General features: G+C 37.1%; 43 protein-coding genes and 4 CRISPR repeat arrays (1 of these 47 cut by a window edge). Of the genes, 18 read left to right on the top strand and 25 right to left on the bottom strand.

Features of this window, described 5'->3' with window-relative positions; genetic code table 11:
* From QXK50_03325 to QXK50_03300, 6 genes are all read right to left on the bottom strand, one after another.
* A partial coding sequence (locus QXK50_03325; GenBank protein ID MEM2008195.1) for an RNA ligase family protein occupies positions 1–443 on the bottom strand: 443 nt, incomplete at its 3' end.
* 174 nt (positions 444–617) lie between these two features.
* The gene (locus QXK50_03320; GenBank protein ID MEM2008194.1) at positions 618–851 is read right to left on the bottom strand and encodes a CopG family transcriptional regulator; all 234 of its coding nucleotides are present in this window, start codon (positions 849–851) and stop codon (positions 618–620) included.
* Between the two features lie 635 nt (positions 852–1,486).
* Positions 1,487–1,795, bottom strand: a complete 309-nt coding sequence (locus QXK50_03315; protein ID MEM2008193.1) for a putative CRISPR-associated protein — start codon at positions 1,793–1,795, stop codon at positions 1,487–1,489.
* On the bottom strand, positions 1,764–2,210 hold the full coding sequence (locus QXK50_03310) for a hypothetical protein (protein ID MEM2008192.1): 447 nt from the start codon (positions 2,208–2,210) through the stop codon (positions 1,764–1,766). Before QXK50_03310 ends, QXK50_03315 begins: the two co-directional genes overlap by 32 nt.
* A 252-nt stretch (positions 2,211–2,462) precedes the next feature.
* On the bottom strand, positions 2,463–3,086 hold the full coding sequence (locus tag QXK50_03305; protein ID MEM2008191.1) for a hypothetical protein: 624 nt from the start codon (positions 3,084–3,086) through the stop codon (positions 2,463–2,465).
* Between the two features lie 25 nt (positions 3,087–3,111).
* A complete protein-coding gene (locus QXK50_03300; protein ID MEM2008190.1) occupies positions 3,112–3,312 on the bottom strand; it encodes a hypothetical protein in 201 nt (66 codons plus the stop codon).
* A gap of 120 nt (positions 3,313–3,432) precedes the next feature.
* Positions 3,433–5,773: direct repeats of the CRISPR family, unit length 25 nt; unit sequence CTTTCTACTCCCTTTTGGGAGTTTC.
* 838 nt (positions 5,774–6,611) lie between these two features.
* Between QXK50_03300 and QXK50_03295 the strand changes: the two genes are divergently transcribed.
* From QXK50_03295 to QXK50_03285, 3 genes are all read left to right on the top strand, one after another.
* Positions 6,612–7,157: a PH domain-containing protein gene (locus QXK50_03295; protein ID MEM2008189.1), complete on the top strand. Its 546-nt coding sequence runs from the start codon at positions 6,612–6,614 to the stop codon at positions 7,155–7,157.
* A 799-nt stretch (positions 7,158–7,956) separates the two neighbouring features.
* A complete protein-coding gene (locus QXK50_03290) occupies positions 7,957–8,355 on the top strand; it encodes a HEPN domain-containing protein (GenBank protein ID MEM2008188.1) in 399 nt (132 codons plus the stop codon).
* Positions 8,330–8,860 carry a nucleotidyltransferase domain-containing protein gene (locus QXK50_03285; protein MEM2008187.1) on the top strand — a complete coding sequence of 177 codons (531 nt, stop codon included), beginning with the start codon at positions 8,330–8,332 and terminating at the stop codon, positions 8,858–8,860. Before QXK50_03290 ends, QXK50_03285 begins: the two co-directional genes overlap by 26 nt.
* A gap of 55 nt (positions 8,861–8,915) precedes the next feature.
* Positions 8,916–11,275: direct repeats of the CRISPR family, unit length 25 nt; unit sequence CTTTCTACTCCCTTTTGGGAGTTTC.
* A gap of 265 nt (positions 11,276–11,540) precedes the next feature.
* On the opposite strand, the gene QXK50_03280 is transcribed toward QXK50_03285, so the two are convergent.
* Positions 11,541–12,179, bottom strand: a complete 639-nt coding sequence (locus QXK50_03280; protein MEM2008186.1) for a winged helix-turn-helix transcriptional regulator — start codon at positions 12,177–12,179, stop codon at positions 11,541–11,543.
* Between the two features lie 138 nt (positions 12,180–12,317).
* Here QXK50_03280 and QXK50_03275 point away from each other — a divergent pair, with 138 nt between their 5' ends.
* The 8 genes from QXK50_03275 to QXK50_03240 are packed head-to-tail and all read left to right on the top strand — an operon-like array spanning position 12,318 to position 19,483.
* Complete coding sequence (locus tag QXK50_03275) at positions 12,318–12,614, top strand: hypothetical protein (protein ID MEM2008185.1); 297 nt, start codon at positions 12,318–12,320, stop codon at positions 12,612–12,614.
* Positions 12,615–12,618: 4 nt separating this feature from the next.
* Complete coding sequence (locus tag QXK50_03270) at positions 12,619–13,593, top strand: DevR family CRISPR-associated autoregulator (GenBank protein ID MEM2008184.1); 975 nt, start codon at positions 12,619–12,621, stop codon at positions 13,591–13,593.
* A 2-nt stretch (positions 13,594–13,595) separates the two neighbouring features.
* On the top strand, positions 13,596–14,378 hold the full coding sequence (gene cas5a, locus QXK50_03265) for a type I-A CRISPR-associated protein Cas5a (GenBank protein MEM2008183.1): 783 nt from the start codon (positions 13,596–13,598) through the stop codon (positions 14,376–14,378).
* Between the two features lie 14 nt (positions 14,379–14,392).
* The gene (locus tag QXK50_03260; protein MEM2008182.1) at positions 14,393–15,469 is read left to right on the top strand and encodes a hypothetical protein; all 1,077 of its coding nucleotides are present in this window, start codon (positions 14,393–14,395) and stop codon (positions 15,467–15,469) included.
* A 28-nt stretch (positions 15,470–15,497) separates the two neighbouring features.
* Complete coding sequence (cas3, locus tag QXK50_03255) at positions 15,498–17,267, top strand: CRISPR-associated helicase Cas3' (GenBank protein MEM2008181.1); 1,770 nt, start codon at positions 15,498–15,500, stop codon at positions 17,265–17,267.
* Positions 17,267–18,070 carry a CRISPR-associated endonuclease Cas3'' gene (locus tag QXK50_03250; GenBank protein MEM2008180.1) on the top strand — a complete coding sequence of 268 codons (804 nt, stop codon included), beginning with the start codon at positions 17,267–17,269 and terminating at the stop codon, positions 18,068–18,070. Before cas3 ends, QXK50_03250 begins: the two co-directional genes overlap by 1 nt.
* Positions 18,067–18,858, top strand: a complete 792-nt coding sequence (gene cas6 / locus QXK50_03245; GenBank protein MEM2008179.1) for a CRISPR system precrRNA processing endoribonuclease RAMP protein Cas6 — start codon at positions 18,067–18,069, stop codon at positions 18,856–18,858. Before QXK50_03250 ends, cas6 begins: the two co-directional genes overlap by 4 nt.
* 16 nt (positions 18,859–18,874) lie before the next feature.
* Entirely contained in the window at positions 18,875–19,483 is a 609-nt protein-coding gene (locus QXK50_03240) for a hypothetical protein (GenBank protein ID MEM2008178.1), read from the top strand.
* Here the strand turns inward: QXK50_03240 and cas4 are convergent.
* The 12 genes from cas4 to QXK50_03180 all read right to left on the bottom strand — a co-directional run bounded on the left by cas4 (position 19,456) and on the right by QXK50_03180 (position 29,646).
* On the bottom strand, positions 19,456–20,028 hold the full coding sequence (cas4, locus tag QXK50_03235) for a CRISPR-associated protein Cas4 (protein ID MEM2008177.1): 573 nt from the start codon (positions 20,026–20,028) through the stop codon (positions 19,456–19,458). The two genes, QXK50_03240 and cas4, sit on opposite strands and share 28 nt — an antisense overlap.
* On the bottom strand, positions 20,025–20,306 hold the full coding sequence (gene cas2, locus QXK50_03230; protein ID MEM2008176.1) for a CRISPR-associated endonuclease Cas2: 282 nt from the start codon (positions 20,304–20,306) through the stop codon (positions 20,025–20,027). Before cas2 ends, cas4 begins: the two co-directional genes overlap by 4 nt.
* Position 20,307: 1 nt before the next feature.
* Positions 20,308–21,294, bottom strand: coding sequence for a CRISPR-associated endonuclease Cas1 (cas1, locus tag QXK50_03225; GenBank protein MEM2008175.1), 987 nt, complete (start codon positions 21,292–21,294; stop codon positions 20,308–20,310).
* Positions 21,291–22,091 (bottom strand): type I-A CRISPR-associated protein Cas4/Csa1, encoded by an 801-nt coding sequence (cas4a, locus tag QXK50_03220; protein ID MEM2008174.1) that lies wholly within the window; start codon positions 22,089–22,091, stop codon positions 21,291–21,293. Before cas4a ends, cas1 begins: the two co-directional genes overlap by 4 nt.
* 334 nt (positions 22,092–22,425) lie before the next feature.
* Positions 22,426–23,080: a CRISPR direct-repeat array (repeat unit 25 nt; unit sequence GAAACTCCCAAAAGGGAGTAGAAAG).
* Positions 23,081–23,146: 66 nt separating this feature from the next.
* A complete protein-coding gene (gene cobM / locus QXK50_03215; GenBank protein ID MEM2008173.1) occupies positions 23,147–23,893 on the bottom strand; it encodes a precorrin-4 C(11)-methyltransferase in 747 nt (248 codons plus the stop codon).
* A gap of 6 nt (positions 23,894–23,899) precedes the next feature.
* Positions 23,900–24,553, bottom strand: coding sequence for a cobalt-factor II C(20)-methyltransferase (locus QXK50_03210; protein MEM2008172.1), 654 nt, complete (start codon positions 24,551–24,553; stop codon positions 23,900–23,902).
* A complete protein-coding gene (gene cbiT / locus QXK50_03205; GenBank protein ID MEM2008171.1) occupies positions 24,550–25,143 on the bottom strand; it encodes a precorrin-6Y C5,15-methyltransferase (decarboxylating) subunit CbiT in 594 nt (197 codons plus the stop codon). The genes QXK50_03210 and cbiT overlap by 4 nt, the downstream gene beginning before the upstream one ends.
* Positions 25,143–26,198, bottom strand: a complete 1,056-nt coding sequence (gene cbiD / locus QXK50_03200; GenBank protein MEM2008170.1) for a cobalt-precorrin-5B (C(1))-methyltransferase CbiD — start codon at positions 26,196–26,198, stop codon at positions 25,143–25,145. Before cbiD ends, cbiT begins: the two co-directional genes overlap by 1 nt.
* Positions 26,195–26,938, bottom strand: a complete 744-nt coding sequence (locus QXK50_03195; GenBank protein MEM2008169.1) for a precorrin-3B C(17)-methyltransferase — start codon at positions 26,936–26,938, stop codon at positions 26,195–26,197. Before QXK50_03195 ends, cbiD begins: the two co-directional genes overlap by 4 nt.
* Positions 26,922–27,962, bottom strand: a complete 1,041-nt coding sequence (locus QXK50_03190) for a precorrin-8X methylmutase (protein MEM2008168.1) — start codon at positions 27,960–27,962, stop codon at positions 26,922–26,924. Before QXK50_03190 ends, QXK50_03195 begins: the two co-directional genes overlap by 17 nt.
* Before the next feature lie 2 nt (positions 27,963–27,964).
* A complete protein-coding gene (gene cbiE / locus QXK50_03185; protein ID MEM2008167.1) occupies positions 27,965–28,639 on the bottom strand; it encodes a precorrin-6y C5,15-methyltransferase (decarboxylating) subunit CbiE in 675 nt (224 codons plus the stop codon).
* Positions 28,639–29,646 (bottom strand): cobalamin biosynthesis protein, encoded by a 1,008-nt coding sequence (locus QXK50_03180; protein MEM2008166.1) that lies wholly within the window; start codon positions 29,644–29,646, stop codon positions 28,639–28,641. Before QXK50_03180 ends, cbiE begins: the two co-directional genes overlap by 1 nt.
* Positions 29,647–29,831: 185 nt before the next feature.
* Between QXK50_03180 and QXK50_03175 the strand changes: the two genes are divergently transcribed.
* From QXK50_03175 to QXK50_03145, 7 genes are read left to right on the top strand one after another with little or no spacing between them, the layout of a single operon-like run.
* A complete protein-coding gene (locus QXK50_03175; protein ID MEM2008165.1) occupies positions 29,832–31,100 on the top strand; it encodes a hypothetical protein in 1,269 nt (422 codons plus the stop codon).
* Positions 31,101–32,120 (top strand): porphobilinogen synthase, encoded by a 1,020-nt coding sequence (gene hemB, locus QXK50_03170; protein MEM2008164.1) that lies wholly within the window; start codon positions 31,101–31,103, stop codon positions 32,118–32,120.
* A 5-nt stretch (positions 32,121–32,125) separates the two neighbouring features.
* On the top strand, positions 32,126–33,424 hold the full coding sequence (hemL, locus tag QXK50_03165) for a glutamate-1-semialdehyde 2,1-aminomutase (GenBank protein MEM2008163.1): 1,299 nt from the start codon (positions 32,126–32,128) through the stop codon (positions 33,422–33,424).
* Positions 33,425–33,428: 4 nt separating this feature from the next.
* Entirely contained in the window at positions 33,429–34,322 is an 894-nt protein-coding gene (gene hemC, locus QXK50_03160; GenBank protein ID MEM2008162.1) for a hydroxymethylbilane synthase, read from the top strand.
* Between the two features lie 5 nt (positions 34,323–34,327).
* Positions 34,328–35,065 carry a uroporphyrinogen-III C-methyltransferase gene (gene cobA / locus QXK50_03155; GenBank protein MEM2008161.1) on the top strand — a complete coding sequence of 246 codons (738 nt, stop codon included), beginning with the start codon at positions 34,328–34,330 and terminating at the stop codon, positions 35,063–35,065.
* Positions 35,062–35,808 (top strand): uroporphyrinogen-III synthase, encoded by a 747-nt coding sequence (locus QXK50_03150; protein MEM2008160.1) that lies wholly within the window; start codon positions 35,062–35,064, stop codon positions 35,806–35,808. The genes cobA and QXK50_03150 overlap by 4 nt, the downstream gene beginning before the upstream one ends.
* Before the next feature lie 10 nt (positions 35,809–35,818).
* The gene (locus QXK50_03145) at positions 35,819–36,508 is read left to right on the top strand and encodes a bifunctional precorrin-2 dehydrogenase/sirohydrochlorin ferrochelatase (protein ID MEM2008159.1); all 690 of its coding nucleotides are present in this window, start codon (positions 35,819–35,821) and stop codon (positions 36,506–36,508) included.
* On the opposite strand, the gene QXK50_03140 is transcribed toward QXK50_03145, so the two are convergent.
* From QXK50_03140 to QXK50_03115, 6 genes are all read right to left on the bottom strand, one after another.
* Entirely contained in the window at positions 36,505–37,188 is a 684-nt protein-coding gene (locus QXK50_03140) for an ABC transporter ATP-binding protein (protein MEM2008158.1), read from the bottom strand. The genes QXK50_03145 and QXK50_03140 overlap by 4 nt on opposite strands.
* The gene (locus QXK50_03135) at positions 37,179–37,940 is read right to left on the bottom strand and encodes a hypothetical protein (GenBank protein ID MEM2008157.1); all 762 of its coding nucleotides are present in this window, start codon (positions 37,938–37,940) and stop codon (positions 37,179–37,181) included. Before QXK50_03135 ends, QXK50_03140 begins: the two co-directional genes overlap by 10 nt.
* 36 nt (positions 37,941–37,976) lie before the next feature.
* Positions 37,977–38,252 (bottom strand): hypothetical protein, encoded by a 276-nt coding sequence (locus QXK50_03130; GenBank protein MEM2008156.1) that lies wholly within the window; start codon positions 38,250–38,252, stop codon positions 37,977–37,979.
* Positions 38,249–38,896: an energy-coupling factor ABC transporter permease gene (locus QXK50_03125; GenBank protein ID MEM2008155.1), complete on the bottom strand. Its 648-nt coding sequence runs from the start codon at positions 38,894–38,896 to the stop codon at positions 38,249–38,251. Before QXK50_03125 ends, QXK50_03130 begins: the two co-directional genes overlap by 4 nt.
* A gap of 698 nt (positions 38,897–39,594) precedes the next feature.
* Complete coding sequence (locus QXK50_03120; GenBank protein ID MEM2008154.1) at positions 39,595–40,839, bottom strand: TM1812 family CRISPR-associated protein; 1,245 nt, start codon at positions 40,837–40,839, stop codon at positions 39,595–39,597.
* A 17-nt stretch (positions 40,840–40,856) separates the two neighbouring features.
* Positions 40,857–41,255, bottom strand: coding sequence for a hypothetical protein (locus QXK50_03115; protein MEM2008153.1), 399 nt, complete (start codon positions 41,253–41,255; stop codon positions 40,857–40,859).
* Between the two features lie 283 nt (positions 41,256–41,538).
* Positions 41,539–42,665: a CRISPR direct-repeat array (repeat unit 25 nt; unit sequence GAAACTCCCAAAAGGGAGTAGAAAG); it runs 1,639 nt beyond the window's last position.

The raw sequence follows: 42,665 nt of genomic DNA, 5'->3' as shown, positions 1-42,665 counted from the left end.
ACAACAACACCTTCGATTAAAGGTGCTCCGTAATACGAAGGTCTCTTCATAAGCTTTAGCAGCTCTTTTCTCCACGAATTAATATCAATTTTACCTATATAGATTACCGGGACATAGCACCAGTCTAGAGATTTTAAGACTTCGTGTTTTTCTGGAACCCCGAGAAATCTCTTAGATTTTTTATCATATACATCGAAGGCTATTATAAAAGACGGAAGCTTGGTATAGAATATACTGTGCCTTATCCTCATATACTCGTAGAAAACAATATAATCTTCGTATTCTTTAGAGGAAAACTTACCATCAATCTTCTCCTCAACTACAACTTCACTACTAAACAGTATCTCTATCTCAGAATCTGATAAAGGTTCCTTACGGTAGGGCACAGAGTATAGAGGCAACCTCTTAATCTTTGGGTAGTGAACAATTTCAGTAGAGCTCAAGTAAATTCCCTACATCTATTAATACTAGCCAAAGCTTAATAATTTTTGAAGAAACTCAAGAGAGTGTTGTAGAACTCTTTAACTATCTGATCCACCGATATTGTTTCAACCATGTACTGAGCTAAGTCAATCCAATTCTCTTCTCGGAAAAAGAAAGCTATTAAAGCAGAAGCATCAACTACTATCACGATCCTCCCTCACAGAGCTAACTGCAAACCCTTTCGGGGTACTCCACCTAGCTTTCTCAAGCTCTTTCAAAATCTTCTCAAAATTCTCTTGAGCCTCTAACCTCCTCAAAATCTCTTCGATATACTTGCGAATCTCTTCAGCCCAGTTAACCCTATCCCTATACTTCTCCATCTTCTCCTTAACCTCTTTCCTAATCTTAACACTAAAAACAGCGCCCACATAAACCACCTAGTATACCACGATGGTCTACCAGCTAATAAACTCTAGGTAATCGCATCACCTTATATCTGTATACCTAGAACTCTTAGAAATCATAGCTCAGTATCTATGAAAGATACAACTTTTCAATAGTATCAACTATTCGCTTACAAAGGTCTTGGTCTACAGAAACCGTGTACAGAAGATAGAGTTCTTGGGTTACCTTAGCAAAAGCTACACGTATTTCAGGACCTTGAAGCTACTCTTCATAGAGTTTCTTAGCTTTACTTCTTATCCCTCATCGGTTTTAGATAAGTCTGTACTGTGTTAACACTATGTACAAGGATATCTACACTGAATGTGTTTAAAAGATAGAAGGTAAGCACAGGTGTTGGGCAATATGATTTGTATTCGAAGTTTTGGTAGTAATTCAATTAATTTAAATGATTTAAGTACTTTACGCTCTATGTTTATCGTGTAGCTATACTTACTCAACCGGATCAGTAGACTCATGTGGATACAACGGGAGCTCTATCTCCTAGCTATGTTCGTCACAGTTTATGGGTAAGTTTTTCGACTAACGTTTTTACCCACGGTCTAAGATTTACATATTCCCCTTTGACATAACCAAGCCTTTCTCTTTAAGGTCTTGGAGCTTATCGTAAAGTGGAGACGAGAGGAAAGCGTTTACATGGATCGAGTTTTCCTCCTCGAATAGGTCTAGAAGTTTCTTCAACTCCCCAATTTCGAGTGAAATCGGTAGATGGTATTAGCACAAGTTGGTCAAAGCTATCATGAATATAAACAACACCGTTGACGCCGAGTAGCAACGATATAAGCATAACGAAAGCTGTTTCAGCTTTGAATCCCGGTGTAGCGTTTACATATACCCTACAGTTTCTCTTCTTAGCACTTTCAACAATAAAAGAAACCTTATCTAGAACCTCTATCAAATTCATCAACATTAGCAATACCTCTAAGCTCAATAGATACGATACCCTCAAGCCCGAGCTTCTCAAAACCTTTCCTCAGCACATGGGCAACAAGTCTAGTATTACATGTTCTCGTAAACAAAAGGTATAGCTCTACATCACTAAACGAATGACCAAAGAGTTTCTGAATACCAAGAACACCATTAACTTCAGCACAACTCTTCTCCCTAAACTCAACAACATAATCAACAAGAGCTTCAACAAACTCTACATCCTCTAAAGCACTACAAACATCTCCATCAGGATACACATTTCTAGAATCATTAGGTGAAAGCCTAGACCATTCACTTAAATCTCTGTATCTAGAAATAAACTCTCTACCTCTATCCCTCCAAAAATTAGCTAAAAGTGAAGTACCAACAGGTGAAATATAGACAATACACCCCAAGGTAGTCGCCAAAAATAATGTAAAGCAAAGGTAATATAAATCTTAATCTTAAACAAAACGCTATCTCTATACATAAATACAAACTTCATGCTATATCTACTAGTTCTTAGCGTCTAGAGTTGTTGTAGCTCTCTACAGCTTTAAAGATTTGTAAGATAGCTTCAACTCTCTACTGGATTAAACTTAGGGTTTAAACTCTATCTCTACTCTAATCAATCTCTATCAATGATAAGTAGTGCTGCATATATCTAGCTAAAGAATTTGCTTTACTATTTCTTCAAGTTCTTTGAGATAGTCATACACATTCTCTTCTCTAGCTCTCTTCTCTAGATACCCTAAATCTACTCTATCTCTCCACACCATGTAGAGCCATAGAGCTTTATCTCTATCTTCAGTTGCGCTCCAGAATTTCCAACCAGCTAAATAAGTTACAATTAGCTCTTCTACAGGTTCTACATAGATTGTATAGTGTTCTCCAATCTCGATTTTTGTTGGCTGAACAGGTTTAGTATATACTGTTGATACAATATCTATAGATTTAAGCTGAAGTATCTCATACCTAGGTAGATAGCCTCTACCAATATTCTCAGAAAACATTTTTAGAAATAGCTCTACAACTTCTTTAGCTCCTACACCTTCAACAATTATATCAACATCCATTGTTCTATAGATCCTACCAGTATAAATTTCTACAGCAAAACCTCCCGTCAATATAATTCTCCCAAGATTCCTAACAGCTAGCTCTCTATTTAGCCAAGCCAAGAAATATAGATACCTCTTACCCTCATCAACAATCTGGATAAGCTTTGGCAAAATATCGCTATGAAAAACCCTATACATATCTATAGCAATACCACTATACATTGCTTCCCCCAAGACTCTAGCACCCCTTCCACTACAACTAGAATTCCACCTCTAGAACTCTATCAAATCCACTCCAACAAACAACCCTTAAATAATATCTAGCAAGCTCTCTAGCAATTAAACCAAGCCTAACAGAATCACCAACACCTCTCCTAGTAGTTCTATACCTACCTCGAGAAAGATAAGAAAACCTATACACAACCCTAAACACATTCCAACAATCTATAGACACACCCACCCCAACAACACCCCAAAACCCTACATTAAAACACCCAACCCAATATTCAACCCTTAACTATACAAACAGAATAATAAGCTTTCAACCTCTAAACACAAAATCACCAACAACCAACCACACCTTTCTACTCCCTTTTGGGAGTTTCATGAACTGTATATGGTTTGTTATGACAAGAATAACAAGGTTGTCTATCTTTCTACTCCCTTTTGGGAGTTTCCCATTGCTTTATGATGCAAAATCTGTCATCAAGTTGATAACTCCCTTTCTACTCCCTTTTGGGAGTTTCGTACGATTTTGTGAACTTATCACTAGCGTACATGTTTATTATGACTTTCTACTCCCTTTTGGGAGTTTCGGTTGATGAAGCAACTGCAAAGCAATCACTCATAGCTGATTTCCACTTTCTACTCCCTTTTGGGAGTTTCTGATGGTAACCCACAATTGAACCTGATGGTACACCTAACTTTCTACTCCCTTTTGGGAGTTTCATATCTCCCTCTCTTTATGAGCTCATCAATTGCATCAACGTATTGCTCCTTTCTACTCCCTTTTGGGAGTTTCTTTTTTCTTTCTTTGAGGGGGGTTGAGGATTTGGAGCAGTTTCCACTTTCTACTCCCTTTTGGGAGTTTCAGCTCATTACAAGACTCTATCTCTATGGCTATCGCCTCAGAGTATCTCTTTCTACTCCCTTTTGGGAGTTTCATAAATGTTTTAGATATATGTAAACATGATCGCGGATGTCATGGCTTTCTACTCCCTTTTGGGAGTTTCTCTCATCAGGTGTGAATGTCCTTGAAAAGAATTCTGGATCCTTTCTACTCCCTTTTGGGAGTTTCCGAAGAATCAATAGTTAATAAGATATCTGTTGATGCGAAAAACTTTCTACTTCCTTTTGGGAGTTTCTTGTCTACGTTTAATTTCCTTAAAACTTCTAGCAAGAGCTTTGCTTTCATCTTTCTACTCCCTTTTGGGAGTTTCGTTCTTCAATACCGAGAGAGATATCTGTATTAAGGAATAATTACTTTCTTTCTACTCCCTTTTGGGAGTTTCCACATGATATCACTAAAAAAATGCAGCGAATGCGAAAATCTATGCCTTTCTACTCCCTTTTGGGAGTTTCATAGATATATACATATACGCGCACACGCCCCAAAATAAGCACCCTTTCTACTCCCTTTTGGGAGTTTCTCTCATATATGTCTATCCAGTAGTCTGTGAAGCCGTGTCCTTTCTACTCCCTTTTGGGAGTTTCGGGTTAACAGATGTAGCGAAAGAAATTGAAAAACAAATCATGTTCTACGCTTTCTACTCCCTTTTGGGAGTTTCTATTTATCGAAAATATCTTGAAGATATATACTGATCTGAAGAACGCTTTCTACTCCCTTTTGGGAGTTTCCCTCTATTCTTTTATTTTACCTTATCCTAACCTTAGCCAGACAATTCCTTTCTACTCCCTTTTGGGAGTTTCATAAACACATTGTGCTCAACCAACATAGCACCAAATAGAGTCGCTTTCTACTCCCTTTTGGGAGTTTCATACTTTGTCCAAAGAGTGAAGACACATAGAAAGATACCGGTTCTGACCTTTCTACTCCCTTTTGGGAGTTTCAGACTTAATCAGCCACACACTACTACCTGTACGCAAAACAGGTATACTTCTTTCTACTCCCTTTTGGGAGTTTCAATTAATATTTTTTTCTTTGATGTATTTCTTTATCTCTGAATCCTTTCTACTCCCTTTTGGGAGTTTCAAAAATGGATCCAGACGTAATCGCCAATATAATCTCAGTATACACTTTCTACTCCCTTTTGGGAGTTTCGTGATACAAAGATTCAAAACAGGTATCCAAAAGCTTGACGAAGCCATCGACTTTCTACTCCCTTTTGGGAGTTTCGATGGATCCTGATGTGATAGCAAACATAATATCTGTGTACACTTTCTACTCCCTTTTGGGAGTTTCAATCATAGCTATGCTACTGCACCTTCCTTGTTTAGCGCTACTGTCTTTCTACTCCCTTTTGGGAGTTTCTCTCTAATCCACGTGAATACTTAGATGATGACGTAAAATATTTTACTTTCTACTCCCTTTTGGGAGTTTCATGGTACAATATATCAATGTCCACTATGGAGTCTCTACGGAGCATCAAACTTTCTACTCCCTTTTGGGAGTTTCATGTCAATCGCAATGAACTATTCCAGTCAAAGCGAAACAATAGAGCTCTTTCTACTCCCTTTTGGGAGTTTCAGAACGGTGTTCTTGTCGCTGAGAGGGCAATACCGGTTCCACCGGTATCTTTCTACTCCCTTTTGGGAGTTTCATACGAAAACGAATATCTAGTAAGTAATATAAGAGATGGTGTTGCATTCTTTCTACTCCCTTTTGGGAGTTTCCTTGTTGTATGGTGCTAGAAATGAAGTGTTTAATCAATCTGCACTTTCTACTCCCTTTTGGGAGTTTCTTGTGTTTACACTTATATATTTGTGTTTTTTAGGGTTTATAAATATTTTTATGAATTTAATCAGAAGATTCATAGCTATATTGATGATTTATATAATGGTTATTCTAATGAGTAAGAGTTGAGCTGATGTACCTGTTCTAATGATTTGATGAAAAGAATTGAATTTATATGTTCTAATGATTAAGTATTGAAAGTATTACTTGCAAAGAATAGATGTTTGTATTTGGTTTATTGTTTGGTTTGTTGTTTGTGGGTATAGCTTGTAATAGTGTTATGTTGTTTGTGTTTTCTTTGTTGAATATGTTTAGGGGTGGTTTGGGTTAGTCTAGTTTTATGGTTATTGTGTTAAGGGTTTTGGTGTTAGTTGGATGAGTTGTAGCGTTAGGTAGTGATGTAATCTGGTCTATCTTCATTTATGACTAAGAGTGTGTTGTTATTCTTGTTGATGCTAAGTTTTTGTCTACTTTCTTTGGAATATTAATAAATCTCTTTCGATCTACGTGAATAGACATTTATGTGTTTGTGATATTAGCAGTAGCTCTCCTGGGGATTTCAATATGTAGAGCTTGTTATCTCTAATACACTATGTAAATAACCTATGTAGTGTTTCCTGAAGCTCTGAGTTTTCTTTTCTAGGTAACCTCTAGCTATACGGAAAGTATTAGAAACAAAAATGTATTGGTTATTAAGATAAGATTGTGGTGAACTTGAAATAGTTGATGGATCTATATGTTTTTGTTTTAAGATCATGTTTCTTTAGATAGATTTAATGTATAGCTGATGTATATGAAGATTTATATTAAGAGTTATTGGTTATTATTAGAGATTGTGGTGTGTTATGAGTGTTTTATGGAGTGGTAAGCCGTATATAAAGAAGACTATTGTTAAAGCCTTTATACTTTATATTATAATAGGTATTATAATAAGTCCGTTCTTTATATGGACAATAATATTTGCGCCAGATGTATTCCTTACCTACGTTATTATCTACACTATCTCTACATGGATATTTGTAGCGTTTTACATATATTGGAAGAAAGCCCATACTTACTATGTAATGGAGAATAGTGTATTGATTACGAGAGACTGGGTTTTTGGTAAGTATCAAAGAGAGATTACTTTTGATAGAATACAGGATGTACATGTTCAGCAGGGGTTGTTAGCGAGAATGTTTAAGTGTGGTAGTGTAGTATTTGTTACATCATCTGGGCTAGAGGTTGGATATGTTGTTGGTGGTGGAGGAGGGTATTTTTATGCAGGAAAAGCTGTACCGAGACTTGTTAGAGGTGCATGGAATTCTTTCATAGATATTAGATTTCCTGAAGAGGTAAGAGAACTCGTAATGAAGAAGATAGTGTCATGGAGAGAAGTGTTTCAGCAATAGAGAATTGCAGAAGCAGTTGAGAGAATAGCTAGCAAAACTACACCTACTCTATCAATTTCAGAAGAATTAGCAAGACTTAAGGAGCTATTAGATAAAGGAGTAATAACGAAAGAGGAGTATGAAAAAGCAAAGAAAAAGCTTCTTGGGGAGTAAAACTAAATGAGCTAGTGATTTATATACTTTGAATTGTTTTCTAAATTATCTATAGGTTTATTGTAGGTAGATTTAACAATAAATCTAGAGATGAAAATAAGCTATATTAGTTAAAAAGAATAAGATATGTATGGATACTTACTACTTGATCTAGAGTCTTGTGGTTTTGGAAAGCAGAATCTCTATGTGGAATCTACTTAGATATAGTTATAGAAATTCTTAAAGAGGTAGAATGTTTAGGTTTATAGAACTTGATGAAATAAGCGGTATAGATGATTTATTAATACTATCTTCTCAAAATATTGTTGAGTATTGATTCAAGGTGTTTTGTAGATGTTTGTGTAATTCATGGATATAGCGGTGAGGCTTGCTTGTTTTAGAGAGTTTAAAAGAGTGTGGTTATAGCTATGGTTTTGTGCTGCAAATTGGTAATGGCTTTATGTATAGTTTTGATAGAGTTTTCGATATATGTTTACTAAAGCTTAGTGATTTAGATAGGTATATCTGGTTGAGTAAATCTGTTTTAGATTTGGTATTAGTATAATGTTTTGAGGTTGGGGAAATATCGAAGAGATTTTTGTGGTAGCTCTATAGCTTTTTATTGATTTAGTTTAGGTAGTAGTTATAGGTTGTATGGTGACTGTCTGTGGTAGATGAGGTTGTGAGGTGGTTTGAGGAAGCTCTTTGGGATTTAGATACAGCTAGGATTCTACATAGAGAGAAGAGGTATAATGCTGCAGCTTTCTATGCTCATCAAGCTGCTGAAAAAGCTTGTAAAGCTCTTCTATACCATATCCATGAAGCTTCCTGGGGCCATAGCGTTAGAGAACTTTTACTACGCTACTTCAAGAAATTGGAGAAGAATCCACCCGAAGACCTTATGGTGTGTGCACGTGAGCTAGATAGACACTACATACCTTCGCGATACCCAAACGCCCACCCCTCTGGAACTCCTCATGAAGCATATGATGAAGAAACCTCGAGAAGAGCTCTAGAAGCTTCTGAAAAGGTGGTGAATTTTGTTAGAGAGATTATCGGAATCTGAAGAACTTGCTAAAGCAGTCAACATACTTATATCCAACCTAAAGGTATACGCCATAATACTAACAGGCTCTAGAGCTCGTGGAAACTATAAACCGTGGAGCGACTACGATATACTCATTATAGCCGAATTCAGAGAAAAATACCTAGACAGAATAGCGAAAATACTAGAACTACTAAAAGATATAGAGCTAAACATCGAACCACACCCATACACAATCGAAGAAGCTACAGAAATGCTAAAAAAAGGAAACCCACTAATAATAGACGCACTCTCAGAAGGAAAAACCCTATACACCACAAAAAAATTCGAAGAAATAATCAAACTCTACAAAAACCTAATAAACAAAGGACTCACAAAAACCAAAACAACAATCATACTACCAACAAACAACACAACCCCAGAAAACAACACACAAACTAACCACACCACAACAAAACACAACCACACCCCAAAAACCCATAATAACCAAACACATCACACACCAAACCACTTACTAACCCCTTAGGAGTTTCCCATTGCGCTGAGGCCCAACGACGCCTCTGGACATATATCTCAATCGACTTTCTACTCCCTTTTGGGAGTTTCTTTAGTAAATACATTTAGTTTAAATATGTTACCTTTACCAGAGAGCTTTCTACTCCCTTTTGGGAGTTTCTTGAATTGGTGCTAAGAGATAAGGGAATAGATGTCGGAGACCAAGTTGTACTTTCTACTCCCTTTTGGGAGTTTCTTCTAATGTTTTTTGTTCTTTTTCTTGAACTGTTGTTGATGTGATCTTTCTACTCCCTTTTGGGAGTTTCGGTCTAGTAATATCACTAGTGTTCAATACATTGCTACCCATGGTAACCTTTCTACTCCCTTTTGGGAGTTTCTGAGATACTATGATAAGTTTGTCATCAATGTACAAGATAATGATGTCTTTCTACTCCCTTTTGGGAGTTTCATGGTAATCAAATTACATTGATTTATGATCATTTGTATAGAAATGCTTTCTACTCCCTTTTGGGAGTTTCTCGCATATGCACTTGAAGATCTGGTCAGTAGGCTTGGATACAAACTTTCTACTCCCTTTTGGGAGTTTCATATACATACACTATTGAACATCATGAAACAACTAAGCGTGTTTATGTTGCTTTCTACTCCCTTTTGGGAGTTTCAAGGCGGATAAACGTTTATTATGCTTTGTCTATAAGTTTTTTACTTTCTACTCCCTTTTGGGAGTTTCTCTCTTCCATATGCTTTCATTTTCTCTGTATAGGAATGATACATATCTTTCTACTCCCTTTTGGGAGTTTCATGAGAAAGCTCGAGTCATTTATTGAGTATTTAATGACGTATTTCAACTTTCTACTCCCTTTTGGGAGTTTCGAACAACATAATAGAATAGCCATTTTATGTTGGGGGTCTCGTTGCCTTTCTACTCCCTTTTGGGAGTTTCATAATCAAGCTACCTGATCCCTCTCTACATAAGATAGGTTTCACCAGCTTTCTACTCCCTTTTGGGAGTTTCAGAGCGAGGATGATTCTACAAGATCCGAAATTGGCGCAAGCATCTTTCTACTCCCTTTTGGGAGTTTCTCTGAACACATGTGGTTTGTCAATATCCATTGTACTGGATAGTGAACTTTCTACTCCCTTTTGGGAGTTTCTGCTAGAAAAAAGAAAGACTACATAAAGATGAAACAACATCTATACTTTCTACTCCCTTTTGGGAGTTTCGGATGGATTTAGAGAAGTTTACAGACGAAGTAGATGTGGTGGTTGAGAGAAACTTTCTACTCCCTTTTGGGAGTTTCCGAAACCAGTCATGCCATCCCTTACATGCTTCTGTTTTTCTTTCTACTCCCTTTTGGGAGTTTCACATCAATTCTTTTATTCTAGTTCGGTTTTGATTGAACCTGTATATACCTTTCTACTCCCTTTTGGGAGTTTCAGAAAATGATGCTAGATGAACTGCGGAAAAAATTCAATGCACAGATCTTTCTACTCCCTTTTGGGAGTTTCTGGTAAGTTGTGATGAGGTTTACGAGTAAAAAGAAAACTGAAGAACTTTCTACTCCCTTTTGGGAGTTTCTTTTTGTCTCAGCTGTGGATCTGCAATGTATTGTTTTGTGTAGATGCTTTCTACTCCCTTTTGGGAGTTTCTCTCCGCACATCCTCTCTATAGAGCTCTGCAAACCATAGAAAATCAGCTTTCTACTCCCTTTTGGGAGTTTCAGGAGTATACGCAGCAACAGTCATGCTATGGGAGAAAGAGACCTAGACTTTCTACTCCCTTTTGGGAGTTTCGAGAGACTGAAGCCGGTGGAGGAGATTAGAAGTAGAACAGGATCCCACTTTCTACTCCCTTTTGGGAGTTTCTGATGCAGCTACTAGTGTTATTATCAACACATACCTGACATACACTTTCTACTCCCTTTTGGGAGTTTCTTGATGGAGCAATGAGAATCATATCTGTGAAGCTACCTGAAGCATACATAGCTTTCTACTCCCTTTTGGGAGTTTCCTAAATAAGTATGGCACATCAACAATTATTGCTGTTTTATCTGATTTCTTTCTACTCCCTTTTGGGAGTTTCAATTCAAGGTAGTAGTAGAGGTGGTTAGGAATGGAGTTGCCTACTTTCTACTCCCTTTTGGGAGTTTCACGTAGATCTGTTCTCGGGTAGTGGGCTTGGGTATGTTAGTGAAGCTTTCTACTCCCTTTTGGGAGTTTCGTTCTCAAGAAATAGATCCAGATGAATTGTTAAAGAGAATTTCAGACTTTCTACTCCCTTTTGGGAGTTTCAAGTCTTGTGCATTCGACCATGGCTAGCGCTTGAGCTAGCTTTCTTTCTACTCCCTTTTGGGAGTTTCAAGTACTATGGAGACCAATGGCTAGGTATGGTGCATATATCTTTCTACTCCCTTTTGGGAGTTTCTTGTGTTTACACTTATATATTTGTGTTTTTTAGGGTTTATAAATATTTTTATGAATTTAATCAGAAGATTCATAGCTATATTGATGATTTATATAATGGTTGTTCTAATGAGTAAGAGTTGAACTGATATAGATGTTCTGATGATGTGATGAAAAGAATTGAATTTATATGTTCTAATGAGTAAGTATTGAAAGTATTACTTGCAAAGAATAGATGTTTGTTTTTGTTTTGGTTTATTTTGTATTGTTTGTTTTTTGTGGTGTGTTTATGGTTTGTATCTGTATTTTCCTCTCTCTATTTTGTCTATGTATCCCATTTTGTGTAGTTTTTCGAGTATTTTTGATAGTTTTTGTTTTGTTATTTTGTATCCGGATTTGTTTATTTCGTCTATTATTTCTTTGGGGGTTACTGTTCCTTTTTCTTTTATGTATTCTAGTATTTTGTTTGTTGTTTCATCGAGTCTTTTGGATAATATTATTCTTTTCTTTATAGTGTTTACATCTATGTTTATTATTTCGTTTCTTCCTTCTAGAGCTATGTATATGGTTGTGCTCGAGGCTTTTATTGGATCTGTTAGTGTGTAGGCTATGTATGTTTCTAGTACTAGTAGTCTTAGTCCTCCACCTAGGTCTAGGGTTACTGGAGCATTTTCTTCGAGTATCTTGATTATTTTTTCAATTGCTAGGGGAATGTCTGTGACATCTATATCTACTCTCTCAACATTTACGTTAATCATGTTAGCGAATTGTTTAAGCATTGTATAGGCTGTTTCAGCTCTTTGATCTACTTCACCTCTGATGTTGCCTACGAGAGCCACGATTTTTACTGGCTTTATGCTACTCTTTGTTAGTACAAGTAGTGTGTGAGATATATCGAAACCTAGTGTTGTTACTAGTGTGTACATAGATTTCTCACCGGGATACACACATAGACTCTGAAGAGGTAATTGCTTTAAAAATTGTTTTGAGTGTCTAAGAATTCTTGGTACACTAATGGATTCGGATAATAGAAAAATATATATGCGAGAAGATATATTTAGTTATTGGTGATAAACCTGTCTGTTGTTCAAAGATATCCTGGAATAGTTGAATTATTCAAGAAGTTAGCTGAGAACAAAAGGTATGGTCCTATAGATAGACTTGCTAGAGCCTTAAGTTCTGAAATGGTTAGAGTAGCTCTATACGAAGCTCTTAGGATTGGTGTTACCGAGGGATGGAGTATACCGTCTGATGCTGAAGTTGATGGATTTCTAGCAGAAGTAGAGAAGAACCTAGGGATAGCTCAGAAGATTGCTGTTATAGCACTTACATCAGCACCAAAGCAGGTGTCTACGGGGTGAACCTATGTTCCTCTCCATGAGCTTTAGGCTAAAGGTTGAAGTAGAAGCCCTTAATATGGTTGAAGCAATGGGTGCATACAGTAGACATAGAACAGTATCTCTACTTAAGCCCAGGGGTGAGGGAAAGGGATATAGACTCGTCATAGCTCCCGCAGTCTCAGGACAAGCAATAGCCTATGGCTACATGAAGAGTTTAGTAGAGCTAGCAACAATAAAGAATCTACCTCTATGTGGTCAATGCAGAAACTATGAGAATAGAGGGGGATTCATAAAGCATGGCACAGACAGTACAGGTAAGCAAGAGGATCTTATTAGGGAGTGTGTAGTTGATGATATAACAGGCTTCATGATTGCACAAGCAAATGTTAGAAGAACATCACCGATACAGTTCAGCTACATGGTTCCAGATATAGAGGGCTCCGATGTATCAATAGAACCTCAATTCCATGTAAGAGCGCCAATGCCTGGACAAAAGCCTCAGCCTTTCCAAGTAGAAGCTGGGACAGCTATATATGTTCTAGGTGTTGCACTAGATATAGACAAGATAGGTGCAGTAGCTGGAGAAGGAGGTGTACCGAAGAAAGTTGTAGACAGTAGGGTACCTAGGATTAGGATAGCTATCCAAGCACTAGCAAATCTAATCGAGGGACTGAGTTTCGGAGCTAAGAAAGCTAGATATCTACCGATATACGATGTTGTAGGAGCTATAGCAGCTCTATCACATCCAGTACCATTCATGGTGTCTCCAGCTAGAGTAGGTAGAGATGGCAGCAACTATATATCGAAGACATTATCTAGAGCTTCAAACTATGTAGATCTATTCAAGGATGTAAATGAAGAAATAGAAATTGTGTATATGGATAAAGAAGGTCTCAATATAGAAACAAAAATCACAAACGTAAAGATTGAAAATGCCAACAACGTCTCAGAGCTTGTAGCAAAGATACTGAAAAAAGTTGAGGAAAAGGTTAGGGATTAGATGTGGCTAGAAAGCTCTACGCTGTACTAGCAGAAGTATCGACATACGGCACTCTAGCTATCTATACCCCCTATGCATCTATATCTGCTGACACATATCTTCTACCACCACCAACAACAATAGTTGGAGCACTAGCATACTCTTACTACAGATCATTGAATGACTTGAGAGAGTTAACAGAAAATGGATCTTCACCAGCTGTAGAACTGATTGACAAGAAAAAAGTTCTCTATGCAGCTGCAGGAATAGTGAAGCCTATTGGGCTCTCGAAATCTATAGAGAGGTTATACCAACATATATATCTAAAGAAGCAGCACTGGAAAAGACAGGAAATGGCTTATACGATAGGTGTTCGCCCGATATCTGTAGTTGATAGACTACAGATATTCTTTATTTTAAGTGATGAAGAATTGGTGAAGTATTGCTACGGAATAACGAGACTTGGTAGAAAAGAGTCTCTAGTTGCTGTAGATAATGTAGTTTCGATACCTTTAGAAAATGCTTTAACAGATTCAAAATACTGTGAAACAAGTTTCTATTTTCCATTAAGTATAGCTAAAGATTATTCACCAAGAGGGATGTGGATAGAGATCAATATGCCTATACTTGATAAACAAAACTATGCCAAGAAGACAACTGTTCTAGAGCGATACGTAGTACCTAAACCTTTTACCGATGCAAAAGCCACAGTAGAGCTGAATGAAGAGGGTGTAGTGCTCAAGATGAATATAAGGGATAGAGAAATAGTTGAAGTTCCTGTACCAAAACGAGCTATAGAAATATAGAGAAGGTGTAGAGAATGTCTAGACATGCGAAGTCATCTACACTTCAACGAGGGATAACGGTGCTGGATCTCGTAAGATATAGGAACTATGCATTTGCTTGGTTCTCTGAGATAGCTATAAAGCTATGTACTGGTAGAGATCTCGAGGAACTAAATCAGAACAACATAAGTAGCATTCTATCTGATGTAGCTAAATGCTCTAACGATCTAATAAACAAGATGCATAAAGCTAATAAAGATCCCTGTACTTCTAGTCCTATACCTCTAACCGGAAACGATCCTAAGGGGAAGATGAATCTCTGTTACGCAAACACAGTCCTCAATAACTTGCTATCCATGTCTAAAATAGAATCTCTACCACTTCCTCCAGCACTTTCTCTAGAATTTGCAGAGTTCACAAGATCATTCATGGGTATTGGTAGAGAGAAGAGAAACGTATTTGTGATAGCTGAAGAGGTTCTTGCGCTATCGATTATAGGGGCAAGACTAACTCAATCATATGTAGCTAACCGTGAGTATGGCTACGTATACGTAGAAGTTGTACCGTACATTCTTTCCCTAGATAAGCTTAGAGACCTAAACTCTTTAGCCAAGAGAATTACAGAGAAAGTTCAGAAGAATGAGGGTAGCATAAACGTTGTCTTCATTGGTATAGCTACAGCGATTAGTATCGTAGCCAAAGAGTTTCTAAGAGATATCCTGAAACGCGATGGACATACAATAGCAAATTACTTAAGGATAGCTAGAACTGGGAACAAGATCATGGTTAAGGGCTTTGATTCTATAGATCTTGTACATCTAGCCAAGATAGTTAAGGCTGGTGGCATCGCTGGTGCACTATACAATATACTGAATAGATATCCATCCAAGGAGTATAACTCGTTGAGGAGATTCATAGAGTTAGTTGCAACAAACTTGATAAAGTATCAGAGCTTTAGAAAGCCTCAATACATATACGAGATCCTTAGGTACCTAACATCACCTGAGCTAAATACTGAAGGAGTTGAATGGTACACAAAGAAAAGTGCTAGAGAGCTTGACTGGAGTGAGATTGTAGAGAGATTCACAAGACTCTCTAAACTCATAAACTAGTCAGCTGATTCTCCGAGGAAGCTAAAGCATGTCTCATTTGTGTAGCAAATTTTCAAGTGGTAGAGCACTCATAGATACCCTCTCAAACTATATATACAGTCTTGATAAATTTGATCGAGTTATAGTCGTAGAAGCTCCTACAGGTTATGGCAAATCTGTTGGAGCACCTATTGTAGGTGCATTAAACTATACAAAAAATTTTTCTTATAACTTCATCCACGTGCTACCTCTAAGAGCTATAGTTGAGGATCTCTACTTATGTAAGTATTTAGCAGCTGTAACCAGCTGTAAATCAACTAAATGTAGAGCATTGCCGCCAAATGTGTTTATCGAGGCTCTGAAGACAATGGATATAGATGAAGGTGATATAGCTTACCAGATGGGTCTAGACCATATGATTAGAGGTGTAGGAGTGAAGGAGCCTACCTACGACGCTAAGGTGATGGTATCTACACTAGATTCCTTTGCCTACACCTTCTTCAGAATACCGGTAACAGAGATGTTTAGAGAAGTAAAACATTATGCTATTCCTAGGGCCCGGATATTTACATCAACTGTGTTTCTTGATGAAGTTCATATGCTTAAGAGATTCGATGACGAGTCGTCTGAGAGAGCTTTAGCTTTCTTAAAGATACTGCTTGAGTTCTCTATAAAGACATCGACACCTGTTGTATTAGCAACAGCAACTCTATGGAGTAGATTTAGAGAAATTCTAGCAAATTGGTGTGAAGGTAAAATAATGTTCTTCACTCTATCGAATAGAGATGAGAAAAGCGGTTCAACTGTTTATGTAAGAGACCGGGAATTCGAAGATGCTGCAAAATCGATAAAGTGGGTCACGAATATCGTAGAAGAGAAAGATCTTGTAGCAAAAATCAATGAACATAGTAAATGTGATGAGAGAATTCTTGTGGTAAGAGACACTATACGTCTTGCTGTAGACACATACAATAAAATTGATGTTGATTCTAATGAGAAGGTTCTTATCCATAGCAGGCTATGTCTAAAGGATAGAGAAGATGCTGTAAATAGGGCTAGGACTGCAAAAGTTGTTGTAGCAACACCTATTATTGAAGCAGGTGTTGATTGGGATTTTGATGTAGGTTTTAGAGATGCTACAAACACTCCTTCAGCAATACAAGTCTTTGGCAGGATTTGTAGGAGTAGAAGAGATTGTGAAGCTTCTGTCTATCTAGTCAAGGTGAATAACAGTTTAAGAGAGTTGATTGAGTACATAAACATGAATAGATATATCGACTGGAGAATACCGTACAGCTATACTAGAAACGGAGTAGAGTTCAAAGGCTATAGCGAAATACTAGAAAAATCAGCTACCATAACCATAGATGTAGATGAAAAAGCAGAAAGAGATTTTAGAGCATTAACAGCACCAATCTTCCTTCCATCAAAATACATAGAATCTGTACTAGAGACTACGAACTATAGCATACTTAAAGAACCTCTAACACAATTTTATGTATATGGATATAACAAACTTGAAAACTCGAGGAATTCAGATGAAATTATATCTGGAACATTCACATATTCCTTAGAATTAGTACGAAAACAATTGCGATGCATTGACTATTTCGTATGTGTTGTTGATAGAGAAGGTGAGCTGATTACGAGCTTCAGAAAAAATGTTTTACACACTACCATCAATTCTGTAGAGTATGCAAAGCTCTACGAGGAATGTATTAAGTCTTCCTCAGAAAATAGAGGTAGACCTATTTTCATAGGATTTGTTTTAAAGGAGAACTGCTACAGAAATGGGCTTGGTTTCGTAGGTGATGAGTAGTGTGTTACGCTTATAGAGATAGAGGATCAGAAGAGTTTTTACTAAACCACTTAGTGGGTGTAGAGAAGTGTTGTGAGGAGAGGTGGGAGCTTAACGCATTATCACGTAAGATCTCCAGAGTGCTAGAGATACCTATAGATGATGTGAAAAACGCCATACTCTTGAGCTCGTTGCTACACGATCTAGGTAAAGTTGCACAAGAGTTTCAAGAAAAATGTGATCAAGGGATATGTAGAGAGTTTCCGAGACACTACATGATATCGGCATTCTTGGTACACCTAGGACTAAGTGCCATGGGAATTGTAGTAAAAGGGAAAGATGTTAGCAATTTTATGGAGGATAGATTTAACGAGATTGATAGAAATAAGGTTACAGGTATTCTAATTCTATTCCCTATAGCGTTTCACCACTATCACCAAGTTAGAGGCTATGGAAGCTACTCTTTTAGAGGCTGTGGAAGCTACTCTAGCGATTATTTGGAGGAGTTTGTTGAAAAGCCTAGAATTTGGGGTAGATGTATTGAATGTCTAAAATCAATACATGAATATATAGACAATAACAACATACTTAATATAGCTAAAAAGTTGCTCGATTTTTTGTTGAATCTAGATAAGCTAAGGAACAGCGATGTGTATAGGAATAGTAAATTATTTATCGAGAATTTCTATAACGATGTAGTGGATAAAGGTGTGAAATTGCAATCAATAACATTATCGAGTGTTGTTATAGAATCGATTACAGGTTTGATTAATTTATGTGATGGTTATGTAGCTCATAGAGCACGAGGTGTTGGTAGGAAATGATATCAGTGTTTAATATCAAGGCTACTGTTGTTAGGTCTGTTCCTCTTATTGGTTGGAGTGGTTCTTTTGTGGCTAAGGTTGTTAAGTCTTGTTTTCCTAGAGAGGTTCTTGATTGTGGTTTCTCTATTTCTCCTCTGCTTCAGAATGGTAGGATTGTTTTGAGTGGTGTTAATGGTTCTCAGGTTGTTTTGGATACTGGTTCTAGTTTTTGGTTTAGGTTTGCTTCTTATTGTAGAGATGGGTCTGTTGTTGCTAGAGTTGTTGATGTTGTATCTAATAATGTTCTTGATGTTTTTAGGGCTTCTGAAGTTGAGTTTCGTGTATATGAGTCGTCTATTGATTTGCTTAATGACTGCGATTTTTGTGGTGAGGATAAGCTTGTTAAGTTTATTGATTCTAGGGGTAGAGCTATGGTTGAGGTTTTCTTTGGTCCAACAATGCTTATGTTCAGGGGTTGGAGGGTGCTATACCCTTCTCCTCAGAGGCTTGTATATACCTTGGCTAAGTCTAGTGTTGATTTCTTGAGTGTTGATCCTAGGATTGCTAGGAAAAGAGCTAGAACTCTATCTAGGAATATTGAGATAGTTGGTTATGGAACCAAGGTTGTAGATGTATCTATAGGTAGGAATAGAAAGGTTAAGGCATTCATGGGGAAAACTGTCTTCGGGATTCAGGGGCTGGAGAATCTTAGGGATTTTGTTGAGCTACTTGAGGTCGGTAGACTGGTTGGTGTTGGTAGGTCTAGGGGTATAGGTTTTGGCTATATAAACTATAGAGTATTGTCTTGAATTGGTGGATATAGTTTTGATGAAGCTCTACATAGTTTCAAAACCTTTAAATAGTTCTATAGATGATATGCTTAAGGTAGTAGGTTTCGATAGAAAAACAGCTATAGCTATTGTCGGCTCTAATCTAGCTGAAGAAGACTACTGTAGTAGGTATCTGTGTCTAGATACATTAAATGGTTTCGAGGAATTGACAAAAAACGTAGTCGAGATTATTAAGAGAAGAGGTATTCGTTATGTAAAGCTTGTGCTAGGAGATACAGATGGTCTTACTTCAACAGCTATCCACACTATGTACATGGTTTTTAACACAATTGAGCTAGCTATAGATCTAGAGATTGATCCTCTAAACATAGTCTATGATGAAGAACTCATTAAACTAGACTTCAAGCCTAGGCTTTGGCTAGATCTTAGAGATCTAGAGATACTGACTAGACTAGATAGCTGTAGAGCTAGTAGAGATATAGCGGATATGCTCAACATCCCTAGCTCTAGCTCAAGACGAAGACTATTCAACATGATGAGGAAAGGATTAATAGATATAGTGTATAGAGGTAGGAAAAAGATATACTGTCCAACAACTCTAGCCAAGATCTTTTCCTACACATTGATGCAGATGTTTCTATAGAAACAAATACTGCATCTAGTCTTAGATGGAGTTGATCTAGGGAGCTTCTCTTCAGCAATCATCTTGTGGATCTCTTTTACAGATCTATAGACTATTTCCCTAATATTGGGCGATATAGCTATCTCGAATACAGATCTAGGTTCGAGGGAGAGAATAATTGCTCTATAGACAGGTTTATTGATTGTTTCTTCAACAGCTATAGCATAGCTTACTAGCTGTACTATATGGTGTAGAGTGTATCTTTTAATAGCTTTAGGAGAGCTTCTGAGCTTAATCTCTATAGGTATAGCTTCTTTATCGCATATAGCGAGAGCATCTACATAGCCATGTATACCTAGTCTACTGGAGTAGACATATCTATCAACCTCTATACAGCATCTATCGCTAAGCTTATGCTTAATAGCTTCGTATATGTTTTGGAGTGAAGGTCTAGATTCTCTAGCATACATCATGGACTCTGTAGGAGGTTCAAGTATAGTGAATATCTTGAAGTAGGCTATCCTCGGACAGTAGGTGTATTCCTTGATTATTGTTATAGGTATCATAGAACTTCTAATGGCTTTTCACCCACCTTAGCCTGGGAATTAAAGAACATAGCTTTATCCATGTACTCCTTAGGCACAACTATAACACCTATAGAATCTGTAGATCTATCTATAACTCTTAGAAGAGCTCTAAAAGCTTCTTTAGCTAGACTAGTGTTTCCTTTAGCTATATATACACTTCTCTGAACCCTTTGGAAACCAAGTCCCTGAAGCTTTTCAGCAGCTATAAGTCTTCTACTATTGTCAGATATATCGTAGAAAGCAACTATATAGCTCAAACTATATCACCAGTCTAGCTCCTCTATACTCTAGACCTTCTCTAATGCAGTAAGCTAGATCCCATGCATCTCTCTTTATAATTTCAGAAAGCTCTTCTCTTTTACTAGTTTTAATGTATAGATATCTCTGTCTAAGGTTTTCGAGAACAATAGATGCTACAGATCTTCTAGAATCTATATCTAGTCTGTCTTGTTGAATAGCTAGCTTAATCTTCTTAACGTTTATCACAAGAGGTTTATCTACCGCAATAGCTCTAAACATCTCAACAAAGTCTAGCGTTAGAGAAGGCTTTCCACTTTTAGGGGTATGGAGAACACCTAGATATGGATCTAGACCAGCAAAAAGAAGAGATCTTTCACATACGCTATAGAGAATCCCATAGCCATAGTTTAAAGCCATGTTGAATGGATCTCTAGACTCGTGGTCTCTACCCCTAAACCCTAGGCTATCTGGGAGTAGAGAGGCTATGGTTTGCCAATAGGCTTTAGCTGCTCTAGACTCAAACGACATGAGGATATCTCTATCAAGAATCTTTGGATCTAATGCTCTAAGTTCTGTAGCTATAGAGTCTATCTGGTAAGCAACTTCTCTTAAGCTTGGCTCTCTATAGTTTTTCGCTAGATATCTTATAAGCTCTACTTGGTTAACTATCTTGGTATAGACAATCTCTTTAGCCAGCTTCCTGCCGTAGTCTTCTTGAAACAACATGTACTGAGAAACTCTTACAGCAACAGTTTTGTTTATATATGGTGGGTATAGGCGTGCTATAGGCATTCCATTGAAGTCTAGAAAGACAAAGTCAATACCTCTTCTAGCAGCAACTCTAATAGCTTTAGAGGATATACTAACCCTTGAAGAAGCTACAACTACACAATCTATATCTGGAGGTATAAGGATTTTCTCCTTAGAGTCTCCTTTAACAACATAGATACCTCCTCTCCTACACACAACTCTAGAGCCAGGAGAAGCTATAGTGAAAATCTTCATCTCTTTCCACCACAAAAAACAGAATAGGGACAACTAGAGTAACAGTTATCTGGTATAGGTGGCTCTTCACCATGCTCTAAGATCATTGCCACTCTATCTCTAGCTTCTAGAAAAGCTCTTCTAAGGTTATCATCAATTCTTACAATTCTCCAACTTAAAACAGGATTATCACCATCAACAATACCTATATAGAGAGCTACAGCAAAATCAACTGGATGACCAATCCAACTCTCTATAGCTAGAGCATATCCAGCTAAAGCTATCTCCTTTCTCTCAAAAACCCTCTCGCTCACAGACGCAAGAGAAATATCAACAGGTAGAAAACCAACAAGAAGATCAGGTTTAACAAAATCAGATAAACCAATAGCTGCTCCAGGAATCATAGGCTCAACAGATATAGGGACACCATCCTCATTAGAGTACATAGCTAGCGATAAAGCCTTCCTAAACAACTTCCTAAAGAAACTCCTATAACCTCTAAGCATTGGATCAAAACCATGAAACATTTTCTCAAAACCTCTAACAATATCAACAACATCTCTATCCCTAAACCTAAAAGGATAGAGAAAAACATCATGAACAGCTCTACCAAAAACAAAAACACCTCCATCAACCCTAACCCTAACAACCCTCCTAAGCCAAACATCCCTCTTACTAGGACAAGGACTAGAAACATCAGAGATACTGGGCCTAGCCAAAAACCTAGAACCAACAACATCAAACCTCCAACCCCTAACATCAGCAACAACCTCACCACCAACAGACCTAACATAATCCCAAACCCACCTAGGAAACACAACAACCACCCAAACAAAAACAACACAAAAAACCAGATAAACATAACCCCGAACACAAAACCACTCACACCCAACTACAAAAAACAAACAATACAAAATAAACCAAAACAAAAACAAACATCTATTCTTTGCAAGTAATACTTTCAATACTTACTCATTAGAACACACAAATTCAATTCTTTTCATCACATCATCAGAACAGTTAAATAAACTCAACTCTTACCCATTAGAACAACCATTATATAAACCATCGATATAGCTATGTATTTTCTTAAGAAAAACACGAAAATATTTATAAACCCTAAAAAACACTAGTATATAAGTGTAAACACAAGAAACTCCCAAAAGGGAGTAGAAAGTATAATATATTAGTAGTATAATATAGATATTTCCTGAATATATGAAACTCCCAAAAGGGAGTAGAAAGTCTTGAGTAATTTGATATCGTGATAAACAGTTGCATCTATAGCTTGAAACTCCCAAAAGGGAGTAGAAAGTTTACAGTTGTAACAACAAGCTTCCATTCTCTGCATGAACCCCATGTGAAACTCCCAAAAGGGAGTAGAAAGGCATATCTCTCCCCTGTAGAGTTGCCACGGCTTGAACCTCGTCCTGGAAACTCCCAAAAGGGAGTAGAAAGATTTCACTAAGTATAGCTAACCTTGGCTCTACTTTCTCCTTAAGAAACTCCCAAAAGGGAGTAGAAAGATGTTATCACATATCCATCTAGTCTATCACCAAGTAGTGTTTTTGCGAAACTCCCAAAAGGGAGTAGAAAGCTATACTACTCTAGGATGTCTAGAACTAAAAACTCTTCCTCTCAAAGAAACTCCCAAAAGGGAGTAGAAAGCTTTATTTTATTAATTGCACATTCAATTACTCTGATAATCTCATCGAAACTCCCAAAAGGGAGTAGAAAGGTGTGTACATTAAGTTCAACAAAAAGTTCAATGAATTTCTTCAGGAAACTCCCAAAAGGGAGTAGAATGGTGAATTCTATTGATACTAGAGCTAGAGGTCTATGGCTTTGGCTTGATCTAGAGATAGAAGTAGAGTTATTTAACTGAATAGACTAGTGATCTAGGTTGATGAGTTTTAGTGTGTGTATGTATTGGGGGACCTATCAAGACTATATAGTTTCCGGATATGTTGTTTTCTTTTAGGATATTTTCGATATTGTTTAATGTGCATATGAATGTTTTCTGGTCTCTCCATGTAGCTCTATATACAATGGCTACTTCTGTATCTTTAGAGTATCCTGCTCTAATTAGTAGATCAACGATATTGTGTATACAAGAGCTGCCTAAGTATATTGCGATTGTTGAAACATCTCTAGCTGCTTGGAGAAGTTTAGCTATATCGTCTCTAATTGGTGTTCTACATGAAGGTCTTACTATAACTATAGTCTGGAGTTTTTCTGGTATAGTTAGAGATGTTTTTAGAACAGAAGCTGCAGCAGTCATTGCTGTTACACCGGGTATGATCTCGTAGTCTATTCCTGCTTTCTCGAGCTCACTTATCTCTTCTAGTAATGCTCCATAGATTGATGGATCTCCTGATTTCAGTCTCACAACAATTCTGCCTTCTCTAGCTTTTCTAACCATTATATCGACTATTTCTTCTAAACTCATTGCAGAACTTCTATAGATTTCGCATCCCTCTTTCACATACTTCAGTATCTCTGGATTTACAAGAGAATCAGCATATATAACTACATCTGCTTCTCTGATCACTTTAAGCGCTTTTAGTGTTATTAACTCAGGATCTCCAGGACCAGCACCAACTATATATACTTTGCCCATAGATATTCATCTCCTAGCTATAACTAGAGAAATATAGTCTTCATCTATAATATCTCTACCTATCACCTCATCTTCCGTAAAACACCTCTTCGCATAAACTATCCTGAATCCCTTTTGAGCTAGAGATTCTGCAGCCTTAGCCATAATCTTACCGCCTTTAACAACAACCACAGTATTGAAGTAGCCAACTACATCTCCTAGAGCCTCTACTCTAGCTGAGGGCACTATAGCTATAGCTTCATCACCTAAAGCAAGAGGCATTAAAACTCTATCAGCACATGCATATATTGCTGAAACCCCTGGCACAATCTCGATATACACATCATCTAGACATTTCATTGAAGCTAGTAGATGTGCCGATGTACTATATAGAGAAGGTTCACCTAACACAGCTATAGCTATACAGCTAAACTTGTGAAGAGCATTACAAACCTCTCTAGCTACTTTCTCAACCCAAGTCTTATCACCCATAGATACACTAAGTTTAATCACTTTAGATGCAATAGATATCTTCTCGACAATAGATAACGCTATACTGTCATCAACCTTACTACTCATAGGTATGAAAACCACTTCTGCTTCTCTAAGCCTATTCAATCCCTTAACTGTGATTAACTCTGGATCACCAGGTCCAAGACCAACTACATAAAGCTTTCTCAAGTCTTTTCACCAGCAATAATGAATACAGGATTGCCTCCCCTAAGGAATAACCCATAGCCTAGAGGCTCACCTCTAGCCACTTGAACCATAACCACCTCTAGCTTCATGCCAAGCTTCTTCATAATCGATAAAGCTGTATAAATATTCTCTAGCAGAGTTAGATTCAAAACAATCCTTCTACCATACCTCAATCTATCAAACGCTACAGCTATTATCTCATCCAATCTACCAGAGCTACCCCCAATAAATACAGCATCTAGCTCTCTAGGAAGTAGAGATAAAGCATTTGGAGCCTCACCATGTATAAACCTTATAACTCTATCCACACCAAATCTTGTAGCATTTCTTTTCGCAATCTCTATAGCCTTCTCATTTCTATCGATAGCATATACAACACCTTTAGAGCCAACAATATTAGCTAACTCGATAGCAATACTACCTGTTCCACAACCAATATCTACAACCACATCACCTTCTCTAATCCTCATCTTCGATATAGAGATAACCCTGACCTCCTCTTTAGTCATAACTATACCCTCAAGCTTATCAAACATTTCATCAGGTATACCATAGGTTCTATAGCTCCACATCAAGTCTCAGCCCTAGCCAAGATACCTCCATCATAACTGAATACCAGTATCTCGATAGTAGAGTTACTACACAATCTACGTAAATGGTTTAGAGCCTTTCTAGCCACATAGCTAAAGACAAGTGAAGCACTACTCCCTATAGTATCTAGAGCTTCTCTCACAGAAGAAGCTGCAGAAACCCTCTTAACAACATCTATATCTAGACCTACTGCAACACATGCATGAGTTAAAGCCTCTATTCTTGCATCACCTACTCTACTACTTGTATTCATTATACCAACACTTAGCTTCAGAACCTTAGAAGGCTGAATAGCTACAACTATACGAGAAAAACCTGCTTTCGAAGCTTCACTAACAGCAAATCCCACACTATCACCAACCTTAACTATAATCTCTGGACTGTATATCTGTGATGCATAATCGAAGGTTCTATTCCCTGTTGCTAAAACTATAACTGTGCTTCTAGATCTAACGATACTTATCTCTAGAGATATTCTATGTACATCATCTTCAGCACTCACTGGCCACTCGATACCCGTGGTACCTAGAATGGATATACCATCAACTATACCTAGAGACTCATTCAAAGTCTTCTTCGCAATCTCTTCACCATTTGGAACCTCTATAACTACATCTAAACCTATACCTTTTGCTACTTCTCTAATAGCTTCAATAATCATGCTTCTAGCTGTTGGCGATATAGCGCTTTCACCAACAGGTATCTGGAGACCTGATCGAGCCACAATCCCCACCCCTCTACCACCAACAACATTAACAATATCATCTTTTCTCTGCTTAACACATACAACAATAGAGATACCATCAAGAACATCAACATTATCGCCAGAAAACTTTCTAACAGAAGCACAAACACTATCACCATATACAAAGATCTGCTCTACAGGTATCTCTAGTCTAAGCCCCACAGGTGTTGGAATTGTTACAGAACTGGGCTTCACTCTATGGAGGAGAAATACTGTAGCTGCTTTAGCTGCTGCAGCAGCTGCTGCTCCAGTTGTTATACCGAATCTTTTAAAGAACTGAACTATACTCAAAGCCTATACCCTCTCTGAGTCACCATATAGTTTCTATAGATGATTGTCTTCGAAGAACCAACTATAATCGTTGTCCCCATATCTATATAGTCGCGATATTCAATCCAATCCTTTAGCCTAGTCACAAATACCTTCTCACCATCTCTATAAACATTTCTAGCAATACCGACAGGAGTATCGCTAGATCTAAACCTTGCTACAGTATTCATAGCCTGTTCCACAAGATCAAGTTTAACCGGATTATAGAACACTATAACGAAATCTCCTTTTGCAGCATGCTCTACCTTGCTCAAGATAACTTCTCTAGGGATAAGGATATCGCTTAAATTAATTACAGCAAAATCAGATGCTAGTGGTGCCCCAAGTTTTGCAGCAGCAGCTAAAGCAGCTGTAACACCAGGGATTATAGTTACATCAACATCTATACCGTTTTTAGCTATATATTCAAGCAGAATACCAGCCATACCATAGACTTGTGGATCTCCACCCGATACCAATGCAACTATCTCGCCATTTAGAGCATACTCTACTGCTTTTTTCACTCTCTCGACTTCTTCCCTCATACCATACTCAACAACCCTCTTATTCACTAGCACATCCCTAATGAAATCTATGTACCTTTTATACCCAAGCACTACACTACTTTCTTCAATAGCCTTGAGAACAGCAATAGTTCTAAGCTCTAGTGCTCCAGGACCTATCCCAACAACATATATCTTGCCTCTACATCTGTTTAACATACTCTACAACACCATTGAAAATAGCTACAGCAAGCGAACTTCCACCATAGCTACCTCGAACAGTTATACATGGGATACCAGATCTTATTAATCTCTCTTTAACTACTACAGCATTAACAAACCCCGGTGGTGTAGCTATAGCGAAGGGAATCTCGATTAAAGACTTGTTAACCATTTCTAAGACTTGTGAAAGTGCTAGTGGTGAATTACCTATGATAGGTATAAATATTCTGTATCTCGAAGCTGCAACAACCATTGATGCAGCAGTTCTAGCCATATTCATTTCTTTTGCTAGCCTAACTGTATCTTCATGATCTATAAACGTATACTTCTCTCTCCACCTAATACCTGAATAAACCATCTTAACATCTGTAACCACAGGTATCTTCTGATTAATCAAAACCTCTCTAGCTACATCTAGAAACCTTGGATGTATATAGGTATGGTACGCTAGATCAAGATTACCGCTAGCAAACACAACTCTAGCCATAACCATTTTCTCGAAATCGCTAGTCTCTATAATAGTGTTAAGCAGTAGATTGATTCTCTCTAGAGACTCTGTCTCTATTCTAGAGACATTCTTCTCGACAGAGAGAACCTTCTGCTTCAACATACCGATAGACCTATTTATACTGTTAGCTATCATAAGCTTAAACAGTGTTGTACTAGAGATAGGTGAGGTAATGTATAGATTGAAGATATATCCTTTCCACATAACCTTCATCCACTGATCAAACACAAGATTATCCATAAACTTACCCACTATATCGCGAACAACATGCTTACCCTTGGCTATGAATAGAAGAACCATAACGATATTCGTAACACCTCTCTCTAGAACTTCTTCCAAAACCTCTTCCCAGTGAGGAACAGACACATTTCCCACTTTTTCGTTATACGCTAAATGTATCTCTAGATCTTGTTCAACAATAAACATTTTCATAGATTCAATAACGTTCTTAAGATCTCTGTAGACCTCGATTGAGTTTGATCCATGTGCAATAACAATTATTGAGACCTTCATCACTACACCTCTGTGCAAGGCTCTATAACGAGAATTGTGTAAGCATCTAGATCTCTATCCATTGAGAGCATTTCCGAAAGCTTGAATTTAACCACATTTTCTTCTGAAAAAGATAGTCTCTGAAACATATATACAGTAGAGTCACAGACCATCTTCTCGCTTATCTTCTTAACCATAGCAATCACATCAACAAAATTTGTTCTAGGGTAGATGATTAGATATCTGTTTAGCCTAAGGATATCCTCTATAGATGCTAGATCATCTTCAATATTTTTAGATGAATGGAGAGATAGAACAACAGTATTACCTAGATCTATATGCAGTCTTGCAAGAGCTAGATTAACTGAAGAGACTCCCGAGATAATAATATGGTCTACTCTATACATTCTACAGAAACTGATTACAGTATTCATCAAGTTTCTCTCAGATACAAATGGATCACCTCTCAGAAGAAGACAAACATCTTCTGAACATGCTCTTTTCACAACACTCTCTACAAACTCATTTACACGTCTGCTATCTATCTCGATAACCTCTTTTCTCTCAACCAACCATCTAAATTGCTCTAGAATCTTCCTCCATGCAGCAACAGTAACACACTTAGCTATAGCCTTTAGAGCCTTGAGGGTTATATACTCAGGATCTCCCGGTCCTACCCCAACTACATATAAAACCATTAATGATCACGACACGAAGCCATAGCTATAGTAACATTCCTTCTAAACACACGTTTCCTAAATATGAGATGAGCCTTACCGCTACATCCATAGATTGCACAAGCTTCTGCAACACCTCTGAACCCATACTTAACTATATTTGGAGAAGGTGGTGTTAGACATATATCATCTATACTGTTTATCTCATCAAGTTTCACAAGCTTAAAAGGTACACCAAGAATATTGGCAGCTTCTTTAACTATAGGTTTTATAGAAACAATACATTTAATTGATGATAAACCTATATTTACTTCATCTAGAGCTTCCCTAACAGCTATAGCAACTTCATTTGCATCTGTATCGCTATGAGCACCTACACCTATAGATATTGTGTAAGGTTTACACCAAACTACTCTAGCATTCTCTAGATCAATATGTACATCACTATCTTTTGAACGAATAAAGAAAACATACCTACATTTACCACCATTAACTATGTATCTCCCTTTAACAATCGAGGGCATACTATCGATACCATATACACATATCTCTTCACCTCTCAGTAGAGCTGAATCAAGTATCTGAACATCATCAATATTCTCTATATGGCAGTGAAGAATCCTTGCCAATTGCTCAATACTTGTAACCCCTCGGGAATCTGAAGCTGTTGTTATAACAGGTTCTAGCTCAAGTATCCTCGATAACTCTAACGCAATCTCGTTTGCACCCCAATGAGCACCAATAACCGGTATCACGAATCTACCGCTAGGATCTACAACAATAACTGGAGGATCAATAGATTTATGTACAAGTTTTCCACATAGAGTTCTAACAGCAACACCAATAGGAGAAATAAATATGATTGCATCATAACACTTTAATAGATTATCAATATCGAAGCTCTTTATGGATCCGATGACTACTGGAACCCCATAGCTAGATATCTGAGTCCCAATGTTTTTCGCAATAGTCTTTTCACTATCTGATGTATATAAAATCGCCATTCCTCTCCAAAGAGTCTCCAGCAAATCTTATCAACCACACTATATGTGTACAGGCTAGCCATATATAACCCTATTCTATTTAACCCACACTTAACGCTAAATCTCTTTTCTTTATAGTTGATAGTGAACAGAACTATGAAGCTATATATTGTAAGCAATAGCTTTATATTCTGATTTAAATTCATCTGAAATATGGCTAGGGTAACCACATGATTAATACAATAGCGCTATCACAATCTTTAGCAGCATATACATTAACATTTAGAAAACTATCGCCAGACATTCTTGCCTCTCTAAGAACAAAACATAGAGACCTCTATAAAGCTATGTGTAGCAATGGAATTAGCTGTGTAGTTCTATCAACATGTCTAAGATTCGAAGTCTATATACATACAGAAGGAGAGGATAGATGGAGCTTTGTAGAAAAAAATCTAGAGAATATGTTAGAAGAATACAAGATTTACATAGATAAGCATGTGGGTATTGATGCCATAAGATATTTATTTGAAGTTTCATCAGGACTTCATTCACAAATTGTTGGTGAATGGGAGATACTTGAGCAAGTTGAAGAAGCACTAAAACGCTCTATAGAGTTTTCTTGTAGCTCATGGCTTCTCGAAAAATTGTTTCGAAAAGCTGTTGATGTTGGACGAAAAGTTAGGATTCAGTTCATGGGTCTAGAGACACATGAGAGAGGATATCCACAGATTGGTATCAAGATTCTGTCTAGAGCTCTAGGTGATTTAAACGATAAGAAGCTTATGTTCATAGGCTCTGGTCATGCAATTCGTAGAGCTATTAGATATCTCATGAACTACTACAGACCTTCCATAGTTGTGGTTTTTAGCGAAGACATCAATAAGGCTACCAGTATCTGTAGCATGTATGGAGAAAGCTGCATACCGCTTCCATTTAGCGAACTAGCTGAATGGCTAACGAAAATCGATGGAATATTTATAGCTATCTCAAATCTTGGTAATGAATACTTAAACAAGATAAGACAAGTTGTTGAATCTCTGAAAATACCTGTGGTTGATGTTTCATTACCTCCTATAGTAAAAGAGACTCATGAAAATGTATACACTTTCTATGATATTCAGAGATATGCTGAAGAAGCTAACGAGACTGCTGTCTCATGTATAGACAAGATAAAACAGACAATAGATAGAGAGGTAGAGGCTTTTCTACTGAGTATAGCTAGAGACATGGTGGCAAATCGCTTAGCATCAATAATGAAGGCTGCTGAAGTACTAGCTATATATTCTGCTGAAAAACTGGTTAAAGAGCTTAGAATATCTGAAGAGAGTAGAGAGATAGTTGTAGCTGCTTTCCGTAATTATTCACACAAAATCTTGATCCCATTGATAGATATCATGTTGCAGAAAAGCCTACAGAACGAGAAGTATGGTGAATACATGAACTCTATACTCACTCATTTCGAAAACAAGCTGAATTCTCTCATTGATTCGGTGAAGTAGATGAATCCTATATACACATCACTTAGATTCCCCTATACACGTCCACGTAGATTGAGACGAAGAGAGGCTATAAGAGATCTAGTGGCACAGGTTTCGATAGATCCAAGAAAACTTGTGCTACCTATATTCATAAACGATGGTGTATCTAGACCAATACCAATCAATGCTTTGAAAGGACATAAATACTATCCCCCTCAGTCAAAAGAACTAATAGAGCTTATACAAAGAGCTTTAGAGCTAGATGTTCACAGCTTTCTCTTATTCGGTATACCTTCGTTTAAAGATTCTATAGGAAGTGCTGCTTTCAGTAGAGAAGGACCTATACAGAAAGCTCTGAGATTCATCAGATCTGAACTAAATGATGAACCCATACTCTTTGCAGATCTATGTATATGTAGCTATACTGACCACGGTCACTGTGGACTAATTATTAATAAGAATGGGTCTATTGTCATAGATAACGATAGCACTCTTGATGTCTATAAGAAGATTGCTGTAAGTCTTGCTGAAAATGGTGCAGACTTTGTTGCTCCCTCTGGTATGATGGATGGACAGGTTAGAGCTATAAGAGAAGCTCTAGATAGCAATGGATTTACAGATATAGGTATCATGAGCTACTCAGTTAAGTATGCAAGTAGCTTCTACACACCATTTAGATTAGCCATGGATTCTAGCCCAAGGTTTGGAGATAGAAGGTCTTACCAAATGGATTTCAGAAATGCTGAAGAAGCTGTAAAAGAAGCTATAATTGATATTGAAGAGGGAGCAGATATAATTATGGTGAAGCCTGCGCTTATGTATCTAGACGTGATCTACATGCTGAAGAAGGTTCTACAGTATGTGCCTTTAGCAGCCTATAGCGTAAGTGGAGAGTATATGATGATAGAGCTCATGATAGAGAATGGTTATCTAGATAGAGATAGAGGTCTACTAGAGATAGCTACAGCTGTGTTTAGAGCTGGAGCCGATATAATGATAACATATCATGCACTCGATATAGCTATGATTCTTAGCAGGTGAACTAGATGAATCGAAGCGATAGAAGTTATGAACTGTATAGAGAAGCATGTGTATTATTCCCAGGTTGTGTAAATAGCCCTATAAGAGCTGCTGTAGAGCCTTATCCATTCTTTGTAGAGAGAGCCAATGGGGCATATATCTATACAGTCGATGGAGAAACACTTATAGACTATGTACTAGGCTACGGTACTCTGATTCTAGGCCACAGACATCCATACATAGAGAAGGTTCTAAAGAACCAGATAGAGAAAGGATGGCTCTATACTACCCCAACAGAAGCAGAAGTTTTGCTAGGAAAGAAGATCCAGAGCTATGTAATGAGAAATGGAATGATTAGATTCGTTAATAGTGGAGCTGAAGCTACACTACTTGCCATAAGGCTAGCTAGAGCATATACCCGACGTAAATACATAATCAAGTTTAATGGATGTTACCATGGTGCTCACGACTTTGTGCTTGTATCTGCAGGTAGTGCTGCTCAACACTATGGTATACCGACTAGCGAAGGTGTTCTAGAAGATGTTGCGAAATATACACTTGTAGCAGAATTCAATGATCTATCTACTGTAGAATATATATTCAGGAATATGGGTGAACAAATAGCTGCCATAATAACAGAACCTGTTCTAGGTAATATGGGTGTGATACCTCCTGATAAAGATTTCCTAAAAGGTCTTAGAGAGCTATGCGATAGATACAACTCTCTACTGATATTCGATGAAGTTATAACAGGCTTTAGGCTTGGATTAGGTGGTGCTCAACAATACTATAGCGTTTCAGCAGATATTGTTACACTAGGCAAAATAGTTGGTGGTGGTTTCCCTATAGGGGTTGTAGTGGCTAGAAAAGATATAGCATCACTTATAGCGCCTCAAGGAAAAGTATTCAATGCAGGAACATTCAATGCTCATCCAATCTCTATGGTCGCTGGCTATGCAACTATAGAGGTTCTCGAGAAAGAACCTGTACATTATTACGCTAGATTATCTGCTGAAAAGATTGTTAAAGCATTTCAAGAAGCTTCTGAAGAAAATAACATAGATATCCAGATAAACCATGTGGAGAGCATGTTCCAGGTATTCTTCATAGATAAGCCTGTGAAAAACGCTAGCGATGCTAGAAATAGTGATAGTGTATTGTATAAGAAGATGCAGATAGAGCTCCAGAAGAGAGGAGTGTTTATTGCTCCAAGTCAATTCGAAGCAATATTCACAAGCTATGCCCATGTAGATGAAGCTGTATCTAAAACCATAGACTCTATCCATACAGTATTTAAAACAATTAAGAATATGAGTAGCGGTTAACAGAATGAGAAAGATTAAGGTAGCTACAAGAGGGAGTAGACTCAGTTTGATACAAACTGATATAGCTATCAGCTACATGAAGCAGATGATTCCTGAAGCAGAATTCGAGAAAGTAGTTATTAAGACTGTAGGCGATATTGTTACTGATAAACCGATACACGAGATAGGGGTTGTTGGAGCATTTGAGAAAGATGTTGATAAAGCTGTATTGAATGGATTAGCTGATGTAGCTATACATAGTCTAAAGGATATACCTAGCGAAATTCCATACGGTATGGATATAGTCTTTGTAGCTCCGAGAGATAGCCCAAACGATGCCTTAATCCATAGATCAGGTGAAGTAGTTTCGCCTTACGATCTCCCTTCTGGTACAGTTATCGGGACATCTAGTCTGAGGAGGAGGCTACAGATTCTCTCTATAAATAATGAATTGATTGTAAAAAACCTCAGAGGCAATATCGATACAAGAGTAGCTAAGCTAATGAACAACGAATACGACGCTATTATAGTAGCTGAATGTGCTGTCAAACGACTTAACCTAGACATAAAATACTATAGACTACCAATCATACCCTTTACACCAGCACCAGGACAAGGCATAATAGCTGTTGTAGCTCCATCTGATAGCTGGATAGCTAGAGTTCTTAGAGACAAGTCAGATAGATATACATGGGCTATGATGAAATGCGAAAGAACATTTCTAGAAACACTAAGAGCTGGATGTAGAACAGCTCTAGGATTTGTATGTATAAGCCATCAATCTAACACACTTACAGCAGTAGCAAATGTATTTGTAGATGAGGGTAAAGGTATATGGATTCAGAGTAGATCAGATATAGATAAAGCAGAAAGACTTGGAGAAAGAATGGCTGAAGAAGTTAAGAGTCTTCTGAGTTGAGGAAATTGGGCAAAGTATATATAGTTGGTGCTGGTCCTGGAGATCCTGAGTTAATAACGCTAAAGGCGCTTAGATTGATCAAGGAGGCAGATGTTATACTATACGATAGACTAGTTTCTCCACAACTGTTATCATATGCAAAAGAGAGTGCTATAAAGATCTACGTAGGCAAAGAGCCTGGTGAAAGCCATAAGCAACAAGAAATCAATAAGATGTTGGTAGAATTTGCTAAAAGAGGTTTAACTGTAGTTAGGCTAAAGAATGGAGACCCTATGGTATTTGGACGTGGAGCAGAAGAATGTCTATATGTTGCTGAACATGGTATATGTTGTGAAGTAGTTCCAGGAGTCTCAAGCTTTCTTGCAGCTTCAGCTGTTTCTGGTGTACCTCTAACTGCTAGAGGATATTCATCGAGTTTTGCTGTTGTTACATCACATGAAGATCCAGCCAAAGGCTTTAGATCTGTAGATTTATCTAGAATAGCTAGTGCTGTAGATGTTGTAGTTGTGCTTATGGGTGCTAGTAGAGCTTATGAGGTTCTAGAAGAGATAGGAAAGATCATGGGATATGATACCCATGGTGTTATAGCAATCAATGTCACTCTACCTGGACAAACAATAATCAGAGGCTCTCTCAGAGATTTGATAAATATGGTTAGAGAGAAAGGTGTAGAGAGACCAGCTGTAATAATAGTCGGTAAATCTGCTAAACTTAGCGAAAAACTCTATAGTGTTTGTAGATGAAGTGCCGTATTGCTGTATTTTCTCCCGATACAAAGATACCTAACAAGCTCTTAGACATCGGTAGCATTCTCTGGCTACCGCTTATAGAGCTTGAGCCTATCGTTGGCTCATCTATAGAAGCAATCATGTATCTTAAGAGATGTCCTGTAGCAGTTGTTGTTAGCCCAAGAACTATAGGGATTCTGGTTAGAGATGCTGAAAATAATGAGTTGATTGATGTATTGATCGAGGCTATAAAGAGAAGCACAGTTGTTGTCATAGGTAAAGGAACTGCTGAAAGTATTCGAAACTATCTACAGATAGAGCCGCACATTATTTCCCCAAAACCTTTTACTGAAGAGTTGATGAAGTATCTAGAGTCTATGGGTATTAAATGTATAACTCTGTTTAAAGCTGAAGGTGGTGTTATTGATGTTGATCGATACCCTAGGTTGAGTATATATGTTGTTAAGGTCTATAGATATAGAGTTGTTGAAGAGAATCTAGAGCTTGTGAAGAAGCTTATCGAGAGAAGAGGTATAGATGTATTAGCTATAACTAGCTACACTATAGCAAAGATCTTGTGTAGAAAAGTAGAGAGCCTCAATAACCTACCTCTAGCTGTACTAGGTAGAACTACAGCAAAAGGTGTTGCAGAATTCTGTAGAGATGTAGATAGTGTTCTAGTTGGTGATGGAACTATAGAGATGTTTAGAGAAATCATCATGAACATATGTTCAGAAGCAAGAAGAGTATCTCGGTAAGGTTAGACAAATGTATATACCTCTATTCATCGATTTCTCTAACCTAAAGGTACTAGTCATAGGATGTGGTAGCGTTGGTTTAAGGAGAGCTTCTCTCTTTAGTAATGCTGGTGCTAAGGTTACTATGGTATGTAGAGAATCTGAAAAAAGGATTGAAGGAGTTGATATAGTGTCAATTGATATCAAGGAAAACGATATAGAGACCATTAAGCAGTTGGTGAAAGACCATCATCTAGTGGTGATAGCTATAGATAGTGAATCTCTTGCATCAGCTATAGCTAGAATAGCTATATCTCTAGGCAAACTGGTTAATAATGCTGTAGACTCTAGGCTAGGCAACACAATAGTCCCGTTAAGATTATCATTAAACGGTATAGATATAGGTATAACGAGTTACGGTATTTCTGTTGAAGCTCTTCGAAGAATGGCTAGAAAGATAGAGATACTTCTAGAAAGCGATATAGAGATCAAGACCCTCATATATATCTGTAGAGTATTGAAGAAATGTGTAAAGATTTTTGTTCAAAACCATAAAGAGCGTATGAATCTCTATAGATCTATATTTACAGATGATGAGTTTAATAGATATGTATCGAAAGGAGATACTGTTGCAGCATTTTCAAGAGCTATCGATATAGCTAGAGGTTTTGGATTTGAAATTAAGGAATGCATAGAAAGAGGCTTAGATCAAGACAACTAGATATATGTCTTTACAGACCTTATCTCCACTATAGATCCATTCTCTAGCCTAATGAAGCTATCCGCAATATCTCTATAAAGCTTCAGATTATGTGTTGCAATAACAGTTAAACCGCCTTTCATCTTGTGCTCTACAACCAGCTTACGAAGCTTATCCACAAACCTCTTAGCCAAACCTGTGTGAGGCTCATCTAGAAGAAGTATAGGTGGTGAATACATCAGTATCGATATTAGTGCCACTAACTTCTTATAGCCATAGCTAAGAGCGTAGGGCTTCTGACTCAAGATAGATGTGTTTAGAGAGAAATAGTTTAGCCAATAGCTTAGTCTATCAGCTATAATCTTCTCGCTACTCTCTATCTGTTTGATTGAGTACACAAGTTCATCATAAACAGAGGGATTGAAAAGCATTGCATCAGGATTCTGAAACAATATACCTATATACCTCCTCATATCTCTTTTCCTAAATATCGAAACATTATTTATAGTGACATCACCTTTGACAGGTTTGAGCAATCCAGCTAAAACCATTAATAGAGTTGATTTTCCAGCACCATTGGGTCCAGTAAGTATATAGATGTTACCGCTATATAGATACAGATCGATGCCTTTCAACGTGTACAAATCTTGTGATCCAGGGTATCTGTACCATAGATTCTCTACACGAATAGCTATATCCATTTGCTGTACACCGCTATAGCAATTGATAAAGAAAGAATTAGAAGAATATAGTCTAGTACATTCAATCTACTTCTAGTAGCGCTTCTTCCTCTATCAATATTATCCACAATAGTTCTAGACTCTATAGCTAGAACCATTTGTTGCGATAACTCGATACCGTGGAATACAGTATCACCTAAACAGGCTACAAGGATCTTCAGAAGATTTAGTCTATTCAGCTTCAGGGTTCTAGATGTTCTAGCAAGTATGAGAGAAGTTATATGGATAATGACTTTAGGGAGCAATAGAAATGTTGTTGTAAAGAGGTAGCCAAAGAATCTAGATATCTTGAATAAAGTCTTCGATACCCCATCTATACCTATAGCCATTATCAGCATTATGGATACTGTAGAGATGGTTATAGTGTTGAGTAGAATATGTAGTAGCGATAGAGCTATAGCAACAATATCGTTAAACAATATATAGTTAACAACAATTGCAGGCAAAGCAATTAGTATTAGAAACACAAGCAGATCTACGTATATATGTACAGTATCTCTAGGGCTTCTACCTATTAAGAGCATTACTGTAAACGATATGGATAATATAACCAGCTTGCTAAACACATCTCCATAGAGTGATGAAGATACTAGAAGTATAAACACAACTATAGCTATAACCACATTTAACCTCTTTCTAGGTCTGCTATATAGAGATTCGAGAACTTCATAAAGCTCATTAGCTATACTGTATAAGATTTCTGGAACACTCATAGCTATATCCTTAGGGAACTCTTCATAAAATCTGTTCTACGATTTTCTACGCATTATGTAGAGTATTATGTAGTAGATCGATATAATGACTAGAGACCCAAAGGCAGCTGAAACCATATAGCCTAAATAAGCATCTAGGCCTGGTACCATATATTCTCTAAATGGTGAATAGATTAAACCAGTAGCATTAACTATATCAGCTAGAGACTCTATATATTCTTCTGATTCAAGGATCTCCGGCAACACGATCCCAAAGATAGGACTAACCAAGATCAATAACGATAACACTATGATAATCTTTCTCGAAATCATGCTCTACCCCCTTCAAAGAGTATCGATGGATTTCTACTACGAATATATTCAGCAACACCCATAGTAATTAAGCCCTCTAGTGGCCCTAGTAATGCATGTGTTACAAACATTACCGTAGGAGTTATCCTAAGGTTATAGATATTTGACCCAAGTATTTCACCTGACAATCCCAATATAAATCCTGCTGTCAAACCTGTGAGTACTGTTGATAAGTATCCAGTAATAAAAGTTGCGATATAGAATGGAGCTCTAGTCTTCTTCAAAAATGTGTAGACTAGATAGCTACACCAAACACCTATAACTCCAGCTGAAATTATGTTTGCACCAAATGCCGTTATCCCACCATCATGAAATATAAATGTCTGGACAGCGAGTACTGTAGCCATAACTATAAGCCCGCCAAGAGGTCCTGAGACAATACCTGCTAGTCCACCGCCAACGAAATGTAGAGTTGAGCCACCTGGTACAGGCCATTTAATTAATTGAGCAACAAATATTGAGCTAGCTAATCCAGCAATCTTAGCTATCTCGAATTCTGAAACCATGCTTCTGTATCTCATTATGGTGTAGCTTAGTATAAGTATAGCTATTCCATATGTAGCGATTATTGTATATGGATCTAGCAGACCATCCGGGATATGCATATGTGGCCACCTAAGCCATATAGTCGTTTAGAAGAGTGTTGTTAATAAATCCATATGCACTAATCCTATACGCTAAGGTGCACAAGAAGCTTACATAGAATCTCGATATAAAATAGAACATACCAAGTGTTTCGCTAAAGAAATATCCCTAATTTAATTACCTAGAGGAAGTACTAGTACTACAACAATATAGTTGTTCTAGACAAGGTATAGCCACAAGGTATATACACATACTGTTTGTATAACATAGATGGATACATATCTAGGTGTAGAGACTATATAGATAAATACAGTATCTAGAAGCTATATATCATAATGTGTCTAGATCTAGACAGCATAAGGTACCACGAAATACTGTCTTCATAGAGCTAATGCCATTCACTATATAGAGATATGTCGACTAGAAATCTACAGTATATCTCCTACACAACTGGTTCTACAGAATCCTATAATCTTAGTCACTCTATAGATAGTTCTTCTCGAAACCCTCTAACCCTATCTATAGACTTGAAACATATATACGTATATATATTTATATAGAATCATCATTATTAACTGAAGGAGTATTCAGTATACCTCTTTAGTAAGATGCATTAGACTAGAAGATTGTTGTAAGCAACTATGCTGTATCTCTTCACAAGCTCTTACTGTATCTATTTCATAGATTGGTTATAGCTTGATGCTCTAGTTGTTGTGGATTAATCAATATCTAGACCTTTTTTTTTAGACCGTTTATTGAATATGTTTTTTAGATGATTATATATATCTTCAATTGTTTCAGTATCTTTATATCCTATGTAGAGTTCATTGTTTTGTTTACATATCTTTACGAAATCTCTTAGTAGACCCGCATGAGCTATCAAATTCCTCTCTAATATTCGTTGACTACGTTGTTTATCAGTATTTTCATCAGTTTTTAGTTCTGAAATTTCTCTATATTCTCTACATTCATTTTCTTTTATCTTGTCTTTACTTAAGTACTCTATGATACTGATTTCATGTTTAATTAAGTAGTTTAATGCAAAGTTAACTCTTGTGTAGATGTTTTCAGCCAGGTCTTTGAGTAGAGATAGTTTAAACATGATAATGTTTTTTGCTTGAGATATAGGATTCTGATTGATTTCGTATATAGGATTCTGATGCTTATCTATAAGATTCTTAACATGTGTACAAACAGAATCAGTTATCAGTAGACTCCATATAGTATTCAACTTAATTGATATACTTCTCTCGATACATTTATCTCTAATCTTCACGTTCTCTATCCACATATCCTTGATCTTCGATAAAAGTTCCTGAAAATCTTTAATACATTTACTATCACTACTACACCTATCATTACTACTTTCCCAGTAATTCTGATAATCATAGCATGAATATAGTAATGCTAGAGGTGATGGTGAGTAAAGTGATGCTAGAACATTATTGATGATGCGCTTGAGCTCGCTATCCATAACGCTACGAAGATTCTTTGTAGACTCATTATCTAAATTTTTATCGTTTCTTTTAGCTTCTTCAACACATCTACTATTCTTACTAAATGAATCAAAGTCTTTTAGATCATTTAGTCGAGGAATCTCTATTTCTGTAACCTGTTTCTCGAAAACTTTATTGACGTTTATCTTAGGCTTATCAGAGCCACTTTTTGGTGGATATGGATCTGAGTTGTATATCTCGAGAGATACATTAATGTTGTAGCGTAGCCTAAGAATTTGAGCAACAATTTCTGAAATCTTTGCTGTTAATACAGGTGAGTAGTTTATACCGTGAGTTGAATCAAATACCACAATGATGTTATCACAATCTCTAGCTAGAGACTCATCTAGATTAGCCAAATCTTCACCTAAGTTAATCAGAGATAGAGCTACATAATCTTCAACACTACCAACAAACTTAAACAAACCACCAGGAGACCCCAAAGCCGGTAGTACTACAACTTTCACTACATTACATAGACTATCTATAATATTCTTATACCCAGCCCCTTCGAAAGATTTTCAAGAAGTTCTTTATAAACATGATCATAAAATTTAGATACATAATCAATCAACCCATGATAGTCACTAAAACAACCATCACCAAAACGATAACCATTTTTAATATACCTACAAACCACATTCCTACAAACACTACCACTACCTTCTCCACAAATCTTACTAACCCTATCAATATCAACAACACTATCTAAACCAAACAAATACACCCTTCTTACTGAAGATACGCCATATCCATCAACAATACGTTTAAGCAACACCATAAGCGAACAACAAGTACATAAAGAAGCACCATCAACATGATAATTAGCATCACCCCAATAAGCCGGCTGACCCCACGTAGCTAAAACAACAAAACAAACCACACCAACCACCAAAACAAAACAAAAACCAAAGTATATAAACATTAAACATTAGATCACCAAATACAAACATCTATTCTTTGCAAGTAATACTTTCAATACTTACTCATTAGAACATATAAATTCAATTCTTTTCATCACATCATCAGAACATCTACATCAGCTCAACTCTTACCCATTAGAACAACCATTTTATAAATCATCAATATAGCTATGAATCTTCTGATTAAATTCATAAAAATATTTATAAACCCTAAAAAACACAAATATATAAGTGTAAACACAAGAAACTCCCAAAAGGGAGTAGAAAGTAGAAGTAGATAGTTTGTTATTTTTGAGTATTATTGCTAATGAAACTCCCAAAAGGGAGTAGAAAGTTCTAAAGTGTAGAGATGGATACATATATATACCCATTGGTGCTGGAAACTCCCAAAAGGGAGTAGAAAGTGGTATACGAAGGGTTTCCGCCGCCCTTGACCGGGAGCACAGTATTGAAACTCCCAAAAGGGAGTAGAAAGAGTTGAAGAAATTGTATCAACAATAATAACAGATGATCATAGAAAGAAACTCCCAAAAGGGAGTAGAAAGTCTGGCTTATTATTGCACCATCCTCTTTGAAGCTAAGTACAACAGGAAACTCCCAAAAGGGAGTAGAAAGGCATTTACAATTACTTGATGTTCTGAGAGACTCGCTATTGTTTTGAAACTCCCAAAAGGGAGTAGAAAGAGATCACTCAATTGTTCGAGTAGCTCTGGGTTTTCTTGCTCGAAACTCCCAAAAGGGAGTAGAAAGAAATCAGATAAAACAGCAATAATTGTTGATGTGCCATACTTATTGAAACTCCCAAAAGGGAGTAGAAAGTTAGAATTTTTTCCTTGTCTTCTGGTTTCAAGTTTTTCAATTCAGAAACTCCCAAAAGGGAGTAGAAAGACATCAATATTTTCAATCGTGAACATGTACTTTACAAATTCACTTTTGGAAACTCCCAAAAGGGAGTAGAAAGTATTTATCTTTCTTAATATTGCTTGATAGTATTGCACAAACCAGCTTTTGAAACTCCCAAAAGGGAGTAGAAAGTTAAACCAAGCGATAGAGCTCTATACGCTTCCTTTTCATCATTTCTTACGAAACTCCCAAAAGGGAGTAGAAAGTAGTAAATACTTGACCTTCCTTTGGACGCATTAGTAACTGAAAGAAACTCCCAAAAGGGAGTAGAAAGATTCAATTGTAACAACATCTAATCTAGATTCCTATACAGGAGAATGGGAAACTCCCAAAAGGGAGTAGAAAGGATATATAAGGTTTGCGGTTTGTTTTTTGTTTAACTGTTTCTTTGTTTGAAACTCCCAAAAGGGAGTAGAAAGACGTCCTACGCTCATCTGCGGTTTTTCTCGGTACATAGAAGTGAAACT

The organism is Ignisphaera sp. (assembly GCA_038831005.1).
Classification (GTDB): Archaea; Thermoproteota; Thermoprotei_A; order Sulfolobales; family Ignisphaeraceae; genus Ignisphaera.
This window is presented reverse-complemented; position numbering and strand designations above follow the sequence as displayed.

What these genes read in the sequence shown, in the direction of transcription:
- cas6 (MEM2008179.1), top strand. Translation starts at nt 18,067, where the DNA reads ATGATATCAGTGTTTAATATCAAGGCTACTGTTGTTAGGTCTGTTCCT.
- hemC (MEM2008162.1), top strand. Translation starts at nt 33,429, where the DNA reads ATGAGAAAGATTAAGGTAGCTACAAGAGGGAGTAGACTCAGTTTGATA.
- cbiE (MEM2008167.1), bottom strand. Translation starts at nt 28,639, where the DNA reads ATGGTTTTATATGTAGTTGGGGTAGGACCGGGAGATCCTGAGTATATA.
- QXK50_03295 (MEM2008189.1), top strand. Translation starts at nt 6,612, where the DNA reads ATGAGTGTTTTATGGAGTGGTAAGCCGTATATAAAGAAGACTATTGTT.
- QXK50_03190 (MEM2008168.1), bottom strand. Translation starts at nt 27,962, where the DNA reads ATGAAGGTCTCAATAATTGTTATTGCACATGGATCAAACTCAATCGAG.
- QXK50_03260 (MEM2008182.1), top strand. Translation starts at nt 14,393, where the DNA reads ATGTCTAGACATGCGAAGTCATCTACACTTCAACGAGGGATAACGGTG.
- cobM (MEM2008173.1), bottom strand. Translation starts at nt 23,893, where the DNA reads ATGGGCAAAGTATATATAGTTGGTGCTGGTCCTGGAGATCCTGAGTTA.
- hemL (MEM2008163.1), top strand. Translation starts at nt 32,126, where the DNA reads ATGAATCGAAGCGATAGAAGTTATGAACTGTATAGAGAAGCATGTGTA.
- cas3 (MEM2008181.1), top strand. Translation starts at nt 15,498, where the DNA reads ATGTCTCATTTGTGTAGCAAATTTTCAAGTGGTAGAGCACTCATAGAT.
- QXK50_03175 (MEM2008165.1), top strand. Translation starts at nt 29,832, where the DNA reads ATGATTAATACAATAGCGCTATCACAATCTTTAGCAGCATATACATTA.
- QXK50_03150 (MEM2008160.1), top strand. Translation starts at nt 35,062, where the DNA reads ATGAAGTGCCGTATTGCTGTATTTTCTCCCGATACAAAGATACCTAAC.
- QXK50_03135 (MEM2008157.1), bottom strand. Translation starts at nt 37,940, where the DNA reads ATGAGTGTTCCAGAAATCTTATACAGTATAGCTAATGAGCTTTATGAA.
- QXK50_03145 (MEM2008159.1), top strand. Translation starts at nt 35,819, where the DNA reads ATGTATATACCTCTATTCATCGATTTCTCTAACCTAAAGGTACTAGTC.
- hemB (MEM2008164.1), top strand. Translation starts at nt 31,101, where the DNA reads ATGAATCCTATATACACATCACTTAGATTCCCCTATACACGTCCACGT.
- cas4 (MEM2008177.1), bottom strand. Translation starts at nt 20,028, where the DNA reads ATGATACCTATAACAATAATCAAGGAATACACCTACTGTCCGAGGATA.
- QXK50_03140 (MEM2008158.1), bottom strand. Translation starts at nt 37,188, where the DNA reads ATGGATATAGCTATTCGTGTAGAGAATCTATGGTACAGATACCCTGGA.
- QXK50_03195 (MEM2008169.1), bottom strand. Translation starts at nt 26,938, where the DNA reads ATGTTAAACAGATGTAGAGGCAAGATATATGTTGTTGGGATAGGTCCT.
- QXK50_03125 (MEM2008155.1), bottom strand. Translation starts at nt 38,896, where the DNA reads ATGCATATCCCGGATGGTCTGCTAGATCCATATACAATAATCGCTACA.
- QXK50_03280 (MEM2008186.1), bottom strand. Translation starts at nt 12,179, where the DNA reads ATGTACACACTAGTAACAACACTAGGTTTCGATATATCTCACACACTA.
- QXK50_03130 (MEM2008156.1), bottom strand. Translation starts at nt 38,252, where the DNA reads ATGATTTCGAGAAAGATTATCATAGTGTTATCGTTATTGATCTTGGTT.
- cas1 (MEM2008175.1), bottom strand. Translation starts at nt 21,294, where the DNA reads ATGAAGATTTTCACTATAGCTTCTCCTGGCTCTAGAGTTGTGTGTAGG.
- QXK50_03270 (MEM2008184.1), top strand. Translation starts at nt 12,619, where the DNA reads ATGTTCCTCTCCATGAGCTTTAGGCTAAAGGTTGAAGTAGAAGCCCTT.
- cbiT (MEM2008171.1), bottom strand. Translation starts at nt 25,143, where the DNA reads ATGTGGAGCTATAGAACCTATGGTATACCTGATGAAATGTTTGATAAG.
- QXK50_03315 (MEM2008193.1), bottom strand. Translation starts at nt 1,795, where the DNA reads ATGTTGATGAATTTGATAGAGGTTCTAGATAAGGTTTCTTTTATTGTT.